This window comes from Larkinella soli (genome assembly GCF_003703975.1).
Lineage (GTDB): Bacteria > Bacteroidota > Bacteroidia > Cytophagales > Spirosomataceae > Larkinella > Larkinella soli.
Map to the genome: position 1 here is coordinate 1 of NZ_QTJY01000016.1, position 57,671 is coordinate 57,671.

The 57,671-nt window shown below is 58.4% G+C and carries 47 protein-coding genes (1 of these 47 running past the window's edge); 14 read left to right on the top strand and 33 right to left on the bottom strand.

Translation table 11 applies throughout. The annotated features are described in order from the left end of the window. Positions 1–1,107, bottom strand: a 1,107-nt coding sequence (locus DX909_RS23195) for a DUF4331 domain-containing protein (protein ID WP_164851380.1), incomplete at its 3' end; no start/stop codon positions are given. A 340-nt stretch (positions 1,108–1,447) separates the two neighbouring features. Here DX909_RS23195 and solA point away from each other — a divergent pair. The 3 genes from solA to bioB all read left to right on the top strand — a co-directional run bounded on the left by solA (position 1,448) and on the right by bioB (position 4,230). Then, a complete protein-coding gene (solA, locus tag DX909_RS23200) occupies positions 1,448–2,611 on the top strand; it encodes an N-methyl-L-tryptophan oxidase (protein ID WP_128547624.1) in 1,164 nt (387 codons plus the stop codon). 70 nt (positions 2,612–2,681) lie between these two features. After that, entirely contained in the window at positions 2,682–3,140 is a 459-nt protein-coding gene (locus DX909_RS23205) for a hypothetical protein (RefSeq protein WP_128547625.1), read from the top strand. An 88-nt stretch (positions 3,141–3,228) separates the two neighbouring features. After that, entirely contained in the window at positions 3,229–4,230 is a 1,002-nt protein-coding gene (bioB, locus tag DX909_RS23210; protein WP_128547626.1) for a biotin synthase BioB, read from the top strand. 2 nt (positions 4,231–4,232) lie between these two features. On the opposite strand, the gene DX909_RS23215 is transcribed toward bioB, so the two are convergent. From DX909_RS23215 to DX909_RS23245, 7 genes are all read right to left on the bottom strand, one after another. Continuing rightward, positions 4,233–5,483, bottom strand: a complete 1,251-nt coding sequence (locus tag DX909_RS23215) for a glycosyltransferase family 4 protein (RefSeq protein WP_128547627.1) — start codon at positions 5,481–5,483, stop codon at positions 4,233–4,235. Positions 5,484–5,539: 56 nt separating this feature from the next. Next, positions 5,540–6,037 carry a metallophosphoesterase family protein gene (locus tag DX909_RS23220; RefSeq protein WP_128547628.1) on the bottom strand — a complete coding sequence of 166 codons (498 nt, stop codon included), beginning with the start codon at positions 6,035–6,037 and terminating at the stop codon, positions 5,540–5,542. A gap of 71 nt (positions 6,038–6,108) precedes the next feature. Continuing rightward, positions 6,109–7,572 carry a TolC family protein gene (locus tag DX909_RS23225; protein WP_128547629.1) on the bottom strand — a complete coding sequence of 488 codons (1,464 nt, stop codon included), beginning with the start codon at positions 7,570–7,572 and terminating at the stop codon, positions 6,109–6,111. Then, positions 7,550–10,738, bottom strand: a complete 3,189-nt coding sequence (locus tag DX909_RS23230; protein WP_128547630.1) for an efflux RND transporter permease subunit — start codon at positions 10,736–10,738, stop codon at positions 7,550–7,552. Before DX909_RS23230 ends, DX909_RS23225 begins: the two co-directional genes overlap by 23 nt. 10 nt (positions 10,739–10,748) lie before the next feature. Then, positions 10,749–11,906 carry an efflux RND transporter periplasmic adaptor subunit gene (locus DX909_RS23235; RefSeq protein WP_128547631.1) on the bottom strand — a complete coding sequence of 386 codons (1,158 nt, stop codon included), beginning with the start codon at positions 11,904–11,906 and terminating at the stop codon, positions 10,749–10,751. Between the two features lie 183 nt (positions 11,907–12,089). Then, complete coding sequence (locus DX909_RS23240; RefSeq protein ID WP_128547632.1) at positions 12,090–12,485, bottom strand: hypothetical protein; 396 nt, start codon at positions 12,483–12,485, stop codon at positions 12,090–12,092. Positions 12,486–12,705: 220 nt separating this feature from the next. Then, positions 12,706–13,695, bottom strand: coding sequence for an aldo/keto reductase (locus tag DX909_RS23245; RefSeq protein ID WP_128547633.1), 990 nt, complete (start codon positions 13,693–13,695; stop codon positions 12,706–12,708). Between the two features lie 120 nt (positions 13,696–13,815). Between DX909_RS23245 and DX909_RS23250 the strand changes: the two genes are divergently transcribed. Next, positions 13,816–14,364 carry a DUF1697 domain-containing protein gene (locus tag DX909_RS23250; protein ID WP_128547634.1) on the top strand — a complete coding sequence of 183 codons (549 nt, stop codon included), beginning with the start codon at positions 13,816–13,818 and terminating at the stop codon, positions 14,362–14,364. A 43-nt stretch (positions 14,365–14,407) separates the two neighbouring features. Here the strand turns inward: DX909_RS23250 and DX909_RS23255 are convergent, their stop codons facing one another. Then, positions 14,408–15,334 (bottom strand): helix-turn-helix domain-containing protein, encoded by a 927-nt coding sequence (locus tag DX909_RS23255; RefSeq protein WP_128547635.1) that lies wholly within the window; start codon positions 15,332–15,334, stop codon positions 14,408–14,410. 15 nt (positions 15,335–15,349) lie between these two features. Next, positions 15,350–16,591, bottom strand: coding sequence for a NupC/NupG family nucleoside CNT transporter (locus tag DX909_RS23260; protein ID WP_128547636.1), 1,242 nt, complete (start codon positions 16,589–16,591; stop codon positions 15,350–15,352). A 150-nt stretch (positions 16,592–16,741) separates the two neighbouring features. On the opposite strand from DX909_RS23260, the gene DX909_RS23265 reads away from it, so the two are divergent. From DX909_RS23265 to DX909_RS23275, 3 genes are all read left to right on the top strand, one after another. After that, the gene (locus tag DX909_RS23265) at positions 16,742–17,584 is read left to right on the top strand and encodes a LytR/AlgR family response regulator transcription factor (RefSeq protein WP_128547637.1); all 843 of its coding nucleotides are present in this window, start codon (positions 16,742–16,744) and stop codon (positions 17,582–17,584) included. A 162-nt stretch (positions 17,585–17,746) separates the two neighbouring features. Further along, positions 17,747–18,289, top strand: a complete 543-nt coding sequence (locus tag DX909_RS23270) for a hypothetical protein (RefSeq protein WP_229311160.1) — start codon at positions 17,747–17,749, stop codon at positions 18,287–18,289. Further along, a complete protein-coding gene (locus DX909_RS23275; RefSeq protein ID WP_128547639.1) occupies positions 18,286–19,293 on the top strand; it encodes an alpha/beta fold hydrolase in 1,008 nt (335 codons plus the stop codon). The genes DX909_RS23270 and DX909_RS23275 overlap by 4 nt, the downstream gene beginning before the upstream one ends. 34 nt (positions 19,294–19,327) lie before the next feature. Here the strand turns inward: DX909_RS23275 and ppk1 are convergent, their stop codons facing one another. Together ppk1 and gyrB are read right to left on the bottom strand one after the other, a co-directional pair. Continuing rightward, positions 19,328–21,664 carry a polyphosphate kinase 1 gene (gene ppk1 / locus DX909_RS23280; protein ID WP_128547640.1) on the bottom strand — a complete coding sequence of 779 codons (2,337 nt, stop codon included), beginning with the start codon at positions 21,662–21,664 and terminating at the stop codon, positions 19,328–19,330. Positions 21,665–22,014: 350 nt separating this feature from the next. Beyond that, the gene (gyrB, locus tag DX909_RS23285; RefSeq protein ID WP_128547641.1) at positions 22,015–24,015 is read right to left on the bottom strand and encodes a DNA topoisomerase (ATP-hydrolyzing) subunit B; all 2,001 of its coding nucleotides are present in this window, start codon (positions 24,013–24,015) and stop codon (positions 22,015–22,017) included. 215 nt (positions 24,016–24,230) lie between these two features. On the opposite strand from gyrB, the gene DX909_RS23290 reads away from it, so the two are divergent. Next, complete coding sequence (locus tag DX909_RS23290; RefSeq protein ID WP_128547642.1) at positions 24,231–25,283, top strand: fatty acid desaturase family protein; 1,053 nt, start codon at positions 24,231–24,233, stop codon at positions 25,281–25,283. A gap of 54 nt (positions 25,284–25,337) precedes the next feature. Then, positions 25,338–25,964: a hypothetical protein gene (locus DX909_RS23295; RefSeq protein ID WP_128547643.1), complete on the top strand. Its 627-nt coding sequence runs from the start codon at positions 25,338–25,340 to the stop codon at positions 25,962–25,964. On the opposite strand, the gene DX909_RS23300 is transcribed toward DX909_RS23295, so the two are convergent. The 10 genes from DX909_RS23300 to DX909_RS23345 all read right to left on the bottom strand — a co-directional run bounded on the left by DX909_RS23300 (position 25,965) and on the right by DX909_RS23345 (position 36,567). Beyond that, positions 25,965–26,774: a LytR/AlgR family response regulator transcription factor gene (locus DX909_RS23300; protein ID WP_128547644.1), complete on the bottom strand. Its 810-nt coding sequence runs from the start codon at positions 26,772–26,774 to the stop codon at positions 25,965–25,967. It lies immediately after the preceding gene. A gap of 13 nt (positions 26,775–26,787) precedes the next feature. After that, positions 26,788–29,913: a sensor histidine kinase gene (locus DX909_RS23305; RefSeq protein WP_128547645.1), complete on the bottom strand. Its 3,126-nt coding sequence runs from the start codon at positions 29,911–29,913 to the stop codon at positions 26,788–26,790. A gap of 198 nt (positions 29,914–30,111) precedes the next feature. Then, positions 30,112–30,492 carry a hypothetical protein gene (locus DX909_RS23310; RefSeq protein ID WP_128547646.1) on the bottom strand — a complete coding sequence of 127 codons (381 nt, stop codon included), beginning with the start codon at positions 30,490–30,492 and terminating at the stop codon, positions 30,112–30,114. Positions 30,493–30,637: 145 nt separating this feature from the next. Further along, positions 30,638–31,435 carry a M23 family metallopeptidase gene (locus DX909_RS23315; protein WP_310589875.1) on the bottom strand — a complete coding sequence of 266 codons (798 nt, stop codon included), beginning with the start codon at positions 31,433–31,435 and terminating at the stop codon, positions 30,638–30,640. An 81-nt stretch (positions 31,436–31,516) separates the two neighbouring features. Next, positions 31,517–32,221: a type IX secretion system protein PorG gene (gene porG, locus DX909_RS23320; RefSeq protein WP_229311162.1), complete on the bottom strand. Its 705-nt coding sequence runs from the start codon at positions 32,219–32,221 to the stop codon at positions 31,517–31,519. Positions 32,222–32,244: 23 nt separating this feature from the next. Next, positions 32,245–33,234, bottom strand: coding sequence for a DUF6089 family protein (locus DX909_RS23325; RefSeq protein WP_128547647.1), 990 nt, complete (start codon positions 33,232–33,234; stop codon positions 32,245–32,247). Between the two features lie 130 nt (positions 33,235–33,364). After that, positions 33,365–34,249, bottom strand: a complete 885-nt coding sequence (locus DX909_RS23330) for an NAD kinase (protein WP_128547648.1) — start codon at positions 34,247–34,249, stop codon at positions 33,365–33,367. A 70-nt stretch (positions 34,250–34,319) separates the two neighbouring features. Continuing rightward, a complete protein-coding gene (locus DX909_RS23335) occupies positions 34,320–34,988 on the bottom strand; it encodes a CBS domain-containing protein (RefSeq protein WP_128547649.1) in 669 nt (222 codons plus the stop codon). Between the two features lie 147 nt (positions 34,989–35,135). Further along, positions 35,136–35,933, bottom strand: a complete 798-nt coding sequence (locus tag DX909_RS23340) for an alpha/beta fold hydrolase (RefSeq protein WP_128547650.1) — start codon at positions 35,931–35,933, stop codon at positions 35,136–35,138. A 52-nt stretch (positions 35,934–35,985) separates the two neighbouring features. Continuing rightward, positions 35,986–36,567, bottom strand: coding sequence for an anthranilate synthase component II (locus tag DX909_RS23345; RefSeq protein WP_128547651.1), 582 nt, complete (start codon positions 36,565–36,567; stop codon positions 35,986–35,988). A gap of 102 nt (positions 36,568–36,669) precedes the next feature. On the opposite strand from DX909_RS23345, the gene DX909_RS23350 reads away from it, so the two are divergent. The 3 genes from DX909_RS23350 to DX909_RS23360 are packed head-to-tail and all read left to right on the top strand — an operon-like array spanning position 36,670 to position 39,753. Then, positions 36,670–37,956, top strand: a complete 1,287-nt coding sequence (locus DX909_RS23350; RefSeq protein ID WP_128547652.1) for an NAD(P)/FAD-dependent oxidoreductase — start codon at positions 36,670–36,672, stop codon at positions 37,954–37,956. A 50-nt stretch (positions 37,957–38,006) separates the two neighbouring features. Further along, positions 38,007–38,813, top strand: a complete 807-nt coding sequence (locus tag DX909_RS23355; protein ID WP_128547653.1) for a hypothetical protein — start codon at positions 38,007–38,009, stop codon at positions 38,811–38,813. A gap of 4 nt (positions 38,814–38,817) precedes the next feature. Beyond that, on the top strand, positions 38,818–39,753 hold the full coding sequence (locus DX909_RS23360; protein ID WP_164851379.1) for an esterase-like activity of phytase family protein: 936 nt from the start codon (positions 38,818–38,820) through the stop codon (positions 39,751–39,753). A 19-nt stretch (positions 39,754–39,772) separates the two neighbouring features. On the opposite strand, the gene argB is transcribed toward DX909_RS23360, so the two are convergent. The 8 genes from argB to clpX form a co-directional block, all read right to left on the bottom strand. Then, entirely contained in the window at positions 39,773–40,567 is a 795-nt protein-coding gene (gene argB / locus DX909_RS23365) for an acetylglutamate kinase (RefSeq protein WP_128547655.1), read from the bottom strand. Further along, entirely contained in the window at positions 40,568–41,515 is a 948-nt protein-coding gene (locus DX909_RS23370) for an N-acetylornithine carbamoyltransferase (RefSeq protein ID WP_128547656.1), read from the bottom strand. It abuts the gene before it with no gap. A gap of 38 nt (positions 41,516–41,553) precedes the next feature. Beyond that, complete coding sequence (locus DX909_RS23375; protein ID WP_128547657.1) at positions 41,554–42,681, bottom strand: aspartate aminotransferase family protein; 1,128 nt, start codon at positions 42,679–42,681, stop codon at positions 41,554–41,556. A gap of 128 nt (positions 42,682–42,809) precedes the next feature. Further along, positions 42,810–43,991 carry a hypothetical protein gene (locus tag DX909_RS23380; RefSeq protein WP_128547658.1) on the bottom strand — a complete coding sequence of 394 codons (1,182 nt, stop codon included), beginning with the start codon at positions 43,989–43,991 and terminating at the stop codon, positions 42,810–42,812. Positions 43,992–44,190: 199 nt separating this feature from the next. Continuing rightward, on the bottom strand, positions 44,191–44,922 hold the full coding sequence (locus tag DX909_RS23385) for an alpha/beta fold hydrolase (RefSeq protein ID WP_128547659.1): 732 nt from the start codon (positions 44,920–44,922) through the stop codon (positions 44,191–44,193). Between the two features lie 134 nt (positions 44,923–45,056). Beyond that, positions 45,057–45,674: a hypothetical protein gene (locus DX909_RS23390; protein ID WP_128547660.1), complete on the bottom strand. Its 618-nt coding sequence runs from the start codon at positions 45,672–45,674 to the stop codon at positions 45,057–45,059. Between the two features lie 171 nt (positions 45,675–45,845). Continuing rightward, positions 45,846–46,472, bottom strand: coding sequence for a hypothetical protein (locus tag DX909_RS23395; protein WP_128547661.1), 627 nt, complete (start codon positions 46,470–46,472; stop codon positions 45,846–45,848). Positions 46,473–46,662: 190 nt separating this feature from the next. After that, complete coding sequence (clpX, locus tag DX909_RS23400) at positions 46,663–47,898, bottom strand: ATP-dependent Clp protease ATP-binding subunit ClpX (RefSeq protein ID WP_128547662.1); 1,236 nt, start codon at positions 47,896–47,898, stop codon at positions 46,663–46,665. A 310-nt stretch (positions 47,899–48,208) separates the two neighbouring features. On the opposite strand from clpX, the gene DX909_RS23405 reads away from it, so the two are divergent. Beyond that, positions 48,209–54,448, top strand: coding sequence for a putative Ig domain-containing protein (locus tag DX909_RS23405; protein ID WP_128547663.1), 6,240 nt, complete (start codon positions 48,209–48,211; stop codon positions 54,446–54,448). 72 nt (positions 54,449–54,520) lie between these two features. Here the strand turns inward: DX909_RS23405 and DX909_RS23410 are convergent, their stop codons facing one another. Then, the gene (locus DX909_RS23410; protein WP_128547664.1) at positions 54,521–54,979 is read right to left on the bottom strand and encodes a heme-binding domain-containing protein; all 459 of its coding nucleotides are present in this window, start codon (positions 54,977–54,979) and stop codon (positions 54,521–54,523) included. A gap of 143 nt (positions 54,980–55,122) precedes the next feature. After that, a complete protein-coding gene (locus tag DX909_RS23415) occupies positions 55,123–55,797 on the bottom strand; it encodes a ClpP family protease (protein ID WP_128547665.1) in 675 nt (224 codons plus the stop codon). A gap of 256 nt (positions 55,798–56,053) precedes the next feature. Here DX909_RS23415 and DX909_RS23420 point away from each other — a divergent pair, with 256 nt between their 5' ends. Beyond that, positions 56,054–56,455 carry a helix-turn-helix domain-containing protein gene (locus DX909_RS23420; protein WP_128547666.1) on the top strand — a complete coding sequence of 134 codons (402 nt, stop codon included), beginning with the start codon at positions 56,054–56,056 and terminating at the stop codon, positions 56,453–56,455. A 60-nt stretch (positions 56,456–56,515) separates the two neighbouring features. Here DX909_RS23420 and tig read toward each other — a convergent pair whose 3' ends face one another. Continuing rightward, positions 56,516–57,671, bottom strand: the 3' portion of a protein-coding gene (gene tig, locus DX909_RS23425) for a trigger factor (RefSeq protein ID WP_128547667.1). It continues 197 nt past the right edge of the window; the window shows 1,156 of its 1,353 coding nt (coding positions 198–1,353); its start codon lies off the right edge, out of view; the stop codon is at positions 56,516–56,518.

Sequence of the window (57,671 nt, forward strand, 5' to 3'; positions counted from 1 at the left end):
GCCGGCCACGGCGGCCGTGCCTTTCAGCCCGTACAGGCCCGGCTTGCCGTTGCGGAAGTCGAAGGCTCCCAGCGAGTTGGACTGGATTCTTACTCCCCTCAGCGACGGTACGGCTGCGCCGAACTGGGAGTCGTCCATGTATAGAGCCAGTTCGGGGTTGCTGAAGTAAGAAGCAAACATCAGGTCCTGGTTGTTGTAGGGACTACGGGCGTTCCACTTGTCTTTGAGGCCGATGGGAATGACGGCTTCGTTGGTCAGGGGCATGCCCAGCCGCGAGACCTGCACCCAGCCGCCGTCATAGCCCACATCCCCCCCGTTGTTGATGGTCTTGATCTGCCGCCGGGAGGCCGACGCCCACACGCCGATGACGTAGTCCGGGTCCAGGATATTCGTGGCCTGAGATACCGTCTTGCCGTCTTTCTGAAGCAGGTTGACCGGTATTTTCAGGGCAATAGCGTGAACGTTGTACCGGGCGAGGCCGTCTTTGGGCGGGTTGACCGGGTTGCCTTCGGGCCGGAAATTACCGACGTCGAAAGCTCCGGCCAGATCGACGAAAAAAGGATCGTCGGCCGGGCCGCAGAACACCTTCTCGCCTGAGGTGGCCGTGGCGATGGCCTGATCGACAAGGGTGTTGTAGGGCGTGCCCAGCCCGACGGTGCCGTTTTCAATGGAGCGGGGGCCGATGTTGGCCGGCGGCACCACCCCGTTGCTGACGATGGTCGTAAACGTCACTCCGCCGTCGGTGCTTCTCTGGCAGGTATAGGTGGTTTTCAGGTTTTGTTTCCCGAGCCGGATGTTGAAGAAGGTGGTCGGGTCCTGATTCGTCGTGGTGAACGTAAACCGGTAAGTGATGTCGTCGCCCGGGGTGGACGTACGGTTCTTGATGTGAATTTCATACCGGATGTCCTGGCCGAAATTATAGTAGTTCGGCCCGCCTTCGGGTAACTGGAAGGGGATGTAATTGGCGATAATCGTAATCGCATTGGGGTCGTCGGGGCTTTTGAAGGCGTAGACGTCGGTGTTGTCGGCCAGCGGGTCGCTGGAAATCAGCGGGGCTTCCCGGTGACTGGAGGCAAAACCACCCGAACCGACAGCCACAAAGAGCATCAGGCACAGGCAGACCTTCCCCCATTTAACTGGTAAATGGAATGGGTTCATACAACGGCTTTTTAGAGATGGAAACTGAATGCAGGAACAGTCCTGCCGCCCTGGGGCAGGGGAAGAGGTTGCTTCATGGAAAATCTGGTTAATGGTTGAGGAAAGACACGTGTCGTAAGACGAAATACTTACAGGAATGCGTGGTGATTGGATTTCCGTTTTCAAAAAATATTTTTTATTACCCGTTAAAAATCAAATGGTTATAAGAACGCTTTTACATATTGAAGTGCGGGCGCCGGGCCATTGCCGAATTATCCTTACCATTGGGAATCCTTTCAGAGCGATACGAATGATCTACGACGCGTTGGTGGTCGGCCTGGGTGCCATGGGCAGCGCCGGCCTGTATCAGTTGTCGAAACGAAGCCGGAACGTCTGCGGCATCGACCGGTTTTCTCCGCCCCACCCCTTCGGTTCCACCCACGGCGACACCCGAATTACCCGACAGGCCATCGGCGAGGGCGAACACTTCGTGCCGCTGGCGCTGCGCTCCTACGAAATATGGGACGAGCTGGAGCGGCTTTCCGGAAACCGGCTTCTAACCATTACCGGCGGCCTCTTTGTCGGGAATGAACAGTCGGCCCTGCTCACCCGGAACAAACCCGGCTGGCTGAAAACCACCATCGCGGCCTCCGAGCGATACGGCATCGCCCACCGGATTCTGGATAAGGCCGCCCTCCGGCGGGAATATCCGCAGTTCCACTATGCGGAGACGGACATCGGTTACCTGGAGGAAAAAGCCGGTTTTCTGCGCCCGGAGCTTTGCATCACCACCCAGCTGGCGCAGGCGCGGGCCAACGGCGCGGACGTTCGGACGAACGAAACCATGCTGTCGTTCGAGGAGGTCGGCGACGAGGTACGGGTTCGGACGGACCGGGGCGAGTACCGCACCCGCCAACTGATTCTGACCACCGGTTCCTGGGTGCTGGAATCCCTCCGCGACACCCCCTGGCGGGATCTGCTGCAGGTGTACCGGCAGGTGCTCTACTGGTTCGATGTAGAGTCGGCCTGGGAAAGCTATCGACCCGAACGCTTTCCGGTGTTTATCCTGAGCGATCGCAGCCTGTACGGTTTTCCGGCCGTAGACGGCCCGGCCGGCGGCATCAAAATCGCGAAGGAAAATTATACCGATCCGACGACGCCCGATGCGGTCGACCGGACCGTTTCCGAAGCCGAAACCCGGAGAATGTATGAAGAAGTGATCCGGCCGGACTTCCACGGAATCGGGTCCGGCTGTGTCAAGGCGGTGGTCTGTCTCTATACGATGACGCCCAACGGCGATTTCCTGATCGACCGCCATCCCGATTGCCGGCGGGTGCTGGTCACCTCCTGCTGCTCCGGCCACGGCTTCAAGCATTCGGCGGCCGTCGGGCAGATTCTGTCCGATCTGGCGCTGGACGGCCGGACGGATTTCGACCTCAGTCGATTCCGGTTCGACCAGTTCGCCAAACTTTAACCCAAAACACGGCGTTTCATTTCCGGATTTCCCTGTATAGGCTCCTGATTTTCAACCAAACCGTACCTTCATGAAACTTATCCTTTCCCTGCTTCCCTTCTCCCTGCTCCTGAACGGCTGCGGCAATTCGTCCTGGCAAGAGGAACAGAAAGCCGCGCCCGACTCCGCTTCCGTCACCGCCACGGTGCTGCCCGACACCCTTTGTTTTCAGCAGGTTACCGGCCGGGATACGACCCGGCTCCGGCTCCGGATCAGCGGCACCACCGTCACCGGAGAACTGGCGATGCTGCCGTACGAAAAAGACCGGGCCGCCGGCCCCCTCAGCGGCACACTGGAGAATCAGGTTATCCGGGCCGAATGGCAGCGCTCGGGCGAAGGAGTCACCCAGCCCTACGTGATGGTGTTTACCCTGAAAGGCGACGCGGTAACCTGGCGGGAAGGCGAGCGGATGGAGAAAGATGGAAAATGGGTGCTGAAGCAACCCGAACAGGGCTATGAAAACCGGCTGACGAAGGCCGATTGCCGGTGAAAATTTGCGCCGGTCGGCCCCGACTCCTATCTTTGAGCCGGCCTGCTGCTGCCGGTGACGAGGATATCGACTTACGACCACCTATTTTATGACTCAAGTTCGTACTGACTGGACCCGCGACGAAATCGCCGAAATATACAACTCCCCCGTTCTGGATCTCATCTACCGCGCCGGCACCGTACACCGCCAGCACCACGACCCCCAGGAAGTGCAGGTCTGTACGCTGCTTTCGGTGAAAACCGGCGGCTGCCCCGAAGACTGCGCCTACTGCCCCCAGGCCGCCCGCTACCATACCAGCGTGAAGGTACACAAGCTGATGGAGGTGGACGAGGTGCTCGAAGCCGCCCAGCGGGCCAAGGCCTCCGGCAGCACCCGGTTCTGCATGGGAGCCGCCTGGCGGGAAGTCCGCGACAACCGCGACTTCGACAAGGTGCTCGATATGGTAAAGGGCGTGAACGGCATGGGGATGGAAGTCTGCTGCACGCTCGGGATGCTGACGGAAAGCCAGGCCGAAAAGCTGAAGCAGGCCGGTCTGTATGCCTACAACCATAACCTCGATACGAGCGAGGAATATTACGGCGACATCATCTCGACCCGCACCTACGACGACCGGCTCGACACGCTGGGCCACGTCCGGCAGGCCGGAATTTCGGTCTGCTCCGGCGGCATTATCGGCATGGGTGAATCGCACCAGGACCGCATCGGCATGCTGCATACGCTGGCCAACCTGCCCGAACACCCCGAATCGGTGCCGGTGAACGCCCTCGTTCCGGTGGAAGGAACCCCGCTGGAAGACCAGCCCCGGGTGTCGGTCTGGGAGATGGTCCGGATGATTGCCACGGCCCGGATCATCATGCCGAAAGCCATGGTTCGCCTGTCGGCGGGCCGGGTTCGCATGAGTGTGGAGGAGCAGGCGCTCTGCTTCCTGGCCGGCGCCAACTCGATCTTCGCCGGCGACAAACTGCTGACGACTCCGAACCCGGAAGAGGATCAGGACCGGCAGCTGTTCCAGACGCTGAACATCCGGCCGCGCAAAGCTTTCAAGGACGCCGATCAGCCGGCGGTCCGGTTCGAGCAGATTCCGCTGTAATTTTATACCGGCATTTTTTCCTTCGCCATCGTCTGGATCAGGGCATTCTCGATCCGGTCGATGGCTTTTTCGTAGGTCCAGTGGTCGCGGACCTGCCGTCGGGCGTTCGTGGAAAGCGTTTCGAACAGGGCGGGATCGGTCAGGATGCGTTCGACGGCAAAGGCAATTTCCTGGGGATTGCGGTTCACAAGAAGGCCGTTCTGCCCGTGGACGATGGTTTCCCGGACGCCCCCCTCCGCCACCGCCACCACCGGCAGCCCGCAGGCGTTGGCCTCCAGCGGAGCCAGCCCGAATGGTTCGAGCGAGGAGGTGTAGAGCAGGCAGGATGCGGTATTCAGCAGCCGCACCAGTTCCTCCTGAGGCACGTGTTCGCGCGGTTCGAAGCGGACGCCCAGCCGGTGGCTCATTTCCCGAAGAATCTTGACATAAGCCGTATCGCCCATGTTGCCGATCCATACCAGCCGGGGCCGGACGGCTTCGGGAATCAGGGCCAGCGATTCGATGGCGGTTTCGGGCCGCTTATGCTGGTAAAACGCGCCCAGCCCCATCACGAACGGTTCGCGGGGCAGGTTCAGGTAGGGAAAAAGGTCGGTATCGATACCCAGGTAACAGACTTCCCCCGAAGCGCCGTAGGCCCGGACCAGACTTTCGTTACTGAAGTAGGAGTTGACCAGCACCTTGTCGTAGGTGCCGAAATTATAGATCTCCTCGCGCATACGCACCCGGGCCTGACGGATTTTGAAGATATCGTCCCAGAACTGGTTCCGGTAATCCCTTTTGGACCAGTTGCCGGTGGCGGGGGGCAGGCCCTCCCAGAGCTGCTTCGGGAACGCTTCGAACAGAAACCGGTTCGGCTCACCGAGGTAAAGGGCCTTCGGGATTTGGATGAATCGCCCGATATAGGGCATCATGAAGTAAATGCAGGAATTGGCAAAGAGGATGTCGAAGCCGCCGGCGTTGATCTCGTCGGCACACCGTTTACAGAAATCCAGCATCCGCTGCACCTTCGTATCCGGCTCGAACATCAGCGCCCGGACCCGGTCCCGGTAATCCTCGCGGATGCGGGTGGTCATGGACAGCGGCAGAACGTGGGTCCGCGTCACGTAGGCGTCCACATCCAGAAACTTCCGGTCGGCCAGCGAGGAAGTCCAGACCTCGACGGTATGTCCGCGCTCGGCCAGCCCTTTGATGTGCTGATGCAGGGCGCGGCTGGCTCCCCCGCTGAGCAGGTTATGCCAAACAGCAATTTTCATCCACGATGGAGGTTGGTAAACGGCCGGCAATATACCATTTCTTTCCGGCAACGCTCCTACCGCCGGCCCAATTCGATCACTTCCATACCGCTCACCCGCCGGTCGTCGAGCGAAAACCGGATGCAGGTCCGCACCTGATGAAAGCCCGACTTCCCGGCCGCTCCGGGGTTGATGAACAGAAGGTCATTCAGGGTCGGATCGCGTTTGACCTTGAGAATGTGGGAATGGCCGCAGATAAACAGGTCCGGCGGTTTAGCCTGAAGGTTGGGCCGGACGAAGGGGTTGTATCGCGGGGGCGAGCCGCCGATGTGGGTGATCCAGATATCCAGCCCCTCCAGTTCGAACCGCTGGTGAATGGGGCATTCCCGCTCGATCTCCTTGCTGTCGATGTTGCCGCTGACGCCCCGCAGCGGTTTGAACGCCCGCAGCTGATCGACCAGTTCGAGGGAGCCGATGTCACCGGCATGCCAGACCTCGTCACAGTCTTCGAAATAGCGGAAAATCTGGGGGTCCAGGTAGCTGTGGGTGTCGGAAAGCAGGCCGATTCGGGTCATAAAAGGCGAAGCGCATTGGGACCGCTAAGGTAACGCTTTGCCGTCCAATGCGCTTCCGCCTGTTTAAACTATTATTGCCATCCTCCGCCGAGCGACCGGTAAAGGTCGATCAGCCAGTGGAATTGAGCGCGTTTGACGTTGATCTGCGCCAGCTTGGCTTCCAGTACGCTCCGCTGGGCCGTAATAACCTCCAGATAAGAGGCATAGCCGGTCGCGAAGAGTTCCTTCGAAACGCCCGTCGCCTGTTCGAGCATCGCTACCTCCTGCGCCTTCAGATTGGCGACGTTGCGGAAGTTTTCGATTCCCCTCAGGTCGGTGACCACGTCGCTGAACCCGCTCAGAATGGCCTTCTGGTAATGGAGGAAAGCTTCCCGGCTGCGGGCTTCGCTGAGGTTGTAGTTGGCTTTGAGGTACCGGCGGTTGAAGACCGGCGCCGTCAGGCCGGCCACCATGCCCATGGCGACCGAAGCCGGGTCGAACAGCACCGAGGCCCGGAAGGCGTTCAGGCCCAGGTACGGCGTCAGGGCCAGCGAGGGCAGAAACTCGGCCCGGGCCACCTCGACGTCGATCCGGGCGGCCTCCATCTCCAGCTCGGCCTGCCGGATGTCGGGCCGGCGCCGAAGCATCTGCATCGGCACCCCGGCCCGCACCAGCGCCGGCAGCTGCTGATCGCGCAGGTTCTTCCGCCGGGCAATCGGCTGCGGAAAACGGCCCAGCAGCAGGTTCAACTGGTTTTCGGTTTCGACGATCTGCTGGTGCACCTGCCCTTCCAGGCTGCGGGTATTCAGCAGTTGGGCCGTAAACTGCTGGACAGCCAGTTCCGTCACCCGGCCGGCGGCCTTCTGGACATCGACCAGTTCGACGGCAGTTTGCTGCAATCGGATATTTTCCCGGATAATTTCCATCTCGGCATCCAGGGCCAGCAGGGTATAATAGAGCCGGGCTACTTCGGCCACTAGGGAGGTGACCATCAGATGCCGCCCCTTTTCCGACGACAGGAACCGAACGAAAGCCGCCTGCTTCCGGTTTCTCAGCTTGCCCCAGAGGTCGATCTCCCAGGTACTGCGGAAGCCCAGAAAATAGTCGGGCGCGGGGTTGGGAACCTTCTTGTTGCCCTTCACATTGTTGGACAGGTTGGTATCGAAGTTCCCGACCCCGTTCATCGTATAGGTTCCGTACTTGTCGAAACCCGCCGATACCACCGCGTCGACCGTTGGGACGAGCGCCCCCCGGGTAAACTGGAACTGGGACCGGGCCATCTCAACCCGCTGCGCCATGATCTGCACGTCGGGATTCCGGGCCAGGGCCGTGTCGATCAGACTTTCCAGATCGGGATCGGAAAAGAAAGTCCGCCAGTCGGCGTCTCCGAGGCTGGTGGTGTCGGTGTTTCCGATAAACGTCACCGGCGAATCGACTTTCGACGGCCGGGTGGTCTGCTCCGGCGGAGCCAGCAACCGGCAGCCGCTCATCGAAAGCGTCAATAGGGCAATGCAACCAAGCGAATTGAAAGATTTATGAATGAACGGTGGCACCATTGGAATGCGTTTGGGTTAATTCAGAAACTGGAATGGCCTCCTCCTCTTCGGGAGGTTTCGAGCCAAACCTCTTGCCCAGGGCGGCAAAAGCCACGTATAAACCGGGAATGACGACCAGGCCGAACAGCGTACCGATGAGCATACCGCCGGCAGCCGCCGTACCGATGGACCGGTTGCCGAGGGCACCGGCACCGGAGGCAATACAGAGCGGAATCAGACCCGCGATGAAGGCAAAGGACGTCATCAGGATCGGACGCAGACGCGCGACGGCTCCTTCAATGGCGGCTTTCACGATGGACAGTCCCTCCTGCTGGCGCTGGTTGGCAAACTCGACGATCAGAATGGCGTTCTTACCCAGCAGACCGATGAGCATGACCAGGGCGACCTGCGCGTAAATGTTGTTCTGAAGACCGGCCAGCTTCAGACAGAGGAACGAACCGAACACCCCGACGGGCAGCGAAAGCAGTACGGCCAGCGGCAGAAACAGGCTTTCATACTGCGCCACGAGCAGCAGATACACGAACACCAGGCAGATAATGAAGATGTAAATAGCCTGGTCGCCGGAAAGCACTTCCTCGCGGGTCATCCCCGACCAGTCGAAGGTGAAGCCGCGCGGCAGTTTTTCCTTCGCTACCTCCTGCACGGCCCGGATGGCGTCCCCGCTGCTGAAACCCGGAGCAGCCTCGCCGTTGATCATGGCCGAGGTGAACATATTGTACCGGGTCAGCTGCTCGGGACCGTAGACGCGCTCCAGCCGCACAAAGTTCGAATAGGGCACCATCTCTCCCTTGTCGTTCTTTACCCGCAGGTTCAGCACATCCTCCGGTTTGGCCCGGAAGCGCGGGGCGGCCTGGACCATCACCTTGTACATCTGGTTGAACCGGATGAAGTTCGAGGCATAATAACTTCCCATCAGCGTCTGGAGCGTGCTCATGGCGTTGTCGATGGAGACGCCCTTCTGGGCGGCCTTGTCCTGGTCGACGTGCAGCACATACTGCGGGAAGCTGGGGTCGAAGCTGGTGAAAGCCCGGCTGATTTCCGGCCGCGCTTCGAGGGCGGCAATGAACTGGTCGGTCACCTGCTTGGTCTTCTGGAGGTTATCGCTCCGCGTCCGGTCCATCAGACGAATCTCGAAACCGCTGGAGTTCCCGAAACCGGGAACGGTCGGCGGAGAGAAGAACTGGATGCTGGCGTCGCTGATGTGTTTCGTCTTTTCGGCCAGCACGGCAATCACGTCGTCGACGGTTTCCTGGCGCTCGTCCCAGTGTTTGAGGTTGATCATCCCCATCCCGTAAGACGCCCCCGCCCCGTCCGTCATCAGCGACAGGCCGGCCAGCGTCGATACGTTTTCGACGGACTCCAGTTGGGAGGCTACCGCCTGCACCTGATCCATGACCTCCTCGGTTCGCTCGACGGTGGCGCCGACCGGCGTGGTAACGTTCACGTAGATCATTCCCTGGTCTTCGGTCGGAATGAAACCGGCGGGCAGGATGGTATTGACGCCCCAGGTGGCAGCCACGAACAGGATCAGCGCCCCCCAGGTGACGGTGCCCCGGTTGACGATGGCCCGCAGAATGCCCCGGTATTTTCCCGAGAGGGCGTCATACCCCCGATTGAACCGGGTGAAAAACCGGCCCAGCAGCCCTTTCTGCTCACCGTCGATCGGCCGCAGCAGCAGGGCGCAGAGCGCCGGCGTCAGGGTGACGGCGTTGATCCCGGAAATCACGATCGAGATCGCCAGGGTCAGTGAAAACTGCCTGTAGAAGATCCCGACCGGGCCGGACAGGAACGCTACCGGCACGAACACCGCCGACATGACCAGCGTAATGGCGACGATGGCCCCGCTGATTTCCTTCATAGCCGCGAACGTGGCCTGCCGGGGCGACAGATGTTCCTCGTGCATCTTGGCGTGAACGGCCTCCACCACGACGATGGCGTTATCGACCACGATCCCGATGGCCAGCACGAGCGCAAACAGGGTCAGCAGGTTGATCGAAAAGCCGATGACGTCCATGAAGGCGAACGTCCCGACCAGCGCCACCGGCACCGCCAGTGCACAGATCAGCGTGGAACGCCAGTCCTGCAAAAAGAGGAACACGACGATGAACACCAGAATGAAGGCTTCGAACAGCGTCCGGACCACCTCGTGGATGGAAGCGTCGAGGAAGCGCGACACGTCGTAGGCGAAATTGAACGTCATGCCCGGCGGAAAGGTGGTTTCCTTCAGTTCGGCCAGCCGCGTCTTCACGTTGTCGATCACCTCGCGGGCGTTGGAGCCGGGTCGCTGTTTCAGCATGATGGCCGCCGACGGCTTTCCGTCGTTTTTGGACAGAATACTGTAGTCCAGCGATCCGAACTCCACCTCGGCCACGTCTTTCAGCCGCAGGATGGAGCCGTCGTCGTCGGCCCGGATCACCAGGTTCTCATACTGGCCGGGCTCGAAGAACTTCCCGGTATATTTCAGAACGTACTGGAGCACCTGGGGGTCGCGGTCGGCGCTCTCCCCGGCTTTCCCCGGAGCGGCTTCGACGTTCTGACGCCGAATGGCCGCAATCACATCCTCGGCCGAGACGTTGTAGGCCGTCATGCGGTCGGGGTGAAGCCAAACTCGCATCGAGTATTCTCGGGCGCCCAGAATATCCACAAAACCGACCCCGTCGATCCGTTTCAGTTCGGGCAGGATGTTGATGTCGGCGAAGTTATAGATGAACTTTTCGTCGGCGGTGGAGTCGCTGCTGATCAGGTTCAGATAGAGCAGCATACTGTTCACCTCCTTTTCGGTGGTCACCCCGTTCTTGATGACCTCTTCGGGAAGTTCGTCGAGGACGGTGGTGACCCGGTTCTGTACGTTGACGGCCGCCAGGTCGGGGTCCGTGCCGACCTTGAAAAAGACCTGGATCAGCGTCGATCCGTCGTTGCCGGAGATGGCGGTCATGTAGGTCATGTCGGGCACGCCGTTGATGGCCCGTTCGAGGGGCATGGCGACGGCCTTCGTGGCTACTTCCGCGTTGGCCCCCGTATAGAGGGCGGTCACGGTAACGGAGGGAGGAACGATGTCCGGGAACTGGGTAACGGGTAAGCTGAGCAGCGACAACAGGCCAAGCAGCGTGATCAGCACCGAGATCACGGCCGAAAGCAGCGGTCGTTTTATGAAAGTATTGAACATAAATATTGGATCATTTGGTGGCAATCCGGCTTTCAGTGCCGGAAGGAATCAACGAGACCAGGCTGTCGGCCGGCAGCGGTTTCGGGGTGATTTCCATCCCTTCCCGGATATTCTGGATACCCTCGTAAACCACCTTTTCTCCGGCCTGAAGCCCGGATTTCACTAAATAGAACTGATTCAGCCGGCTCTGCGGAACGAAACTTCTCATTTTCACCTTGTTGGCGGCATCCACCACGTAGACGTAATTCCGGTCCTGAATTTCAAATACGGCCTTCTGCGGCACCAGAACGGCATCGTCCACTTCATTGGCCAGCCGCACCTTGCCGGTGGCGCCGTGTTTGAGCAGCTTGTCCGGATTCGGAAAACGGGCCCGGAAGGCGATCGTCCCGGAACCGTCGTCGAACACACTCTCCATCGTTTCGATTTTACCCGCATACCCATACGGCGAATCGTCGGCCAGCAGCAGGCGCACTTCCTGAGCGTGGCTCGACGGGTTGTTGCGGGTTTTCTTGATATAATCGAGGTATTCCTTCTCCGAGACGTGGAAGTAAGCGTAGACCTCCCGGATGTCCGAAACCGTCGTCAGCAGGGCCCCTTCCTCGATCAGGCTGCCGATTTTGAAGGGAATCCGGTTGATGACGCCGTCGAAGGGAGCGCGGATGCTGGCGTGCGACAGTCGCAGGGACGCGTTTTGCTGCGCCGACTGGGCTTCTTCGATGGCGGCCCGGGCCGATTCGACCTTCGACCGGGCGAGATCGAGTTCGGAGGCCGACACGATTTTCTTCTCCACCAGCAGCTTCACCCGGCCCAGTTCCACCTCGGCGGTTTTTGCCTCGGCCTGGGCGCTTTTCAGGCTGGCTCTGGCCTTCGCCAGTTCGGCCTGGTATTCGGCCGGGTTGATCTGGAACAGCAGCTGGCCTTTGCGGACCTGCCGGCCTTCATCCACAAAAATTTTATCCAGGTAGCCACCGACTCTGGCCCGGATCTCGACATTCCGGACGGCCTCGACATTGCCGGCGTATTCGCGGTGCAGGGTCGTCGATTGCCGGGTCAGTTCCACGACGGGCAACGCCTGCCGGTCTTTCTGTTCGTCTTCTTTTTGTTCCGTCGAACATCCTGCCAGAAGGGCACCGAGCGCAAGGGTCGTTACAAGGTTGTATCGTATCATTTTGATGTATGGTTTCATAGTTATTCAGGGACAAACCGGATAGGATGCCAATAGATAGTCGTAGTCCATAACAGACGTCACCCGGACGGGCAGCCATCATGGAAAAACGTTCAAAAAGGGGTTGCGATAGATAGTGGAAATGCAGTCAGGGCGCCCGGAAGGCCGGTGGTCCGGCACGGCGCTTTAAACCTGCGGGGGAGGGATCGGTATCTCCCGGATGTGCGATAGAACGCGGATCGACCACCGGGTCGGCGGACGATCCTCGGAACGCCAGGCGACCGGCGTCAACTTAAAATGAAACGGCTGCGGAAAAAAGTAATCTTCCTCCAGCGCCGTCAGATTCGACTCTTCCCCCGCCGTTTCCTTTTCAGGAAACAGATTTTCCAGATCGAGCCACTTTTTCAGCAGGAGTTCACCAAAACTGTCGATCCGGTGAACGGAATAGTCTCCCCTGAACCCACTTTTCTGAGTGGGCGGATACAGGTGATCCGGGGTGCCGATGCTGATGTTCAGAATATGCAGAGCCATCAGCCAACACAGCAACCGGCGGATCAGGAGGCCATTTTTCCGCTGTTTCATGTCAGTAACATAACAAAGGTAAACGGTAATCCCTAAAAAATGCTAAAAAAAAGCAGCCCTATGGTGCATTTTTGCCAATTTATTCTGCTTTTTCTTAGGGAATTACAATTTTCCTGTTATGTTTAAAAAAACCGGTTTCCTGATTAACCCTATTTTTTCAAAAATGATTTGAAAAAGTAAGAAAAATCAGAAAACCGGTTTTCCGGGGCTTTTCACCGGCTCAGCGATTCACCAGTTTCAGGGCACCTTCACTGTATCGCTCCCCGACTACGGGATGGTTCTTAAGAATTTCCGCAATGTTCCGAAGGTCGGTGTCCGTCAGCGCGATGTCGGCGGCTGCCGCGTTTTCTTCCAGATACTTCCGTCGCTTCGTACCCGGGATCGGGATGACGTCGTCGCCCTGGGCGAGCAGCCAGGCCAGTGCCAGTTGGGCGGTCGTGGCCGCTTTGGATTCGGCAATTTCCCGAAGGGCTTCTACCAGGGCGCGGTTGGAGTCGAGGGCCTCGGGTTGAAAACGGGGGATAGTCCGGCGGAAGTCGGTGGTCTCCAGCGCCTGAAGATCCTGGTAGGTGTTCGTCAGGATACCCCGGCCCAACGGGCTGTAGGGCACGAAGGTGATGCCCAGCTCGCGGGCGGTAGGCAGAACCTCGGCCTCGACCTCGCGCGTGAACAGGGAATACTCGCTTTGCAGGGCCGCAATGGGATGGACGGCATACGCCCGGCGCAGGGACTGGGCGGAAGCTTCCGACAAACCGAGGTACCGGACTTTTCCCTCCTCCACCAGGCGGCTCATTTCCCCGACCATGTCCTCCACCGGAACCGCCGGATCGACGCGGTGGGCGTAGTACAGGTCGATGGTGTCGATGCCGAGCCGCCGGAGGCTGTCTTCGGCGGCCTGTCGGATCCGCTCCGGCCGAACATCGAGCCGGGAGCCGCCCCCTTCGTTCGGAACGAAGCCGAACTTGGTGGCGATGAACACCTTGTCGCGGTTCGGAACGAGTACTTTCGAGATCAGGCGCTCGTTGGCCCCTACGCCGTACATATCGGCGGTGTCCCAGAAATTGATGCCCAGTTCGAGCGCGCGGTGGAGGGTGGCTGCGGATTCGTTCTCATCGCTCGGTCCATAGGCGAAAGAGTCGGCCATGGCCATGCAGCCCAGCCCGATGGCGGAGAGTTGTTCGTTGATTTTACCTAACTGACGGTATTTCATGACAGATGTGGTGTTTGTTCACTGCAAAACTACACGGGCCGGCACCCGGCCATTTTTACTATTGAAAGGAGTTGTTGCAGAATTTATCTTTGGCGCCGGTTCCACTAAAACCTATCCCGAATGACCCACACCCTGATTGCCCTCCTGCGGGGGATCAACGTCGGATCGAAGCAGGTTTCGATGCCGGTATTGAAAAGCCTGTTCGAACAACTGGGCCATTCGAACGTCCGGACCTATATCCAGAGCGGCAATGTGGTTTTTGAAGCCGAAACCGGCGACACGGCAACAGTGGCGTCTGAACTGGGAAAAGCCATTCAGGAACACTTCGGCTTCGAGGTGAAGGTGCTGATCCGGACGGCGGGAGAAATGAAGACGGTTCTGGACGGCAACCCCCTGGCCGGCCGGGCGGAGGGCGACCGGAAGAAACTCCACGTCACCTTTCTGGACCGGGAACCTGAATCGGACCGGCTGGACAAAATCCATCCGGACGGCTTTCTTCCGGATGCGTTTGCCGTCCGCGGGCGGGAGATTTATCTGGTTTGTCCCGACGGCTACGGGCGCACCAGACTCAGCAATTCCTTTTTTGAAAGCCGGCTGAAGCAGACCGCCACCACCCGTAACTGGAACACGGTCCATGAACTGGTCCGGATGAGCACGCCGTCCGACTGAAGCGAACCGACGGATCCGGGAAAATACCGGTACGGGAGGAAGGTTATTGCCGATGGGCCCGGGGAGACCGCCCGCTGAATTCCTTGTAGGCCCGGGAAAAATAGGATACGTCCCGGAAGCCGAGGCAGTCGGCGATGACCGAAACGGGCCAGGAGGTCTGAATCAGCAGCCGGCCCGCTTCGTGCATGATCACGTCCCGGATATGCTCGCTTACGGTTCGGCCTGACGCCCGTTTGACGCAGGCGTTCAGGTAGTTGGGATGCACAGCCAGGTGGTCGGCAAACTGGCTGGCGGTGGTCAGCCGGACCTGCTGTTCAACGGAGAGGACCGGAAACTGGCCGGCCAGCATCTCCAGAAACCGGTTGGTGAGGTCGGCCGCGGAATTGACCGTGGCCGGTTCGCTCTGGTCACCGGCCACGCGCCGGATCATCAGCAGCATCAGGCGCAGGTAAATCCGGATGGCGTCGGCCCGGTCGTCGTGTTCGCCGTAAAACTCCTCCTGCATCTGTCGGAACAGCTGCGCGAAATAGCCGGTTTCTTCCGGGGTCAGCGAAAGCACCGGCGAGGCCCCGATGCGGAACATGGGCAGAAGGTGCAGGGGGCGGCCCTCTTCGGTGTGGGGAAGAAACTCTTCCGTGAAGACGCAGAAATAGCCTTCCTGTTCCTCCGTGGTGGCTTCCCACGCCTTGACCTGCGAAGGTACGGTCAGCATCAGGCTGTTGGGCCGGACGGGGTAGGTCTGATCCCCGTAATAATACCGCCCCTCTCCTTCCGTGATCAGCGATATCTTGAAATAATCGGTCCTGGACCACTGCACATAATTCCGGCAGCGGAGGTGGTTCCGTTCGTAGATCTGGAACAGGTCATGCAGACGGGTGGGATGAGGCCAGCGGTCGGCGGGCAGGTTGTCGGCCGCAAAATGCCGGAGATAATACTGCGGAATCCGTTCGGTCCAGGTTTTGGTCTGCATGGTGTTCGTCGTTGTTTACAGGAGCAACCCGGCCAGGGTCGCCGACATGTAGGAAGCCAGCGTACCGCAGATCAGGGCCTTGAACCCCAGCCGGGCCAGGTCGCTCCGGCGCGAGGGCGCCAGCTCGCCGATACCGCCCACCTGAATGGCGATGGACGAGAAATTGGCAAAACCGCAGAGGGCGAAACTGGTGATGGCGATGGTCTTGGGATCCAGGGTATCCTTGATTTTGACCAGGTCGAGATAGGCAACAAACTCATTGACGACCATCTTGGTTCCCATCAGCGCCCCGGCCGCCTGAATGTCTTTCGTGGGAACACCCATGGCCCAGGCAAAAAGGGAGAAGAGATTACCGAGCAGATAATTGAGACTCAGGAAATCGATGCCGAAAATATAATAGCCGATCCGGAACAGGATGCTGTCGATCAGGGCGATCAGGGCGATGAAACCGATCAGCATCGCCACGACGTTGAAACCGACCTTCAGCCCTTCGCTGGCGCCGGCGGCAATGGCGTCGAGCAGGTTGGCGTGGGATTTCCGGATTTCGAGCCGGACGGTTCCCTGCGTTTCGGACGCTTCCGTTTCCGGAAAGACGATTTTGCTGATGACGAGCGCACCGGGAGCCGCCATCAGGCTGGCCGCCAGCAGGTAGGGCGCCGGGACGCCGAGGGAGATATAGACGGCCAGTACTCCGCCGGCGATGCAGGCGAAGCTACCCGCCATCGACGCCATCAACTCGGAGTTGGTCATGCCTTTCAGGTACGGCTTAATCATGATCTGGGCCTCGACCTGCCCGACAAAGGTGCTCGAAACGTTGGAAAGGGCTTCGGCCCCACTGACACCCATGAGCCATTTCATGACACGGGCCATGACGGCTACCACCCGCTGCATGATGCCGAGGTGATAAAAAATATTGACGAGGACGGCAACGAAAATGATGGTCGGGATGACCTGAAAAAAGAAGATGAAGCTGTTTCCCGGACCGAAGGCCCGTTGCAGCAGGTCGGGCCGGACCAGCGGAGAAAAGACGAATTCGGCCCCCTTGACGGCTTTCTGAAGCAGCCGGTCGACGTAATGACCCAGCGTCTGAAAGATTTCCTGCCCGATATCGGTCTTCAGGATGAATACCGCAAGCCCAAACTGGAGGAGAAGACCCACGCCGACGGTCCGTAAGTTGATGGCTTTTCGGTTGTTGGACATGGCGTAGGCAATGCCCAGAATCAGCACGATTCCGATCAGTCCGGTAAAACGACTCATTAATGACTGGTTAGTTGAAGTGTACGGATTTTTACAAAAAACCTGTGAAGATACAAAGGAATGCACTGCGAATGGCCCCATCGGAAGGGTTTTAGTGATTAACTTTGAGGATTTTCCAGCCCAATTCACCGACTGAACCAAACCGGACCCATGAATCGGACGCGAATCGTTTACCGGGATCGCTGGGTGATCCTGACGGGTAGTCTGCTCCTGGGGTATTTCTTCGTCAATCTGGGGCAGACCGAAAGCCTTTTCGAGCTCTGGAAGCAATCGTTCTATCTCCGCGACATTCTGATCACCTCGGCCATTTCCGCCCTGGTCTGGCTGGGTGTCCGGACCGCCACCGTTTCGCTGGACGGGCGGCTGGACTGGTTCGGGCAGCCGGTCCGACGGGCGGTGGCCCAGTTCTTCGCCGGTTTTCTGGGGCCGGTGGTCGTGTGTCTGCTTCTGGTTCTGGTGTTCTTCGAGTTCGTGATCGGGCAGGACATCATGGAGTCGACCTTCCCCATCTATGAGTTTCCGGTCAGTCTGCTGGTCATCGCCATGATGAACCTGTTTTACCTCGGGTATTACCTATACCGCAAAGCCGCCGACCGGCCTGAACCGACTCCCGGACCGGAGCCCCGGCCGGTTGCGGATTCGGCGGGCAGCCGCAAGATCCTGGTCGTCAACAGCGGCCAGCGGAACATTCCCGTTCCCACCACCGAGGTGGCTTACTTCTTTATTGAAGAGAGTTTCGTCTATGCGACCCTGTTTTCGGGCGACCAGTATCTGATCAGCACCAGCCTCGATGACCTGACTCAGTCGCTGCCTGCCGACTCCTTTTTCCGGGCCAACCGTCAGTTCCTGCTTAACCGCAGGTCGTGCCGGTCTTTCCTGAACGCTCCTTACGGAAAGCTGAAGGTGGAGGTTTCTCCGACTCTTACCCGGGAGGTCATCATCAGCCAGCAGAAAGCGCCCGAATTCAGAAAATGGCTGGAAGAACCGCTCTGAATTCATCGATCTTTTTTCCTGTTTCAACCGAAGTCCTTCCTGATTCAGCCGAAACGTTCATGGATTGGCGGATAGAATGCCCTTCTTCGCCTTCATATCCGGCGGCCGGCCTTCTAATTTTGCGCCGGATTCACGAAAGCCATGAAAACAACACTACTAATGATGAGCGCATTGCTATTCAGTGCAACAGGGGTGCGCGCCCAGCAACTTCGACTCGCCTACTACGGCGAAACCGTCACGCATTACGGCCTGAAAGCCGGATATGAGATTCCGGTCGGCACCCGGCATCTTCGGAATGAAACCGTCCGGAAGGAAATCCTCTTCGCCCCGGGCATAGCGGTGTACCGGCATCCCCACAATCACACCGGCATTGTGGTCTCTCCCGAGCTGGCCTACCGCCGGACCGGACCCCGGGGCGGCTTTTACGAACTGGCGCTGGCCCCCTCCTACTTCCGTTATTTCCTGGCCGGAACCACGTTCGAAGTAGACGAAACGGGTGCGTTCCGGAGGGTACCCCTGGCAGGTCGAAACGCCTTCCTGCCTACGGTTTCCCTCGGCTTCGGCAAAGATCTTTCCGTTCGGAAAAGGGCCGGATTCTCCTGGTATGCGCGGCTGAACCTCATGCAGCAGCGTCCTTACAATGCCTCATCGCTCTTGCGGTTCAGCCTGGAAGCCGGCATCATTAAACCCCTGAAGAAATCATGAAATCCCTCCGTCGACTCCTCCATATCTGTCTTTTTACAAGCCTTGTGACCCTCTTTTTTTCCTGCGAAAAAGAAGACCTGACCGAGGTCGGGCAGACCTTTCATCTGCGTCACAAGGGGGCCGATATGCCCATCTGGGTGCGCGGCAACCTGTCTTCCAATAAGATCGTTCTGTACCTCCACGGCGGCCCCGGCGACTGTGCAATGTGTTACCGGCACTACTTAAAAGGGCTGGAGAATTCGGTGGCCGTGGCTTATTGGGACCAGCGGATCGCGGGCTCCTCATCGGGCAAAGTCGACCTCAAAACCCTGAACTACGAGCAATTCGGCGAGGATGCCTATTATACCGTCAAACTGTTGAAGGAACGGTATCCGAACGCGAAGATTTACCTGCTGGCGCACAGCTTCGGTGTCGAGCTGGCCTGGCAGTTCCTGACAACCGGCGACAATCAGAAGATGGTCAGTGGCCTGATGGCGGTCAACGGGACCTTCTCGACTTACCGCTGGCTCGTTCAGGTCCGCGAGTGGGTCCTGCGGGAAGCACGCAAACAGAATAAACCGGAGGTGGAGAAATACGCAGCGGAGAACCCGGTCACCCGAGAAAACCTCAGTACCTACCAATGGGAAAAGCTGTATCGCCACATGATGGACCTGGGTGGCAATCCGGTTTCGCTCTATGACGACAAAGCGTTTGTCGTCAACTATGTGTTTGCCACGCCCAACACCGCCCTGGGCCAGTTCACCCACGGCAAGGCGTATGAACAGTACGGAAAAGTAGAGATGCAGAAATTCGAGAAAAGCGCCCTGCTGCGAAACATCCGGATCCCGGTAGCCCTGTTCTGGGGAGTAAAAGACGGCGTGGTTCCGGTCGGAATTGCCCACGAAACCCGCGACCTGCTTACGGCTACCTCCGCTTCCCTGGTTACGTTCGACGCTTCCTGGCATGAGCCTTTCGTCTCGGAGACGGACCGGTTCATTGCCGAAGTCCTACGGTTTGTCCGTTAAAAACGAAAAGACCCGGTTTTGGCCGGGTCTTTTTTTAATGAACTTCCTCTTCCTGTTCGCGCTCTTCCGGCCGCTGCTCCGGCTCGGGTTCGGGGGGCGTGATCTCGTTAAAAAGCCGGGCTTCCATGACTTCTTTCTGGGTCACATGGAAGAACCGCTGGTGGATATTGAAGGTTTCTTCCTTATCCACATCGACACAACATTTCTTATAGTGGCCGTCTTCGAGCATCTCGTAGGCGTTGACGTTGTCGCGCAGGTTGTAATTCAGAAGATGGATAGCCTGCTGCTTAACCTTTTTATCGACCAGCAGGAACAACGACTCGATGCGCCGGTCGAAGCTCCGAACCATGATGTCGGCGCTGCCTCCGTAGATTTTCGGGTCGCCGTTGTTGTGAAAATAGAACAGGCGCGTGTGTTCCAGAAAATCCCCGACAATGGACCGCACGGTGATATTTTCGCTGAGGTCTTTCCGGTGAGGCCGCAGACAGCAAATGCCGCGTACCACCAGCCGGATGGGCACGCCGGCCTGCGAAGCCCTGTACAACTCGTCGATCACGATCTTGTCTTCCAGCGAATTGATTTTGATGCAAATACCGCTCGGCAGCCCCTGTCTTGCGTTCTCGGCTTCCTCCTGGATGAGCTTAACGAGTTGCATCCGCATGTCGCGCGGGGCCGTGATGAGGTATTGATAATCGTTCGGCAGCGAATGTCCGGTAATGACATTGAAAAACTCCGAAATATCGTGGGTATAGATCTCATCGGTGGTCAACAGGCCGATGTCGGTATACAGCTTGGAGGTTTCCTCGTTGTAGTTTCCGCTGGAAAGGTGGGCGTAGCGGACCACCCGGTTTCCTTCATTCCGGACGACCAGCAACAGTTTCGTATGTGTCTTGTAGCTGCTGATGCCGTAAATGACGAAACAGCCGGCCTTCTGCAGCCGCTGGGCCTCCCGAATGTTATTTTCCTCATCGAACCGGGCCTTCACCTCGAACAGGACCGATACGTGCTTGCCGTTTTCGGCCGCCTTCAACAGGGCCTCGGTCACCCTCGACCGCTTGGCGAGCCGGTAGATCGTCAGCTTGATCGCCAGCACGTTCAGGTCTTCGGCGGCCTGTTCGAGCAGGGTCAGAACCGGCTCGAAGTTGTTGAAAGGATGGTGCAGGAGGATATCCCGCTCCTTCATGATTTCAAAAATATCGGTGTTCTTCTCCCGGCGCAGCCCAAGAGGCAGAACGGGCGAGGGCGGAGCAGGCAGTTCATCCCGGAATTCGGGGTGCCGGATGATCTGCCAGAGGCTCGTGTAGTCGATCAGCCGGTCGTTCTCAAAGAGGTTGAAGTCGTCGATTTCCCACCGTTTCTTCACCAGGTTGATCATCCATTCCTGGGCGCCCGACTGAATTTCGACCCGTACGACCCGTCCCAGACGACGGTCTTTGATCTTCTGCTTGATCTCGTCGATAAAATCGGTTTCGATGTCGTCACTTTCCTCCAGGGTAAAGTCGCCGTTCCGGGTAATCCGCATCAGGTTGACGGCCATAATGTCGACGTTCCGGTAAAGCTTTTTGATCTCCATCCGGACGATTTCCTCAATGGGCAGGAAGCAGGTCTCGGCCGGTCGCTCCAGGGTCATGAACCGGGGCAGATTGGCCGGGATCTGAACGAAGGACAGACGCTGGTTTTCGTCCTCGTCGCCGGCTTTCACCGGTCGATTGGGGTCTTGGGTAACGACGCCGAAAATCAGGACTTTCGCCAGCAGCACCGGGAAGGTGTGGGTGTAGTCGTAGACCATCGGCGTCAGCATCGGGTAGATGGTCCGGTCGAAGTATTCCACGGCACGGGTTCGTTCCTCTTCGGTCAGGTCGTCGATGCCGATAATGCGGAATTCGAGTTCACTGAACGAACCGGCCAGTTCATTATAAACATCGAGTTGTTCTCTGCTGAACTGTTGAGCTGCGCCCAGGAGGGCTTTCCGGAACGGGATTTCCCGCAGGCCGGAATAATCGACGCGTTCCTTGCCGTAATCTATATAATTATAGAGGCTTCCGACCCGGATGGTAAAGAATTCATCGAGGTTAGAGGCCGTGATAGCCAGGAATTTAAGCCGGTCGAGAAGGTGTCTTTCCGGGTTCCGGGCCTGATCCAGCACACGGGCGTTGAATTTTAGCCAGCTAAGGTCGCGACTGATGTAATTGCTTTGTTCAACTACATTCGCCAGTCTCTCGTTTATTTTCATAGTCTTACCGTCTTCAGACTCTTCGGGCGAAGTTACCCTGCGCCCCGAAAAAAACGAAAAGAGATTCCCGAAAGAACCCCTCTTTTCCGGATTATCTTTTTGTGAACTATCTCTGGATGAATGATCTCTGCCGAGCATAGGTGCGGTCCTTATTGTATAGTGGGGTAACGAATAAACGAGAACGTTGGTACATAAGTTTAGCTTTCGGTTCTCTCCCCTGCAATTTTAGCAATATAGCATTTTTTCGGGATTTTCCAGAGTTAAAGGCACAACAGGGCCGGTTTAGCCTTGTCAGGGGCGGGCATGGCCTTGGAGAAATGGCTACGGAATTTCGGCCTGAGTGGCGGCTGGTGCAGGTAGATGATGTCTAAAATGACGTCGTTAAAATGGAAGGAGAGGAATAGATTCGATTCTGATCGATCGGCACGGACCGGCTGAACCCGGCCCGCTGACTTAAACAAAAAAAGCGGGCCGAAGCCCGCTTTTCTTTACACATCGACTCGTGCATATTTTGCGTTTCGCTCGATAAAATCCCGGCGCGGGGCGACCTCGTCCCCCATCAGCATCGAGAAGACGTGGTCGGCTTCGGCGGCCGACTCGATCGTAACGCGTTTAAGGCTCCGTTTATCGGGGTCCATCGTCGTGCTCCACAGCTGCTCGGGGTTCATTTCACCCAGACCTTTGTAGCGCTGAACGCCGACGTTCTCCTCGCGGCCCGAACCGGCCAGTTCGCGGATGGCGATCTCGCGCTGCTGTTCAGTCCAGCAATAACGCTCCTCCTTGCCCTTCTTGACCAGGTACAGGGGCGGCTGGGCGATGTACAGGTAGCCCTGCTCGATCAGCGTCCGCATATATCGGAAGAACAGCGTCAGGATCAGCGTCCGGATGTGGCTGCCGTCGACGTCGGCATCGGTCATGATGATGATCTTGTGGTAACGAAGCCGGTCCAGGTTCATCACCGTCTCGTCGCCGACCCGCTCAAAGCGGATACCAAGCGCCGTGATGATGTTCTTGATCTCTTCGTTCTCATAAATCTTGTGTTCGAGCGCCTTCTCCACGTTCAGGATTTTACCGCGCAGCGGCAGGATGGCCTGGAAGGCCCGGTTACGGCCCTGCTTGGCCGACCCGCCCGCCGAGTCACCCTCCACGAGATAGAGTTCGCATCGTTTGGGATCGGTGTCCGAACAGTCGGCCAGCTTCCCGGGCAGGCCCATCCCGCTCATGAAGTCCTTGCGGTCGGCCATGATGCGTTTGTAGGCCTGATCGGCCGCAATCCGGGCCTGGGCCGAGATCAGCACCTTCCGGACGATCCCGGAGGCCTCCTTGGGGTGTTCTTCCAGCCAGGTTTCAAGCATTTCGGCCACCGTAGAGCTGACGGCCCCGACCACGTCGCTGTTGCCGAGCTTCGTCTTGGTCTGGCCTTCAAACTGCGGTTCGGCCACTTTCACGGAGATCACGGCGGTCAGCCCCTTGCGGAAGTCACTGCCGTCGAAGGTCAGCTTGCCGGCATTTTTTCCCAGCAGATGGGAGTTGCGTTCGGCGTAGTTCTTCAGAATGCGGGTCAGCGCCGTCCGGAAGCCCTGTACGTGCGTACCGCCCTCGATGGTATTGATGTTGTTGACATAAGACGAAATATTCTCGCCGGCTTCAAGATTGTACACCATCGCAACCTGCACGGGCGTCGACCCTTTGTCCGACTCCATATAGATCGGCTGCATGCCTTCGAGCGAGGGGCGGTTCTCGTCCATGTATCGCACGAATTCGGTCAGACCGCCTTCGGAGAAGAACTCACTCCGCATGAATTCGCCCTGCTCGTTTGTGTCGCGCCGGTCGGTCAGCGTAATCCGGATGCCTTTGTTGAGGTAGGCCAGTTCGCGCAGACGGCCCGCTACGGTATCGTATTTGAAAATGGTCTCGGTGAATATCGAGTCGTCGGGTTTGAAGGTCACGATCGTACCCGTATCTTCGGCCGTTCCGATCTCGCGTACGTCGTACAGCGGATGGCCGATGTTGTATTCCTGTTCGAAGATTTTGCCTTCGCGATGCACTTCCACCCGCAGGTGCGTGGAAAGCGCGTTCACGCAGGACACCCCGACGCCGTGCAGACCGCCGGATACTTTATACGTATCCTTGTCGAACTTGCCCCCGGCGTGGAGGACGGTCATGACGACTTCGAGCGCCGACTTCCCCAACTTGGGCTGGATACCGGTCGGAATCCCGCGTCCGTTGTCCGTTACGGTAATGGAATCGTCTTCGTTGATCGTGACCTGAATCGTGTCGCAGTAGCCGGCCAGAGCCTCATCGATGGAGTTATCGACGACTTCCCAGATGAGATGGTGTAATCCTTTGATTCCAACATCGCCGATGTACATCGCCGGGCGTTTCCGGACGGCTTCCAGACCTTCCAGCACCTGAATGTTGTCGGCGCCGTAATTGCCTTTCGACCGGTCCTCAGCCTTGATGTCGGCTTCAATCAAATCGTTTGTCATAGAATGCAACCAGTGTGTCCGATTTACGGAAATGTTATAAAAACTTTGGTAATTAGGCGGGTTTGAGATAGTAAAAATACAAAATTTTTAGGTTAAATCCTAACAAGATCGGGCTTTCCTCTTAAATATACCCACAAAACAATCCCCGGACAACTAATACGTTCTTAAAAAGTGGTGTAATTTCCGTAAAAACCGAATTTTTACCGAAACAGCTTATGAAAGTGCTTGAAGCGATTGGTGATCCCACCTTCATCCCTCGCCCCTATTCCCCATTCGACCGATTTCTGCTGCAGTTCATCAGGGATGAGCGTGACCTGCCGTTCCTTCATCTTCAGCTCCTGATCACACTGACCGTCATCCCGCTCGGCATCCTTCTGTATCTGCCTTTCGTGACCGGCTGGGCCTGGTGGCTAATTACAATAACCTACCTGTTTATCAGCGTATTGCGACTAAAAGGCCCCTTTGGTCTGATGCTGCACTGCGTTACCCACCGCCCCCTGTTCAGAAAGGAATACGATGGGCTGAATTATTACCTGCCCTGGGTGATCGGTCCTTTTTTCGGGCAGACGCCGGAAACCTACTTCAGCCACCACATCGGAATGCACCACGCGGAAAACAACCTTCATGACGACGACAGCAGCACGATGCCTTACCAGCGCGACAGCCTGCGCGGATTTGGCCGGTACGTCATGAACTTTATCCTGTTCGGTCTGGCCAACCTGATGAACTACCACCGGCGCAAAAACCGGGTGAAGTACGCCACCCGGGCCTTCTGGGGGGAAATGAGTTTTTTCGCGCTCTGCATCGGCCTGTGCTTCGTCAGCGTATCGGCCACCGTCGTCGTGTTTATCCTGCCGTTCTTCATCTCCCGCGTCATCGCCATGCTCGGCAACTGGACCCAGCACTCCTTCGTCGACCCCGAAGACCCCGGAAATCCCTATAAAAACAGCATTACTTGCATCAACGTGAAGTATAACCACAAGTGCTGGAACGACGGCTACCACATCAGCCACCATGCCCGCCCGGCCATGCACTGGACCGAACACCCCGACTTCTTCCGGAAAACACTGCACAAATACGCCGAAAACCGGGCGATCATCTTCGACGGGCTGGACTATCTCAGGATCTTTTTACTGCTGATGAACAAACGGTACGACACGCTGGCGCGGCACGTCGTCAACATCGACGGCACCTTCGGCAGCGAGGAAGAAGTCATCGCCCTCCTGAAAAAACGGACCACCCCGATTGTTTACCCGGAACCACACTAAACCAACACAATCTGGCCGCGTCTAAGGTTTACCATCAAAAAGGAAGTTTCATTCATGAAAAAGCTATTGTTCTTCGTGGCCGTTACGGCTTCCGTCCTGTTTTTGAGCCGTTGCAGCGTCAACCGTCAACTCGCCGAAGCCAAGGCGCTGGGCGACTGTAAATTCAATATCTCCTCCGCCGACAGCATCTACCTTTCAGGAATCGACGTCCGGAAGTTTAAAAGCCTGGAGGATCTCAATCCGGCCCGGTACCCGCAGCTGGCGGCCGGCCTGCTGTCCAGAAGCATCCCGCTGAGCGCCCGGATCAACGTCGACATTATCAACCCTACCAACCGGACGGCGGCCATCAACCAGCTCGAATATAAAATCCTGCTCGCCGATCAGGAACTGTTCAACGGCTTCCTGAACCAGCGGATCCAGGTGGCCGCAGGGGGCGGAACCGCCCGGATTCCGGTCAAACTGCACACAAACGCCTATAAACTGTTTACGGACGATAAAACGCGGGATGCCTTCACGGATCTGATCCGGAATCTGAGCGGCAACAGCAACTCCGGCGTCAAAGGGTCGACGCTGACCATCAAGATCAAACCGACCCTGGCCCTGGGCGACAAGAAAGTCAACTACCCGGGCTATATCACCATCAATCAGGAGGTTACGAACAAAATCCTGCTGGGTCAGTAATCAGTTCCCGCTGTAGCTGTCTTCCACTTTCCAGACGTTGCTGGCGTAGATCAGCAGCTCCCGGACCGCGTTGCCCAGTACCAGCCGGCATTTCGGGCGGGCGCCTTTTTCGAGGTAGCTGATGGCCTCCTTATTGAGGATGTGGCTTTTGCCGATCCGGACGAAACGGTCCGGCGGCAGCATCCGCTCCAGCACATCGAGCGTCACATTGGGGATGTTCAGGTGTTCCTGCCGGGAGCAGTATACGTTAATCTGTTTGTTGGCGGACTCGCAGTACATGATGTCGGTGACTTCGATGCGGTGGAAGACGACGGTATTCTGAAAAAGTAAGAACCGCGGCCCGGACATCGGGCTCAGGTCGGCGGACTGGTTGAACACGGTTTCCAGCTGGTGAGTCAGCTCGGACTCGTGTTCCCGGTCCGCTTTCCATTTTTCGTAAAACAACCGGAACTTCTGCTTCAGCGTCTGCGGATCGATGGGTTTGAGGACAAAGTCACAGTGGCGGTGCGGGGCGGCTTTCTGAACCGCCGTGAGGGCTTCGTCCGGATAGCCCGAAATAAAAATGACCGCACTGAACTGCCGCCGGCTGCTCAGCTCGTCGAGGAGGTCGAAACCGCTCCGGATGGGCATTTTGATGTCCAGAAAGACCAGATCCGGCTTTTTTTCCAGAATCAGGTCCAGTCCTTCGGTTACATTTCCGGCTTCACCGATCACTTCTACCTCCTGCACGCCGGCCAGCATGCTGCGGAGGGTCCGGCGCACCGGGAGTTCGTCGTCGATCACGACGGCTTTTACGACTAAAGGGTTCATGGCGGTAAGGGGTTCAGTCTACGGAGGCCTCCTCGGGCGGCAACACCGGGTATAAAGGAATTACGGTTTCAATCCATACTCCGCAGACGCGGCCTTCGGGGTCGGTCAGGTCCCGGATCACCTGGCGGCTCTGGAGCGTATTGTACTGGTTCAGCTGTTCGAAGACGGCCTGGTTGATGGACAGGCCCCGGCCGGTGCTGCGCCGGCGGTATAGCCGGGCTTTCTCCAGCCCGACGCCGTCATCTTCCACATTGATCTTCAGGCATTTTTCATCCCGACTGATCGAAACTTTCACGGTGCCGCCTTCCGGTTTGTTTTCCAGGCCATGTTTGATGGCATTGGAAACATACCCCTGGATCAGCATTTTCGGAAGCTGCGTATCCATCGGCACGTCCGGATCGACCGTCAGCACGAACTGGACCCGGTTTCCGAACCGGACCTTCTCCAGGTCCAGATAATTTCCGACGAACTCCATTTCATCGCGCAACTTCCAGAATACCTGGCTCCGGCTCATCAGCTGGTTCCGGAAAATCGAACCGAACTTGGCCAGGTAACTCACCACCGTATCGGGGTCCTGTTCATAGGTAATCGACTGGATGGCGGTCAGGAAGTTCGAGACGAAATGAGGGTCGATCTGGTTGGTGATCGCCTTGACTTCCAATAGGGCTCGCTGGCGGCTGGCCTCCGCCAGCTTTTCCCGGATTTCGGCTTCCTGCTTCCGGCGATTGGCGGCCTCCAGTTCCAGCTGCGTCAGCCTCCGCTCCGTTCGCAGGATCTTATGCCGGCGTCGGGCCACGGCCCGCACCTGCTGAAGCCGGCCATAGAACAAACCCGCCACGACCAGGACGATCAGGGCCGTCCGGAACCACCAGGTGGCATACCAGGGCGGGGCGATCCGAAACTCCTGCACCGAAACCCGGGTATTCCAGAGGCCGTTGGCCCGGAGCGGGCGGACCGAAAGCCGGTAATTGCCGTCCGACAGGTTTCGAAGGAGGATCGTGTCACCCCGGATCGGGCCCGACCATTGGGCGGTGGAATGCTCTCCGTCCAGGTTTTCGAGCAGGTAGGAATAGACCGTATTGGAAAGCAGATTTCGGCGGTCCGGCTCCATCAGGCTGACTTTCAGATCGTTCTGATCCGGACTAAACGAAAGCGGCTTCCGCTGCGCCTTCACCACCGCCCCCGTCCCGGCATCCCGGAACGAGATGATTCCGGTCGGCGCCGGTTTCAGCAGGCCATGGAGACGGTTTTCGGAAATGACCATCGCCCGGTCACGGGTCAGGATCCACCAGTTGGCGTCCTTATCCCGGAAAATACCGTCGGGAACACACTGGCTGCCGACAAAACCGTTATCCCGGTCAAAAAAGGCCAGCCACGCGTCGCCCTGTTCATAAAATCGTCGGGTATCCAGCACGTAAAGTCCTTCCACCGTCCCGAGCAGCAGATACTGCCCCATGGGCCGACAGAACTGCACCAGCCCCCACAGATAACCGGGAGCAATCCGGCGGAATTGTTTATAATCATGAAACCAGAGCCCTTTTTCGGTGGCAAACCAGAGGTTGCCCCGGTTATCGCGCTGGATGTCGACGATGCTCTGGGTCGGAAATCGGCCGTTGCGCAGGTCGAGCCGCTCAAACCGTTCCGACTTGCCGTCCCACAGCAGTTGCACGTCGTATCCTCCGATCCAGTACCGCCCAAACTTATCCGTTTCGATATCCAGATAGGTAACCTCCGGCATCTTCAGGATCTTTCTGAGCCTGAGGCCATTCCGGTCGAAGACGTACATACCTCGATTCGAGGGGGCCAGGTAGCGGTTCTGCCGGACATCGTCGTACACGGTGGCGATATCCGAACCGGGGCTGATTCCGGGGAACCGTTTATAGCTGTGTCCATCGAACCAAAGAAGCCCCAGCCCGTCCCCGGACAGGAAAATGATGTTCCCGTCGGCATCGACCAGAGGGCAGCTGTAAAAATTCCGGACGGGAAAAGTTCGGTAGTAGGTGCTGTCCCACAGGATGTTTCCTCCCCGGAGTTTCAGCAGACCGCTGCCCCAGGAACTGAACCACATGGTTCCGGTGCGGTCCTGGGAGACGGAAGACAGGGCCTCTCCCGGCCCATGCGGCTTTTCGAAATACCGCCACCCGTTTCTCACGATCTCGACCAGGCCGAGATTGGTCCCTTCCCAGACAGTGCCCTGCCAGTCGACCAGCAGCTGGTGCAGGAATGGGGTCGTCACATAGGAATTGGTCACCCGGCGGCCGTCATACCAGCTCAGGAACTGGTTTTCATCCGGGTAGATCAGCTCTCCTTTCGAACTGACGTCGCAAATCCGCAGGTGGTCGTAGGCCACGGGCAGGTCATACAATTTCTCCAGGCCCTCCGCTCCGATCCGGTACAGTCCGGTTTCGGAGAGGGCGTACAGGCGACCCACCGGGTCGGAAAGCAGCTGGCGGATCGAGGCCCCGGGTTTCAGCCGGGTAAGCCGGGCGTAGCGGTATTGCCAGAGGACTCCGTCGGCCGTCAGCAGGACCAGACGTTGGCCGGCCCAATCGCTCTTTATTCCCCAAAACCGCTGGTTTCGGTCCGGGAACAGCCGCGTCGTCACCTCCCGAACCTGTCCGTCCTCCCAGCAATACAGCCGAAGCCCGGTTCCCTTTTCCTTCGTCAGTTCGGAAAACCAGGTCCGGCCGGTCTGGTCGGCCGTCAGGAACAGCGGTTCGCCCACGCCCCCGCCCTCCCGGGCATAACGGATGGAGAATGTCTGGGATTTCAGCAGGTGATTGCCTGTCCAGCGAAGCCGGAAGAGGTGATTCCGGGCGCTGCCTACCCAGACCGACCCATCGGGGCCGGAAGTAATGGCCGAAATATGTTCGCCGGGAAGCTGCGGAAAGAGCCGCTGGTTGCTGATGCGCTGTTCGCCGTTCAGGAAGTTCAGCCCCCAGGGGGTGCCGATCCACATCCGTCCGGACAGGTCCTGGTGCAGAACCATCGCCCGGGAATAGGAAAGGCCGTCGTTTACGCCGTATTTCCGTTCCGCGTATTTCTGGGCGGTCGCCGGCCCGATCCACAGCAGGCCAAGCAGTCCGGCCAGCAACCGAAACCGGGGTAAACGACCTTTCTGGAGATGGGAGAGAGACATAGCGACCTTCGACTTCCGAGTTAATGTACGAAGGATGTGGCGGTCTCACAACGCCGGCCCGGACCGGGATGATGAAAAAGGGCTTTGGGGCGATGTAATCGGGTGAGTAAAGGACGAGATTTTCATTTTACCAAGACAAAAAAGGAGACGTCCCGGTCGGAACGTCTCCCTGAATCGGAAGCGAAGGCTTTTCGCCGATTATTTGTCGCTCGTCAGGCGGGTCCGTTTGCACTCCCCGGCTTCGAACCGAACCGAACTTGACCATTGGGTAACCAACTGGCCTTTGAGAGTAGCCACCGCATCGAGAGAATAGCTTCCTTCCGGTCTTTCCAGCTGAAGGACAACCCCCGGCGTTTCCGAACCGCAGGGAGGAACGGACTGCTGCGTGGTGGAGAGGAAAGGCCGGTTGAGAGTTCCGACGACCTTCCCGTTCAATTTAACTTCGACCTGATCGAACTTGGCGCCGTTCAGGCTGGTGTAGACGAGGTACGTGCCCAGGTTGGCAGGTTTAACTTCTTCCTTGTCCTTACAACTTACGACGGCAAGGAAACTGAACAGAATTAAAGCAATTTTTTTCATGGCGTGAATAGCAGTTGTTGTTTGATTACACGCCAAAACTACCGCCGTCCGGACGGTTTTTTGAACGCCGGCCGGCCGGTCTGATGAAGGACGGCCCACAGCCGACAAAACCGCCGGGTGATCCGATGTATTATTGAACGGTCACTCAGTTCTGACCGTCGGCGGCCAGGAGCCAGTCGTAGGTGTTCTGCGGCAACGGCAACCCGTCGGACTGGAGTTGAAGATACATGATGTGCAGGTGCGTCGGCGAGCGGGTTTTGAAGGCATTGAAGCCGGTGCGGCCCACTTCGGCGATTTTCTGACCCGACTGTACCCATTCGCCGGGCCGCACCGTCACGGCATTGTTGTGGGCGTAATACCACAGGCCGTCGAGGATGGGATCATAGATCCAGATCCAGTTACCGCCCCGGTATTCCTGACCGGCGTTCCAGGCGGTTTCGATGGCCAGTACCACACCGGCCGTCATGGAGAGCACATCCACGGGCCGGTCCGTCTGGTCGTCGATGCAGTCCTGGTTGCGGTCCGTAATGAAAATGTCCTGGGCGGGATGGCTTCCGCGGACGTTGTAGTCGAACAGATCGAAGCCTTTGGCCTGATACCCGCTTCCGCGCGTGCCTCCGATGGCATCCGGCCCGTAGCCCCGCAGGGGGAAGGAGAAATAGGCGGTTCGGGAGAGGAGGCTGTCGCGACGGGTGCTGTCGAGCCGGAGAGGCTCGGCCGACCGGAACTTGGTTCGCAGGCCGAACATGATGTCGCTGAAGGTCTTACGGGCGGAATCGACCAGAATGCTTTCTTCCCGGATCTGGACGTAAAGCTGCTGGAAGCGCTGGCACATCGAATCCACGCGTGGAATGCCCCGTCCGGCCCTGACGACCGTCTGCGACGAAGCGGTATTGGCCAGACCAAGCCAAAGAGCGCTGAAGATGCCGATCCATCGCATCATTCCCCAAATTCCTGAGTTCACGTTAAGGTGGTGTATTCAATTCTGAAATTCGGCTAAAATTACGAATTATTCGCCAGATGGCTACTCCGGACAGGTGATTCGGTAGAAAGTATAGGTCAGCGTAATGCCGGCATAGGAGTAGATATCGCGCGAGTCGGGGTTGCCGTTCAGGAGCTTGTTGGTACCGCCGAAGGTGTTCGGACCGAAATTATCGAGGTAATCCGACTTCGAAAACCGGCTGCCGAACTCGAATCCGAGGCTCCAGGGCCGTTTAAACTCGTATTTGATCCCGGCTCCCAACGGGAAATTGAACAGCGATTTGGTCTGATAGCCCGGATTCCGGGGGTTGGGCCTGAAGGAAAACAGGCCGATCCCGCCAAATACGTAGGGCGTCCAGTTCTTCACCTTCCGCAGGCTGGAATAGTTCAGGAAGTTGTATTCCATCATGACGTTGACCTCCCGGATGTTCGTTTTGAACGCGAGGTTGCGGGCCTGCAGAAAGGGGTCGTTGACCTTGCGGTCCTGACCGGCAATCCGGCCCAGACCCAGGTTGAAACGAACCGAGAACGGCTGGCTGACATTGTAGCGAACCAGCAGGTTGCCGGCCGGACGAAAGTTGTCCAGGGCAAAATTGGGAGACAGGTCTCCCTTGTAAAGCATCCCGCCAAGCCCTCCTCCCACCTCCCAGGTCTGCGCCCGGGCGGAAGGTAGGGCCGACAGAGTTAAAACCAGGAAAAGGCTGAAACCGGCCGTCAGCCTTTTCCCTGAAAATCGATTGAAGGGCACTCGGTAAGTCGACAACGGAACCTTTATTTAATCGGTGGGCACTTGATCTTCGGGGTCAGAATGTAGTGTACCTGAAAATTGATGATCAGGTAACCGTCGTTGAAGACCCCGTCGGCGCCCCGGGTTGCGTAGGCCGGGTCGCTGGTGAGGGTCGACAAAGGATCATTCGTATTGAAGTAGTTCTGAAGTTCGGCGACGCGGTCTCCCCCCTTCCGGGCGGCTACGGGTTCCAGACGGCGGTCGGACATCACGCGGGCAAGATCGTCTTTCAGGATGGTCGGGTCAGGATAGGCCCCCCCGGCATCGTCCAGATAGTCGGTGGTCGTGTAGCGAAAACCGATCTCTCCCCCCAGATCGAAGCGTTCGTTCAGCTTGTAGCGGACACCCAGCCCCACCGGAATTGCCATCGTTACCAGGGAATACGGCTTGACCCCGTTCTGGCCCTGGCCTTCCGTACCCAGCGGTTGCAGTTTCACCCAGCGCTGGCGCGTATCGTCCGGCGTGACGCCGAAGCCGACCGGGGTTCTGGCTTCCGGGCTGTGGGCAACGGCCGCAATTCCGAGGAAGACGTAGGGACTCCACTTCGACCGGAAATTCGAGTTTCGGCCGTCCGGAATGAATTTATACATCCCCGTCAGGGCAAACTCCTTCAGGTCGTTGCGGAAATGCAGGTTTCGGGCATACTGGATGATGCCGGAATTAAGGTCCTTGCGGTTATAGGTGTAATCATCCCCTACGATGCGGGCCCAGGTGAACGATGCCCGGGCCGACAGCCGGGGCGTAAAATTCCGGGTGTACATGGCGGAGGCACTCCAGCGCATGAGGGCAAACGTCGACTTGATCGGTTTCCGATAGCCGGAGATATCGCCGTAGTAGCTGGATGTACCGAGGCCCAGACCGACCTCCGAATAAGGCACAAAAGAGTTGAACCCGCGCTGGGCTTGGCCGTCGGCCGGAAGCAGCGTCCCGAACGCTGCCGTCACTATACTGGCAATCAGTAGGTTGTTCTTCATAAAGTTTAGCTTACTACCGTTTCAGCGGTCTGATTCCTCTGCTTCGTCGGGAGGGCCCTACCGGGCCTGCTCCCACCACTCAAACGCCTGTCCTATTCATTTTATTGAGCCACAAGGTAGTTTTGGGGCACTAATTCCGGATGTCCCAGCCCCAGTTCAGCTTGCTCCTCAGGGTATTCAGAAAATTATCGTCGCTCATCTTTACGAGCCGGGCCGGAAATTTCTCTTTCCGGACGGCCAGCCGGGTCGAAACGTCGACGGTCCGGAACCGGGAATCCACCGAAACGAGAAACGTGTTGCTGCGGCTTTCCACCTCGAACGACAGATGCGACGAATCGGGGATGACGATAGGCCGGACGTTCAGGTTGTGCGGGCTGATGGGCGTGACGATGAAGCTGGTATTGTAGGGCATCAGAAGCGGCCCGCCACAGCTCAGCGAGTAACCGGTCGAACCGGTAGCGGTGGAGATGATCAGGCCGTCGGCCCAGTAGGAGTTCAAAAATTCTCCGTTCACATAGGTATGAACCGTGATCATCGAAGAAGTTTCCGTCTTGGTGATGGTGACGTCGTTGAGCCCGAAAGGCACCCCATCGAACAGGTCCTGATCGGATTCCAGGCAGATGAGCGTCCGTTCGTCCACCCGGAAATCGCCGGTGTTCAGGGCCTGAAGGAGTTTTGAAAACGACTGGGGGGTTTCCGGGGAAATGGTCGTCAGAAAACCGACCCGGCCGATGTTGATGCCGACGATCGGAATCAGGCGCGGCCCTACGTGCGTCAGGGCTTCGAGCAGGGTTCCGTCACCGCCCAGACTAAAGGCAAAATCGGCGTCGAAAAGATCCCGATAAGAGGAGTAGGTTTGCCGGCTGTGGTGACTGATGCCGGATGAATCCAGATAGGAGCGATAGCCTTCGGAGAGCTGAATTTCGAACTGACCCCGGGCCAGTTCATCGAACATCGATTGAATAAAGGGCTTTACCTGGTCTGAGAAGTTACGTCCGTGGATGGCAATTTTCATAAATTGTCGTTAGTCGGGACTACAAAGATGGGTAATTCCGATTGACTAACCACCATGGCCGATGCAATCACTACGTGTCGAGATAGCGTAACAGAAGATCCAGGCGTTCCTGGTCGACGCTTTCGATGGGGGTATTGGCGAAGGCGGCCTCAATGGAATAGCCGAACCGTTCGAGGGTGGCGACCACGGCCGTGATGTCCTTGCGATTGAGCTTGAGGGTCAGACGGGATTTGTCGGGCATCCCGTAAGCGGCTCCGGAGAAGTAACTGCTGATGATCCGAACGTTGTTCGATTCGACCAGACGACTGATCTCGGCCATGGAATAATCCCGCTCGTTGATGGCCAGGATCAGGATGGCTCCGCCTTCCTGAACGCCCAGCAATTGAGCAAACTGCTTGAGCAGTTCCCCGGAGGAAACCGTTCCGATGAATTCACGCCCTTCACTGACGACGGCCAGTACCTGCAGGCGGTGTTCGACGATCAGACTCAGCAATTCATACAGGTGCTGGTTTTCGTACACGTACAGGTGCTCGAACAGCCGCATCACCTCGCTCAGCTGCTGGGTGTCGTTCGGAACGTCGAGCAGCAGATCTTCGTTGACGACTCCCTTGTATTCTCCCTGATCGACAATCACCAGCTGTCCGACGCGGTGTTCCTGCATCCAGTCAAGCGCCTGCCCGACGGTGTCCGTCGGTTTCAGGGCCGGTATCATCGGATCTATGAGTTCTGAGGCAAGCATCGTCGTCGAGTAGTTTACGCCCTGCGTGAGTAGTTGGTCAACCCATGCGGTCGATACGGGATACGAATTCCGAAGCGACTATATGCGAGAAAACTAAGAAAATTCCGATAGAGTTTCAAAAACTTTCCGGAAAAAATCTTAACCTCCTCAGGCCACCGTCAGGTCACTCTTTCTGCTGGTTTCGCCCAGGGGCTGTTTCTGAAGCCAGCCGCTCAGCAGCCGGTTGAAACGCTCGGGATGCTCCATCATGGGAGCGTGACAGCATTTATCAACAAAGTGCAATTCGGAGTTGACGATCAGCCGATTAAACTCATGAGCTACTTCGGGCGGAGTGATCGTATCGTTCAGGCCCCAGATCAATAAGGTCGGCACCGTAATGTTATGTAACTCCCGGGCGACATTGTTCCGCTGGGCCGATTTGGCAATCGCAACGATCCGCATGCACTTGGGAATGCTGTTCGTGATCTCGAACACTTCATCGATGAGTTCCTTCGTAGCCACTTTGGGGTCGTAGAAGGTATAGGAAACCCGCTCGGCGATGTAATCATAGCTTCCTCGCTTGGGATAAGAGCCACCCATCGAGTTTTCGAACAGGCCGGAGCTGCCCGTCAGGACCAGCCGCCGTACTTCGTCCGGATGCTTGAGCGTGTACAGCAGGGCCACGTGACCGCCGAGGGAATTGCCCAGGAGCGTCAGGTTACTCAACTTTTTGAAAGCGATGAAATCCTCAATAAAACGAACCAACCCTTCCAGCCCGGCTTCCCGGATAGGCATGTCATAAATCGGCATGACCGGAATCACCACCCGATACCGGTCGGCAAACCCGCTAATGACCCCGTCCCAATTGCTCAGGGCACCGAACAATCCATGAAGAAGCAGTAATATGTCGCCTTCCCCTTCGTCGACGTAGCGGAAGTCTCCTTCCTCTCGAATACGGTAGTTCATAGCGGTCTTGGTTTTGTCTTAGAAATATTGGAAAAATACAATCAATTAGCTCTTATTTGCTGGATTTCACAAAGGTAATCCAATTTTTCAATAATGCTAATCCATATTGGGTCAAAGCCGCTTCGGGGTGAAACTGCACCCCCCACAGGGGTAAAACACGATGACGGAACATCATGTTTTCCGGTTCGGCCGGTTCGGTCTCGGCCAGGGGGATCAGGTCAGGCGGAAGGTCGGAAAGAATCCAGGAATGATACCGGGTCACTTCGAAACGGTCCGGGATCTGCTGAAGGAGCAGGTCGTCCCGCAGTTTTCGGACTACGGACAGCTTGCCGTGCATGGGACGGACGGCTTTCTCCAGCCGGGCTCCGAAAAACTGACCGAGCGCCTGATGGCCGAGGCAGACGCCCAGCATGGGTACGATCCGGTGGTAGTGTTCGATGATGGGCAGCAGGCAGCCGGCCTGGTCGGGCGTCCCCGGCCCCGGCGAGAGCACCACCCCATCGTACCTCCCGGCCGTGATCCGGTCGACCGGCACGGTATTCCGGACCACTTCGCAGTCCGCCCCGGCCTGGCGGAGGTAATCCACCAGCATATAGGTAAAGGAATCGACGTTATCGAGAACCAGTAACTTCATGGTATTCAACGGCAGGGACGAAATCCGGCCCCCTGAAAAAATCAAAAGTAATCATCCTGTTCCAGAACTCTTATTTTTGCAGAAACCCGAACGATTCATCCTATGCAATCCACTCCATCCGTGGTGATTATCGGAGCCGGCATGGCCGGCCTGACCTGCGCCGTTTACCTGAAACAGGCCGGTATTCAGGCCACCCTGCTGGAAGCATCCGACGGCGTCGGCGGCCGCGTTCGGACCGACCTCGTCGACGGCTTCCGGCTCGACCGTGGTTTCCAGATCCTTCTGACGGCGTATCCCGAAACCCGGCGGCTGCTGAATTATGATGCGCTCCGGCTGCAATCCTTCCGGTCGGGGGCGCTCATTCACCAGCCGGCGGCCGGCAGACCCGAATCGGACTGGACGGCCTTCATCAACCCGCTTCAGGAACCGACCTCCCTGTTCCGCACACTGGCGTCCACGGCCGCCACCTTCAGCGATAAACTGCGCGTAGTCGAACTGATCCGGTACGTAGACGGTCTTTCTACGGAAGAGCTCTTTCAGCAGCGACCCGTGGATACGGCGACGTTTCTCGAAGATTTCGGGTTTTCAGACCGCTTCATCGACCAGTTTTTCCGGCCCTTTTTCGGGGGTGTTTTTTTGGAGGATGAACTCAGAACGTCGGGCAATTTCTTTCAGTTCTGTTTCAAAAACTTTTACTCCGGCCCCGCTGCGGTCCCGGCCGCGGGCATGGAAGCCATTCCCCGGCAACTGGCCGAACGGCTCGATTCGCGCCAGATCCGGCTCAGCACGTCCGTCCGGCAGGTGCGCGACGGGGAGGTTATGCTGAAGAACGGGGAAACGCTCCGGCCCGACTTCATCGTGCTGGCGGTCGATGCCTCGGCCGTCGACGCCCTGCTGCATCAGAACCGTCCCACCCGCCGGTTCAACAACACCACCTGCACCTATTTTGCCGCCGACACGCCACCCCGGCCCCAGTCCGGCGGACGGGCGGTTTCGAAATCAGACAAGCTGCTGATCCTGAATCCAAACCGGCAGTCGGCCGTCCATAATCTGGCCGTCATGACCGACGTCGCTCCATCCTATGCGCCCGACGGACAATCGCTGATCTCGGTCAGCACCCAGGAACTGGAAGTCGTCAACCCGCCGGCGCTGGCGGAGCGGATCCGGAAAGAACTGGCCGGCTGGTTCGGGGAGGGGGTGCAGCGGTGGCGGTGGCTCAAAACCTACCACCTGCCCGAAGCGTTGCCGGCCTTCGACCCCGGCAGCCCGTTTGCTCCCCTGAAACTGAGCCAAACCCTGTTTCAGTGCGGGGACCAGACGGCGTACCCCTCTCTGAATGCGGCTATGCAAACCGGTCGTCTTGTTGCCGAAATGATTCAAAAATCCTGACCCCGCTGCGGGCCTTTCAGGAATACCACCTTTTCTTTTGTTTGCAGGTCATGCGTCTGACGGTTCGTATTGCGTTATTCCTTCTGATCCCTCCGCTGGCCTTTTATTCCGTCTTTCCTCAGGTATTTCGCTGCCAGACCATACGGTTCTCGGATGATTTCCGGAAAGTCGGCGCCCGGCTCTGGGTCGATCAGGGCGCGAACGCCGGCCAGCGCGACCGGCTCCGGAACGAAATCGATCAGGCCAGCCGGCGGTTGGAAACCCTCTGGCAGGATTCCCTTCGCGGCAATGCGGAGTTTATTTATTGCCTGTCACCCGCCCAGTATGAGCGGTACTGTCCCGGCACTGAAGGAGCCGGCTGCAGCATCGGAACGCCCTGGGGAGATTCCTGGATCGTGGTCAACCCGTTTGGCCGGAACCCGGATGTGCTGGCCCACGAAATGTGCCATAACGAACTCTTCACCCGTCTGGGCTGGCTGACTACCCAGCGGCAGATTCCGCAGTGGTTCAACGAGGGGCTGGCCCTGATGGTCGATTACCGCTTTGCCGCCGACACCGACAGCCTGCATCGGTACGAAGAATTTCGCGATCAGTGGGAGTATCATACCCGCGGCCGGCAGTTCGTGCTGGAACTGGAAGAAATCGAATCCCTGCGCGGTTTTTTTGAAGGCGGCCCCAGCCGCGTGGTTCTCTCCTATTCGACTGCCGGCATGGAAGTCTCGCGCTGGCTGGCGACGGTCGGCCGTCAGGGGCTGGCCGAATTGGTGAAAGGATTGGACAATGGCGAAAATTTTGAAGAGCTTTACCGCACTATCGAGTCCCGTGCCAAAAAGCGGCCCCGTCTGCCGACCCTCTGATCCCATGACGTTCCGGTTTCTTCCGTTTCTGCTCCTGGCTCTGTCCCCGCCGACGTCCGGCCAGGCCATTACCTTTTCTTTTCGGGACTTCATTACCCTGCCCCGAAGCCGGAACCTGCACGGCATTTCAGGCATGGAATACATCGCTTCCCGGAAGGAATGGCTGCTGGCCGGCGACCGCGGTGCGCTTCACCGGTATAGCGACCTCGACCGGCTTTCCGACTGGGCCTGCCGCCCCGACTCCGTCGCCCCCACCGGCCTTTTTCTCGAAGCGATCCGGTATGATCCCGTTGCGGACACGCATTATTTTGCCGTCGAGAATGACCGGGAATCGTTTGTGGGCTTTCGGAGAGGAGGGCTTCCCCGGCCGGGTGAAGGATTCGAACGACTGCCTCTGCCCCACCCCATGCCGGACCCGTCGACCAACAAGGGCATCGAAGCCCTGGCCCTGACCGACCGGTATCTCTGGGTAGCCCCGGAAGCCGGGTCGCAGGAGGAAGCCCGGCCGGACCGTACGGAAATTCACTTTTACCGGTACCGAAAGACGGACGCAGGACTGACCCTCGACGGAGAATTCGCCTATGAAATCGACCGGAACGTCTGTGCCAACGAAGCCCTCGGCGGCATTTCGGAGATCATCGCCGTGCCGGGCGACGAAACCCGGCTGCTGGTGCTGGAGCGGTGCTATCAGCGTCCGACCGTTACCGTCCGGCTGTATGAGGTGACCATAGACGAGGCCGCCCGCCGGCTGGTCAAGAGGAAGGACCGGCCCGCCTTCGATTTCAATGTTCCTGGATTCCGGCCCGACAACCTGGAAGGCATGGCCTGGGGTGAGGACGAGAACGGCCGAAAAATCCTGTATCTGGTTTCGGACGACAACCTCGGCAAAAGTCAGTGGACCCAGATCATCCAGCTTGAAATGCAGCCCGCAACCCCTTAACGCCCCAACCCCTAAACTCCTAAACCCCCAAACTCAACCCCGTTCCCACGCCCGGTTTCCCTTCGAGCGCTTCGCCGAGCTGGTCGGCGTGGCAGATGATTACCTTCTTCACCCCTTTGTTAAGGGCATCGAAGGCGTTGTCGAGTTTGGGAATCATCCCCTTGCTGATAACGCCGGAGGATTTGTATTCCGCGTAGGATTCGGGAGTTAACTGGGAGATGACGCTCTCGTCGTCGGCAGGGTCGGAAAGGACGCCTTTCTTTTCGAAGCAGTAGACCAGGGTCACTGCGTTTCGCCGTCCCAGGTCGACGGCGATGGCCGAGGCCATGGTGTCCGCGTTGGTATTCAGAAGACTGCCTTCCCGGCTGTAGGTCAACGGGGCAAAAACCGGGGTCAGGTTCTGACGGATAAAGTACTGGATCTGACCGGAGTTGACTTCCTCGATGTCGCCCACGTACCCGTAGTCGATGGTACCGACCGCCCGCTTCTTCGAGCGTACGGTATCGGCATCGGCTCCGGTCAGGCCGATGGCGTCGGTTCCCAGCGACTGGAGCCGGGCCACGATCTGCTTATTGACCAGACCGCCGTAGACCATCGTCACCACGTCGAGCATCGGCTGGTCGGTGATCCGGCGGCCCTCGACCATCGTGGTCTGAACGCCGAGCTTTTCCGCCACCTGCGTGGCTACCTTCCCGCCCCCGTGGATCAGAATCTTTCGGCTATTCAGCCTTGAAAAACCCGTCAGGAAGCGGGTGAGGGCCTCGGGATTATCGATGACGTTTCCGCCGATCTTTATAACAGTAAGGCTGTTCATTCAAATGGCTTTCAGAATCTCTTTCAGAACGGCCTGGGCAGACCATTCGCGGTTGGCCGCTTCCTCGACGACGAGCGACCGGGGGCTGTCGAGCACCTCGTCCGTCACCTTCATGTTCCGGCGAACGGGCAGGCAGTGCATGAACTTGCCGTTGTCGGTCAGCCGCATTTTCTCCATCGTCACCATCCAGGAGGGGTCCTGCGTCAGCACCTGCCCATACTGGCGGTAGGAGGACCAGTTTTTTCCGTAGATGAAATCGGCTCCCTCGAAGGCTTCGTTCTGGTTGTGGGTCACGCGGGCGCTGCCGACAAATTCGGGAGCCAGTTCATACCCTTCCGGGTGCGTAACGACCAGCTCGACATCGCGGTGGTTCATCCATTCACAGAACGAATTGGCGACGGCCTGGGGCAGCGGTTTGAAATGGGGAAGCCAGGTCAGCACGATCTTCGGCCGTTTCCTGACCCGAAACTCTTCGATCGTGATGCAGTCGGCGAGCGACTGGAGGGGGTGCCGGGTCGCTGATTCGAGGTTGACGATCGGTACTCCGGCGTATTTTTTGAACTGGTTCAGCACCTGTTCGCTGTAGTCTTTTTCCCGGTCTTTCAGTTCGGCGAAGGCCCGGATGCCGATCACGTCGCAATACCGCCCGATGACGGCTGCCGCTTCCCGGACGTGTTCGGCCTTGTCGGCGTTCATCACGATGCCTTCTTCCATTTCAAGGCCCCAGCTATCCTGCCCGACGTTCATGACCATCACGTTCATACCCAGGTTCTGGGCGGCTTTCTGCGTGCTCAGCCGGGTCCTCAGGCTCGAATTGAAAAAGATCAGGCCGATGGTTTTGTTCCGGCCCAGCGCCTGGTCGGCGAAGGGGTCATGTTTGGCATTCAGGCCTTCCTGAATAAGAGCGTCGAGATCGGTAACGTCGTTGAAAGATAGGAAGTTGGTCATGGGTAGTACGGCAGCGGCACCAGTGAACGCAGAAAAGGTTAAGAAACCACTTTAACTTCTTTTTCCAGGGCTTCCAGGAAGGTGTCGGCCTCCTCGGTACCGAGGGCCAGCGACGGCAGAAGACGGATGGTATTTTTGCCGGCTACGCCCGTAAAGATCCGATGGTCGAACAGCAGCGTGTTCCGCAGCGTTTCCACCGGAAACTCGTACTCGATGCCGATCATCAGCCCCCGGCCGCGCAGGTCTTTGAAGCCGCCGATCTGCCGGATGCCGTCCATCAGGTAGTCGCCCAGCCGGGCGGCATTCTCCACCAGCCCTTCCTCCTTCATGATGTCGAGTACGGCGATGCCGGCCGTGCAGGCCAGGTGATTCCCGCCGAAGGTCGTTCCCAGCATCCCGTGGGTGGCTTTGAATTTTGGAGCAATCAGCACCCCGCCGATCGGGAAGCCGTTGCCCATTCCCTTCGCCATCGTGATCAGGTCGGGAGTGATTCCGCTGTACTGATGGGAGAAAAACTGGCCGGTCCGGCCATATCCGCACTGTACGCCGTCCAGAATCAATACCGCCCCGGTCTGGTCGCAGCGCCGGCGCAGGGCCCGGAGAAAGGCATCCGTCGCGACCTGAATCCCGCCGACGCCCTGAATCCCTTCGATGATGACCGCGCAGGTGTCGCCCGTAATCCCGGCCTCCGCGGCTTCGATGTCGTTGAAGGGAAGAAAGGTAACATGATCGTTCGGGTTGACCGGGGCCACGATGGACGGGTTGTCCGTAGCGGCAACGGCGCCGGCCGTGCGGCCGTGAAACGACTTGCGGAAGGCCACCACTTTTTTCCGGCCGTTATGAAAAGAGGCCAGTTTCAGGGCGTTCTCGTTGGCTTCCGCCCCCGAGTTGCACAGGAACAGGGAAAAATCCGGATAACCGGACAGCGCCCCCAGCTTTTCCGACAGTTCTTCCTGCTGCGGAATCCGGACGGAGTTGGAATAGAAGGAAATCCGGTTCAATTGCTCGGTCAACGCCCTGACATAGCGCGGATGGGTATGCCCAACAGAGATTACCGCGTGGCCGCCGTACAGATCCAGGTAACGGTCGCCCTTCGAGTCCCACAGGTAGCTGCCCAGCGCCCGTACCGGCTCGATGTCATAAAGGGGATATACGTTGAAAAGCATCGATTGAACTGATTATGATTTCTGAATAATCCTGCAATTTTACGCAATCTGACGATAAAACTCCGCTAAAAATGTAAAAAGCAGTCCGATGGGGACTGCTTTCGCGGAAAGACTTGCCTTACGGCCGGCTATAAACGTCCGCCCGGACGCCCGCCCGCTTTCAGCACGACCACCTGCTCGGCCAGAAAAGGCGGCAGGAACAGGTCGGCCGATTCATGGAAACACCGGAACAGGTCGGCGATGAAGTGCAGCCGGTCGGGCAGGTCGGCCCAGTCCACGGCCCCGCTGCCCAGCAGGCTGTCGGGCGTGGGGTCGATGTGACCGAGCAGGGTTCGCAGGTCGGCATTATAGAGTTCGCGGAGCGAAACCGGGAAACCGGCCGTCAGGTCCTGCCCCAGCGGCAGACGGATGTCGTTGGGCATCGCCATCGTCATCAGGTGCTCCGTGACGATCAGCCGGATCTGCTGCCTGACCACCGAAACCAGCGTTTGGAGGGCCCGGTCCAGCAGTGACGTTTTTCCCAGCATTTCCAGCAGCAGCAGCCGCGCCTGCGACTGCCAGCGGTCGTTCGGAAAAAGAAGGCTGAGCAGGCGGGTTTTCAACTCGTTGGGGTGAATCATGGCAATATCCAGGGCCTCGGCGATTTCGGGCTGAAGCCGGGTCTGCTCGTGGTAACCGATCTCCAGGTTGGCCAGTAGCCGCAGTTCGGCCTGTTTCTTCCGGTCGGTTTCGAACAGCGACTGGTAATACCGGGTGAAAGCCTGCCGCAGGTACTGCTGACCGGCCGGCGGTTCTCCCGGCCGCAGGTCGCGGCAGAAAGCTTTCAGGTTCGCTTCGTCGTAGGCGGTGTCGCTCAGGCACGACATGATGAAGCGGGCGAACTCCCACCCGATTTCCTCGAACACTTTTTTATTGCCCCGGGCAATGGCCGCGCCGGTCCGTTCGACGGCCGCAGCGGTCAGGCTGTGCCAGAGGGTTTTCCGGATGGTTTCCGCGCTCAGCGGGGTTCCGAGCTGCGTGGCCAGGGCCACCACTTCCCGGAAGGCCATTTCCATCTCCGGCTGAACGCCCAGCAGGGCCTCCAGCGACCGGGTCAGGTCCTCCTTTCGGATGCTCTGGCCGGCCTGCTTCGAGGCCCAGGTGGCGAAAGTACACCAGTTGGCACCGGCTCCGGTGCGCTCGACGAAAGCGGCCGACAACTCGTGGTAGCACTGCGTAATCTGCAGGTTGCGCACCACCGGGTCCGTCACCGCGGCAATCCGTTCGACGGCGGCCGGGGTCGGAATCTTCCGCTGGGGCTTTATGGGCATCGTTTCCGTTTTTTCAGGCATCGTATTCAATTCCGTACAGAGGGAGACATCATTTCACGGAAATGAAGGTACATGAACGAAAACAGAAAAAACCGGATCATTTATTATCCGGTTTTTTCGTAACCCACTATTTTTTAAATGGTTGAAATTCGGACCTTCCGAACCGGGCAATCTGTACGGACCGGGTGAAAGCAGGAACTTACAGACTGCTCAGGAAATCCCGAATGACCTTCCGGGTTTCCTCCGGCTGCTCGATCATTCCCAGATGACCCACCTTTTCCAGGACCTGCGTGCGGGCCTGCGGGGCCGCCGAGAACAACGCCCGGCTTTTTTCCGGAGGAATGATTTTATCCTCCCCTCCGGCCACGATCAGCACCGGAAAGGCGGCCTTTTTCAGCACCTCCGTCCGGTCCGGGCGGGCGGCCATGGCCTTCACCCCCGACGCCAGGGCTTCTGCCGGCAATCCGGAATACCGCGCCACCAGCCGGTCGACCTCCTCGGGATGTTCGCGGGAATACGAATCGCCGAACATTTTGGGAACGGTTTCGCCGATGAAGGGAGCCGCCCCCCGGGTTTCCAGCGTTTCGACGGCTTTCCGGCGCCCCTCCCGGCGGCTTTCGTCATCGGCAAAGGCCGTGGAACTGAAAAGGATCAGCCCCCTGACCCGTTCCGGATGGCTCTCAGCCAAAGCCAGGGCGATGTAGCCGCCCATGGAGTGGCCGATCAGGACGCAGGCTTCGGCACCGATGGTTTGAAGCCGGCCGTACAGGTCCCCGGCGTAGGCCTCGATGGTCCGGTAATCGGTGTGTTCGGAAAAATCCGGTTTGAGCACCGTGTACTCGCCCTTCAGATCCTCATACAGAGCGTTCCAGACGGCAGAATCGACGCCGTGGCCGTGAATCAGGACGACGACAGGGGGTTGGCTGTTCATGGGTAAGCTGGCTTTGAAATGGTTCTGGTTAGACGACCGGAGGGGCCGGAAACAATTCGGCGCAGCCGCCGGTCCGGAAGGACGACAACTGCGCCGGAAAAAACCGGCTTTGGAAACCGGTTCGGGAAATAGCCTTATGAATTGGAGAGCACGTCGACCAGGATCAGGACCACGCCCGCAATCAGCAGCAGAACGCCCAGCAGACCGAGGACACCCCCGAACAGCAGCGCGAACAGCAGACCGACCACGCCGAGGATGATACCGGCACGCAGGGTACGGCTCATCGCCTTGGCCTCTTCAGGAGCCAGCGAATTTTTAATTTTCTTGTCGATCTTCTTGAGCATCATCCGCTCAACCAGATTCATTTTGCGGGGAGCCGCCGTTTTTTCCGGAGAGGCAGCCGCTTTGGTGCCGGCTTCAGCGAGCAGACTCTGAACGCGGGCAATGCGTTTTTCGAGCTTCTTGTTGCCTGCCAATTGGTTATCGTTCCGGACAAGGGCCTCCTGCAGTTGCTTTTCAGCGGATTTGAATGCTGCTGCGGCCGTCATGGGAGTGACCTGTTCAGCGGGAGTCTGCGCCGGCGTCTCGGCAACCGCTACCGCCGGTGCTTCCGCCGGAACGGCAGGAACTTCCTTCTGGGAAGTGAACCGCTCGACGGGCATCTTCTGGTAGGTTGCGTAAGGACGGCTACAGGCACTGAATAAAGCCGAAGTCAGCAGTGAGTACACTGCAAGTTTGGAAAGTGTTCTCATGAAATTTGGGAAGAGGTTTGATGAAACATTTGTATTCGTTGTAACACGGGGGCAAAAAAGCATAATCCGAATCATCCTACCAAAACTTATCTCCCGTTTTTTGTGAAAAAACCGGGAGATAAGCATGATTTTTTATTAACCGATCGGATTTCCCGTGTGAAGGAACGATGGTTATTCGATCAGCAGACCGAGCAAAACCAGGGCGACGCCCACGATGAGCAAAATGATACCGATGGTATCGACGGCCGGGATGAATACGAATACCAGACCGATCAGGGCGACCAGCGCACCAATTTTGGTAAGCCCCCCGACGGCCTTGGCCGCATCCGGCGCCAGCGTCTTCTGGATCTTTTTATCGATCTTCTTCACCATCATCCGTTCCACCAGGTTCATCTTGTGCTTGGTGGTCTGGACGGCGCCGGCCGGTTTTTTGGCGGCTTCGGCCAGCAGGCTCTGGATATGGGCAACCCGCTTGCTCAGTTTGCGGTTGCCGGCCAGTTTGTTGTCGTTGCGGGCCACGGCTTCATCGAGCGTCCGGCTCAGGACCGTCAGATCGGCCGGTTTGACCGTCAGGGAGGTCAGGTCGGAGGGGGCCGGGGCTGCGGGAGAAATCGGGGCGGCTTCCACTACTGCGTTTTCTGAAACGGTCAGTTGGGCAGGCGGGGTTGCGGGGGTCTCCTGCCGGGAAGTGAAGCGTTCTACGGGCATTTTCTGATACGTCGCATACGGACGGCTGCAGGCACCGAAGACGGAAATGGCCATCAGTGCATAGAACACGTTTCTGGAAAATGTTTTCATACGGAATGAAGTATTATGTAGGAACTGGGATGAAGAAGCATGAAACATGCTTCGTAGGCAAGAACCACACACCGGTAAATTTGTTATAAAAAGCTCCGAACCGGGAAAACAGATCGGCCTGCTTCCCTTCGAATACCCGGTTCGGGTTCGAAGGAAAACAGGCCGATCTGTTTTTACTTCAGGTACGGTGTCAGGCGGCCGAGCGCAGCACGTGCATGGAGGATTTGCCGAATTTCTCGCGGGCATAATCCACCGTGATGGTCAGTTCGGTAACGTCCTGAGAAGAAGGCAGTTCATACATGGCGTCGGTGATGATGGACTCGCAGATGGACCGCAGGCCCCGGGCGCCGAGGTTGTAGACGATCGCCTGATCGACCACGTAATCCAGGGCCGACTGATCCCAGTGCAGCTGAATGTTCTCCATGGCAAACAGTTTGGCGTACTGCTTGGTGATGGCGTTTTTGGGTTCGGTCAGGATTCGGCGCAGGGCTTCGGGGCTGAGCGGCTCCAGATAGGTCAGCACGGGCAGACGGCCGATCAGTTCCGGTATCAGGCCGAACGATTTCAGGTCCTGAGCCGACACGTGCCGCATCAGGTGAGCGCGGTCCACGGTGTCGTTCAGCCGGCGGTCGCCGGAAAAGCCGATGGGCCGGGCGTTGACGCGCTTGGCGATGTGGCGGTCGATGCCGTCGAAGGCCCCACCGCAGATAAACAGGATATTTTCGGTATTGAGGGCAATCATCCGCTGGTCGGGGTGCTTGCGGCCTCCCTGGGGCGGCACATTGACGACCGACCCTTCGAGCAGCTTGAGCATCGCCTGCTGCACGCCTTCCCCGCTGACGTCGCGGGTGATGGAGGGGTTGTCCGACTTCCGGGCGATCTTATCGATTTCGTCGATGTAGACGATCCCGCGTTCGGCGGCCTCCACATTGTAGTCGGCGGACTGCAAAAGCCGGGTCAGGATGGTTTCGACGTCTTCCCCGACATAACCGGCTTCGGTGATGACCGTGGCGTCGGCAATACAGAAAGGGACCTGGAGAATCTTGGCGATGGTCCGGGCGAGGTAGGTTTTTCCGGTTCCGGTATCGCCCACCATAATAATGTTCGACTTTTCAATCTGTACGTCGTCGTGGGTGGGGGGCTGCATGAGCCGCTTGTAATGGTTATAGACGGCGACCGTCATTACCTTTTTGGCCTCGTCCTGGCCGATTACGTACTGATCGAGGTACCGCTTCATCTCCATCGGCTTGATGAGATTGAACTTGGGCTGATCCTCCGGATTCGACCGTTTGGGCCGGGTTTCTTCCAGGACGACCTGATGTCCCTGTTCAATGCAGTAGTTGCAGATGTGGGCGTCGATGCCCGACAGCAGGAGCATCACCTCATTTTTCCGCCGGCCGCAGAACGAACAGCTAACTTGTGGCATAAATGGTTATCTTCTAACGATGTAGCAGGAAAAGTTAATGAAATCCGGCGTGAATCGGTACATTTGCAGTTTACTCACCGACTTCCAATTGCACCCTGGGTGCTTAAACACTCAAATGAAACTTTCACAAATGTATCAAAATTTCTTCTTGAGCCCGCCGGGCCCCGGAGAAATTCCTCACAACCCCCTGCCTGTCAGTTCAATAACTTTTCCGGAAACAGAATCCCTATCCCTCCAACGGAGTTACCTGAGTTTGGCTTGTTTTTTGCTTTGTCTGGTAATTAACATACCACTCTAAGTTTCTCAACGTATGCGAGCAGTTTTACTTGCCCTTTTTTGGGGCACGGTGGCCTCTTTGTGCCTTGCCGAGGCTCCGGACAAGTCAGTCCCAACAACAAAGCCCCTGGTTGCCCCTCCTACGCCGGTCCAGCTGACGCTGACGCCCCGGAAAGCCTTTACACCGACCACCCGTAAAGGGTACTGGAACATCGACGTTGTCGACGATTTCACGCTCCCGGCCACCAAAACGCTCACTTTCAGCGGTGCCGGCCGAAATCTGCACGTGCAGGACGACTGGTCGCGGCTCTTCAAACGCGGCTTTTCGGCCATCGACAAGTCGCGCATGGTTCCTGACGAATTCCGCGGTCCCGCCTATCCCAAACCGGCCGGGTGGAAAAGCCGTCTGACGCAGGAACAGCGGACGTGGGTCGTCTACGCCGGTTATTTTACCGGATCACCCTTCAACATCCAGTGGGCCGTCAACAGCGACCTCGCCGACCAGACCTACTACCGGCGCACCGACGGCAACCCGAGCAGCATCTACCAGGCCATGTCCGAGTTTTCGGGCTCCTGTAACTACTTCGGCGACTGCGCCCCCGGCAAGTCCCTGTCTACCTACGGCCACATCTTCCTGGACGTGGAGAACGACGGGATCAGCGACGCCAAAAAACAGGAGCAGGCCAACCTGTACGTCTATACCATCAAGCTGCTGAAAGAGTTTTCCAGCCCGACGACGGACATCGGCTGGATCAACCCTATTCCGCGGAACGGTTTCGGGTACTCCCGCTCCAAAGACTGGACCTACCCCGCCACCTGGCTCTGGAACATGCCCGTCCAGCACACCGCCACCTCACGCGAACGCGGCATGCCCGACGACATCGTTGGAAAATCCTATTCCGACATTATCGACATCCAGATGCCGGGCTGTTATTTCTACTACCCCGATTTCGATTATACCATCGATCACAAGGGCGACGAAACCCGTCACTGGCTGGCCGGCGTCCTGCATGAGCAGGAGATCAACATGAAACTGTCGCCCAAGAAGCGGGTAGCCTGGCAGTGGCTGTTCAACAGTATCAACGGAACCATCAACAACAGCGGCAAGTCGATGCACCCCGCCCCCCCGATGGTGGCCGAAGGGACGGCGATCTTCTACTGGTTCACCGGCGCCTACGGGGCCGTTCTCTGGGACGACTGGAAAGACCTGAAACCCGACCAGCCGACCCCGACCGACCCGCGGGCGCAGGGGATCGCCAACGATCGGGTCTATGCCTGCTACGAACATTATATCCACGGTCTGTGGCGCCTGTTCAAGCACCACGGCGATATGTTCGATAACAAGGAAACCTACCTGAACGATCAGACGGAATGCTCGTATGACGGCGGTAAGACCTGGAATCGCTACAACGCCAACCAACTGAAGACCCGCGGCCTGCCCTTCGCCCGGGCCATCGTCAACCGGGATCAGATTCTGATTGCCGCCACGATGCCCTACGCCAAACCGGGGCAGATCACAAACTTCAAACTCCGCTACCGGGAAAACGGCTACCTCTTCTATACCGACATCCAGCTAAACGGTGACGAAATCATGCTGGGCCGCGCCACGATGCCCGTCGCCACCGGTCCGGACAACGACATGCCGATTCCGTTCAACCTGCCGAACGTCAGCGGGATGGTCAATCAGCCTTTCCATCTGGTGATGCCCACCTTCAGCGATCCGGAAAACCAGCCCCTGACCTATAGCTTCAGCGGTAACGTGCCGGGCCTGACCTTCAATCCGGCCACACGGGTGCTGAGCGGAACGCCGACCTCGACCGGCTCCTATACGCTGACCTATACCGGAACGGACCCCTACGGTGAAAACGGCTCCTCACCCCTGAAGGTGACGATCTACTCGACCCCGCCCCCCAACACGACCGGCGGCTTCGACGGTCATATCGACATCGCCGACTGTTCGCTGGGTTTCAAAGGCTGGGTCTGGAACCGTCTGACACCCAACGATGCGGTGGTGGTCGACATTCTGGATAACAAGAAACTGGTGGCTTCGGCCATCGTGTCCGACTACCGTGAAGACCTCAAGGCCCTCGGGAACGGAAAACACGGCTTCCTGTTCCCGATTCCGGATTTCCTGCGGGATAACCTGACGCACACGATTACGGCGAAGGTGCAGGGGACCGACTGGTATCTGAAAAGCGGTCCGAAATATTTCAAGTGCGCTCCTTCGACCGCTCCGACCCCCAACACTCCGCCGGTAGCCCCGACGGTGGCTGCCGCCAGCGGTCAGGTGACGAAGGCGTTCTCGCTCGTGCTTCCGCCGTTCACCGACGCCCAGAACCACGCCCTGACCTATGCAGTGACGGGTTCGGTGCCGGGCCTGAATTTCAACCCTTCGACGCGCACGCTGAGCGGTACGCCGACTCAGGCCGGCTCCTACACGCTGACCTATACCGCCACCGATACGCAGGGCGCTTCCAACTCCACGAGCGTGGAGATTTCGGTCGCGGCTGCACCGCCGAACGGCATTCCCGTCCCCCCGACGGTGTCTCCCCTGTCGGCGACGGCCACGGTGTCCTTCACGACGACCCTGCCGGTTTTCACCGATCCGGACGGTCATTCGATGACCTATAGCCTGACGGGGTCGGTGCCGGGCCTGACGTTCAATGCCGCCACCCGCGTGCTGAGCGGTGCGCCGACGCAGGAAGGGACTTACACGCTGACTTATAAGGCGACGGACAGCCAGAACGGCGTCGGCCAGGTCGACATCGAGGTGACCGTGGCGCAGGCTCCGCCGAATACCGAACCGCAGGCTCCGACCGTGTCCCCGCTGTCGGCCACGGCGACGGTAGCCTTTACGACGACTCTCCCGGTATTCACCGATGCGGAGGGTCAGCCGATGACCTATGCGGTGACGGGTTCGGTGCCGGGCCTGAGCTTCAACGCTTCGACCCGCGTCCTGAGCGGCACGCCGACCCAGGAAGGCTCTTATACGCTGACCTACAAGGCCACGGACAACCAGAACGGCGTCGGCTCGGTCGATATCGAAGTTACCGTAGCTGCGGCTCCGCCCAACGATCCGCCGGTGGCCCCGACGGTGGCCTCACAGACCGCCACGGTCGGCCAGTCTTTCACCACAACCCTGCCGGTATTTACCGACCCTCAGAACCAGACGCTGACCTACGCGGTGACGGGTTCGGTGCCGGGCCTGAACTTCAATGCCTCGACCCGCGTCCTGAGCGGTACGCCTACCACGGCCGGTTCCTACACGCTGACCTATACCGCCACCGATCCCCGGGGTGCCTCGGCCTCCGCTTCGGTTGAGGTGACGGTTTCGGAACCCAAGCCCAACGAGGCTCCTGTAGCTCCGGTTCTGACGGCCGCCGGCGGTCAGGTGAACAAAGCATTTACGCTGGTATTGCCGGTATTTACCGATCCGGAGGGCCAGGCCCTGACCTACAGCCTGACCGGTTCCGTTCCGGGGCTGACCTTCAACCGGAGTACGCGGACGCTGGGTGGTACGCCCACGACCCCCGGTGCTTATTCGCTGACCTATTCGGCCACCGACAACCAGAACGCCACGACCTCAGCCGCCCTTTCGGTCACGATTGCTCCGGCATCGACCGTCAGCGCCATCTTCGACGGTCACTTCGATAAGGCGACCTGCGAAAACCTCGGCGGCTGGGTATGGGATAAAAACCAGCCGAATGCGGCCCTGATCGTCGAAATCATGGAGAACGGCAAAGTCGTCACCACGGCGGTGGCCGGCACCTACCGGTCTGACCTTGCCCTGATGGGCAACGGTCAGCACGGCTGGCTGATCCCGACGCCCAGTATTCTGAAAGACAATGCCATCCATACGCTGAGCGTCCGGGTGCAGGGAACGACCTGGAACCTGAAAAGCGGCCCGCGCTCGATCAACTGCGTGCCGGATGTGAACACGCCGAACACCCCGCCGGCCCCGCCCACGGTGTCTCCGCTGTCGGCCATGGCGACGGTTTCCTTCTCGACCACCCTGCCCGTCTTTACCGACGCCGAAAATCAGGCGCTGACGTACGCGGTGACGGGTTCGGTGCCGGGTCTGAGCTTCAACAGCGCCACCCGGGCGCTGAGCGGTGCGCCGACCCAGGAAGGTTCCTACTCACTGACGTACACGGCCACCGACACCAGAGGAGCCTCCGGTTCGGTAACGGTTCAGATGACGGTCGCTCCGGCTCCGCCGAACACCAATCCGGCCGCCCCGACCGTGGCCGATGCCAACGGCCAGGTCGGTAAGAGCTTCTCGCTCGTGCTGCCGGCCTTTACCGATGCCGAAAACCAACCGCTGACCTACAGCCTCAACGGTTCGGTGCCGGGCCTGAACTTCAATGCTTCGACCCGCACCCTGAGCGGTACGCCCACCACGGCCGGTTCCTACACGCTGACCTACGGCGCAGCCGATAATCAGGGCGGTACCGGCTCGACCACCTTTGGGGTGACGATTGCCCCACCGGCGCCGAATGTTGCGCCGACCGCACCGACGGTAGCTCCGCTCTCGGCTACGGCCACGGTCGCCTATACGACTACCCTGCCGGTCTTTACCGATCCGGAAGGCCAGACCATGACCTACGCGGTGACGGGTTCGGTGCCGGGTCTGAGCTTCAATACTTCAAACCGCGTCCTGAGTGGTACGCCCACCACCGCCGGTTCCTATACGCTGACCTATACCGCCACGGACAGTCAGAACGGTAGTACTTCGACGCCGGTGGAAGTGACGGTTGCTCCGGCTCCGCCCAACAGCCCGCCGGTCGCTCCGACGGTCGCGTCGGCCTCCGGGCAAGTAGGAAAAGGGTTCTCGCTCGTGCTGCCGGCTTTCACCGATGCTCCGGGCCAGACGCTGACTTACAGCCTGACGGGTTCGGTGCCGGGCCTGAGCTTCAACAGTTCGACGCGCACCCTGAGCGGTACCCCGACCCAGGAAGGGGCCTTTACCCTGTCCTATTCGGCCAAAGACCCCGAAAACGCATCGGCTTCGGCCAGCTTCACCGTAACGATTACGGGCGCCCCGACGGTGACCGGCAACTTCGACGGTTACCTCGATCAGGCGAACTGCAGCACGCTGGCCGGATGGGCCGCCGACAAAAACAAGCCGACCCTGCCGATGATCGTCGAGATCGTGGAAGGCTCAACCGTGGTAGGAACGCTGGTAGCTTCCGATTACCGGGGCGCGCTGGCCTCCATCGGGGGTGGTTTCCACGGATTTACGGTGCCGCTGCCGGAACTGCTCCGGGATGGCAAGCCGCATAACATTACGGCCCGCATCCAGGGCTCGGCCTTCACGCTGAAAGGCGGTTTGAAAACGGTCAACTGTCCGGCACCGAACACAGGAACGGTCAATCCGGGCGGAACCAACCCGCCGGTGGCCGTCACGCTGCCGGCCGCCCGCGGGCAGGTGGGCCAGCCCTTTGCCCTGCTTCTGCCGGCGTTCCGGGATGCCGACAACCAGCCGCTGACTTATACCCTCGGCGGTGCGGTTCCGGGCGTGAGTTTCAACGGCTCGATCCGTACCCTCAGCGGCACGCCGACCCAGACCGGAACGTTTACCCTGAACTATACGGCCACCGACCCGACGAACCAGTCGGCCTCGGCCACGCTGACCGTGACGATCGCTCCCGCGCCGGTGACGGCCATCAGCACCTACGACGGGCACTTCGACAAGGCGGATTGCAGCGTGGTCAACGGCTGGGTGTGGGACAGCAAGCAGCCCAACACGGCCCTGAACGTCGAGATTCTGGACGGCAGCAATTACATCTCTACGGTAGTGGCCGGTAGTTACCGCGGTGACCTGGCAACGAAAGGAAACGGCCAGCACGCCTTCTCGGTGCCGCTGCCGGCGCAGCTGAAAGACGGCAAACCGCACGTGATCAACCTTCGGGTCGAGGGCACCATCTTCTATCTGAAAGCCGGTTCGATCATTATCAACTGTGCCTCTTCCGCCCGGATGTCGGCCGCGGCAACGCCTTCCGCCGAATCGACGGAACTCGAAACCCGGATCTCGGCCTGGCCGAACCCGACCACCGGACGGGTGACCGTCAGCTTCCGCCTTCCGGCGCAGCAGACCGCCCGGCTGAGCGTTGCCGACCTGATGGGCCGGCCGGTGGTCGAACGGAACGTGGTCGGTACGGGCCAGACGCAGGAAGAAACCCTCGAAATCGGTCAGAGTACCAACGGGGTACATTTCATCCTACTGAAGACCGAATCCGGCACGGTGGGCAGCAAGATCCTGCTGAACCGCTGACCGGAACGGTAATCCACAAAAAAAGCCCTTGCCGATGCAGGGGCTTTTTTGTTGGTGGTTATGGGAAACGGCTTAGTTCATCTGGGCCAGGCGTTTCCGTTCGGCTTTCACCCACTCGATCAGTTCGGTTTTCTGGGCTTCCGACAGTTTGGCATCCTGGTGAACCAGGGTATAGGCCGGCATCGGCATGTGGCCCTCCTCCACTTCTTCGGCGATTTCCTCCAGCTTATGGTCTTTCCGCTTCTTGTCGTAGGTAGAAAACTCGGAAAAGTTCAGTTCTTCCTTCCCCTCCTCGATGTGATTGGCCAGCCATAATCCCACCGGGTTGACGTTCGAATACCAGGGGTAATCCGTATGGTTGGAGTGACAGTTGTAACAGGCGGTTTTCAGGGTCGTCATTACCGGCTGGGATACCTGGACGCTGTGGGTCAGGTCCTGCGGAGTGTCGGCCTGTCCGTTGTTTTTTTCAGGTCGGATGAACTGGATGACTACCAGAACTACCAAAAGGCCAATCAGGATTTTTCGCTTCATTGATTTAGATTAGTTAAACATACGGGGGCCTAAAAATAAAGAAGTTACGGCAACTCCTGCAAAGCCGTCCCGGTTTCCACCGAAAATAAAAAAACGGGACCCCTCGCGGAGTCCCGTTTTCTGAACCGACTGTGGGCGGTTTCTTATTTTTCCCGACGCAGTACTTCGTCGATCAGACCGTATTCCTTGGCTTCTTCGGCCCGGAACCACTTGTCGCGGTCGGAGTCCTTCTCGATCTGCTCGGCAGTCTGGCCGGTATGGTTGGCGATGATGGCATACAGCTCGTCCCGCAGCTTCACGATCTCACGGGCGGTGATTTCGATATCCACGGACTGGCCCTGAGCACCCCCCGACGGCTGGTGAATCATGACGCGGGCGTGGGGCAGCGCGGAACGCTTGCCGGCGGCTCCGCCCGTCAGCAGAACGGCACCCATCGATGCGGCCAGGCTGGTGCAGACCGTAGCGACGTCGGGCCGGACATACTGCATCGTATCATAGATTCCCAGACCGGCATAGACCGACCCGCCCGGGCTGTTGATGTACATGAGAATGTCTTTCTTGGGATCGGCCGACTCCAGGAAGAGCAATTGCGCAACGATGATGTTGGCGATATTGTCGTCGACGCCCATGCCGAGGAAGATGATCCGGTCGGCCATCAGCCGGGAGAACACGTCGACTTCCCGGAAGTTCATCGGACGCTCTTCAATCACGGCGCGGGTCATGTTTTCGACGGTGTGGTTGACATATCCATCGACGGTCAATCCGTTCAGGCCCATGTGCCGAACGGCAAACTGGCGGAATTCGTTTCCTAGATTCATACAGGTTTTCTATTTCTGTTTAGCGCAACGAAAATACAAACAGCTTGGTTCAGGACGAAATGGTTGTCATTTTTCGGAATCGGCGGAAGTTTCGGACCTGGATCGTTAGAAAACCGAATCCCGACGCTTACCGTCTACTGAAAACTCATTTGAAACCAACCGGCCGTCTGCCTTTGTTCTGGTACAAAAATGAGCAACCGGCGGTTTTTTTGTAGTCGGTCCGGCTTGGGATATTGTCGAAATTACTTGAGAAGACATGAATATAGGCGCACAAATCCGCATCCTGCGACAGCAGAAGGGCTATTCCCAGGAAAATATGGCCGAAATGCTGGGACTTTCCACCACGGCCTACGGCGACATCGAGCGGGGTAAAACCGACCTGACCATCGCCCGGCTCCAGCAGATCGCCACCGCACTCGGCACCACCCCGGCCCAGCTGCTGTCGGGAGAACCCGCCCAGTCGCCGGAGCTTTACCCGGCGGAGGTCGTTCATCAGGTCGAAACGCTCCAACTGGAACGGGAGAAGCAGGAACTGGAGCTGGACAAACTGCGGCTGGAAGTGGAATACTGGAAGCGGAAAGCCGAGGACCTCGCGCTGGTCAGCGTCGTCAGGGCGCTGGTTCCTCCCGAGGATCGCCCCCGCATCGGTTTCAAGTAAGGATGCAAAAAAAGCCCTCCGAAGTGCTTCCGGAGGGCTAAAGTATGCATTCTGGTCCGATCAGGCCTGACGGGCACTGACGAGTTCCTTGAATTCGTCGACGGTGACGGGCCGGGGTTCGGTCGATACCTTCGATTTGATCAGTTCGATGACCTGATCGTCGAAGACGCGATTGTACATTTTCATGTAGTTTTCGCCTTTCTCGTCCATCAGATACTGCTGGGCGATGCGGTCGACGCTCTGCGCCATCTGCTCGTTGTCGCCGTAGAAACCGAACTGCTCGCGCACGAGGCCCCGGGTCACGTCCAGGACGGCTTCGTACGAAACGTTGATTTCGTTCTGCTCGGCCACCTTGTTCTTGATCAGCTGGAGCTTCACCGACCGGGCGAAGGCGTCGTATTGCTGCTCTACCTCTTCTTCCAAAATCTTGCCTTCGTTGGTAGTCAGGAGCCAGTCTTTCAGGAAAGCGTCGGGAAGCTGGATGCCGATGTTTTCCAGCAGGGTCTGTTCGATGTCGAGCCGTTGCAGGGAGCCGGCTTCGCGGGCGTAGTTGCCTTTGATGATTTCCAGCACTTTCTCACGGAACTGCTCTTCATTATCGACGGAGCCGTTGCCCAGGACCTTATCGAAAAATTCCTGGCCCATGACGGCCGGTGCGGTGCGGGTCACATCGTCGACGTTGAACTGGAACTCGCCTTCCAGGGTTTCGGCTTCCTCTTTCTTGAGGCCGGTCGCCAGGGCGCGGGCCTTGTCGTCGGCAAAAGCCTTGCGGATGTCGAAGGTAACGACATCGCCTTTTTTGAGTCCGATAAACTTCGGCAGTTCTTCGGCTGCGATCTGTTTGGTCGGGAGGGCGGTTTTGGTTTCGAACGGTTCGCCTTCCTCCCCGAGTTTCTTCAGTTCACCATAGATCATGTCGCCTTCGGCCGACTCCTCGACGTGGGCGTGGCCGCTGAACTGGTTCTGAAGGTTCTCGATGGTTTCGTTCAGTTCCTTTTCACCGGCTTCGATCTCGTAGACCGGGATGGCCGGCAGTTTTTCGAAATCCACCTCGAAGTCGGAAGCCAGACCGAGCTGGTAGTTGAATTCGAAATCGCTCTGATTGTCCCAGTCGATGCCGGCGGCCTGTTCCCGGTCGGGCATGGGGTCACCGACGACCTGGAGTTTGTTTTCGCGGATGTAGTTATTGACCGTCTTTTTGAGGAGCTCGTTGATC

Excerpts from the sequence above, each read along its gene's own strand:
- DX909_RS23350 (WP_128547652.1), top strand. The coding sequence starts at position 36,670 with ATGCAATCCACTCCATCCGTGGTGATTATCGGAGCCGGCATGGCCGGC.
- DX909_RS23240 (WP_128547632.1), bottom strand. The coding sequence starts at position 12,485 with ATGAAACAGCGGAAAAATGGCCTCCTGATCCGCCGGTTGCTGTGTTGG.
- DX909_RS23305 (WP_128547645.1), bottom strand. The coding sequence starts at position 29,913 with ATGTCTCTCTCCCATCTCCAGAAAGGTCGTTTACCCCGGTTTCGGTTG.
- DX909_RS23375 (WP_128547657.1), bottom strand. The coding sequence starts at position 42,681 with ATGCTTTTCAACGTATATCCCCTTTATGACATCGAGCCGGTACGGGCG.
- DX909_RS23235 (WP_128547631.1), bottom strand. The coding sequence starts at position 11,906 with ATGATACGATACAACCTTGTAACGACCCTTGCGCTCGGTGCCCTTCTG.
- argB (WP_128547655.1), bottom strand. The coding sequence starts at position 40,567 with ATGAACAGCCTTACTGTTATAAAGATCGGCGGAAACGTCATCGATAAT.
- DX909_RS23275 (WP_128547639.1), top strand. The coding sequence starts at position 18,286 with ATGAAATCCCTCCGTCGACTCCTCCATATCTGTCTTTTTACAAGCCTT.
- DX909_RS23295 (WP_128547643.1), top strand. The coding sequence starts at position 25,338 with ATGAAAAAGCTATTGTTCTTCGTGGCCGTTACGGCTTCCGTCCTGTTT.
- DX909_RS23330 (WP_128547648.1), bottom strand. The coding sequence starts at position 34,249 with ATGAAAATTGCCATCCACGGACGTAACTTCTCAGACCAGGTAAAGCCC.
- ppk1 (WP_128547640.1), bottom strand. The coding sequence starts at position 21,664 with ATGCTCGGCAGAGATCATTCATCCAGAGATAGTTCACAAAAAGATAAT.
- DX909_RS23300 (WP_128547644.1), bottom strand. The coding sequence starts at position 26,774 with ATGAACCCTTTAGTCGTAAAAGCCGTCGTGATCGACGACGAACTCCCG.
- DX909_RS23310 (WP_128547646.1), bottom strand. The coding sequence starts at position 30,492 with ATGAAAAAAATTGCTTTAATTCTGTTCAGTTTCCTTGCCGTCGTAAGT.
- DX909_RS23245 (WP_128547633.1), bottom strand. The coding sequence starts at position 13,695 with ATGAAATACCGTCAGTTAGGTAAAATCAACGAACAACTCTCCGCCATC.
- solA (WP_128547624.1), top strand. The coding sequence starts at position 1,448 with ATGATCTACGACGCGTTGGTGGTCGGCCTGGGTGCCATGGGCAGCGCC.
- DX909_RS23385 (WP_128547659.1), bottom strand. The coding sequence starts at position 44,922 with ATGAACAGCCAACCCCCTGTCGTCGTCCTGATTCACGGCCACGGCGTC.
- DX909_RS23370 (WP_128547656.1), bottom strand. The coding sequence starts at position 41,515 with ATGACCAACTTCCTATCTTTCAACGACGTTACCGATCTCGACGCTCTT.
- clpX (WP_128547662.1), bottom strand. The coding sequence starts at position 47,898 with ATGCCACAAGTTAGCTGTTCGTTCTGCGGCCGGCGGAAAAATGAGGTG.
- DX909_RS23220 (WP_128547628.1), bottom strand. The coding sequence starts at position 6,037 with ATGACCCGAATCGGCCTGCTTTCCGACACCCACAGCTACCTGGACCCC.
- DX909_RS23345 (WP_128547651.1), bottom strand. The coding sequence starts at position 36,567 with ATGAAGTTACTGGTTCTCGATAACGTCGATTCCTTTACCTATATGCTG.
- DX909_RS23395 (WP_128547661.1), bottom strand. The coding sequence starts at position 46,472 with ATGAAAACATTTTCCAGAAACGTGTTCTATGCACTGATGGCCATTTCC.
- DX909_RS23215 (WP_128547627.1), bottom strand. The coding sequence starts at position 5,483 with ATGAAAATTGCTGTTTGGCATAACCTGCTCAGCGGGGGAGCCAGCCGC.
- DX909_RS23340 (WP_128547650.1), bottom strand. The coding sequence starts at position 35,933 with ATGAACTACCGTATTCGAGAGGAAGGAGACTTCCGCTACGTCGACGAA.
- DX909_RS23270 (WP_229311160.1), top strand. The coding sequence starts at position 17,747 with ATGAGCGCATTGCTATTCAGTGCAACAGGGGTGCGCGCCCAGCAACTT.
- bioB (WP_128547626.1), top strand. The coding sequence starts at position 3,229 with ATGACTCAAGTTCGTACTGACTGGACCCGCGACGAAATCGCCGAAATA.
- DX909_RS23265 (WP_128547637.1), top strand. The coding sequence starts at position 16,742 with ATGAATCGGACGCGAATCGTTTACCGGGATCGCTGGGTGATCCTGACG.
- DX909_RS23325 (WP_128547647.1), bottom strand. The coding sequence starts at position 33,234 with ATGAAGAACAACCTACTGATTGCCAGTATAGTGACGGCAGCGTTCGGG.
- DX909_RS23205 (WP_128547625.1), top strand. The coding sequence starts at position 2,682 with ATGAAACTTATCCTTTCCCTGCTTCCCTTCTCCCTGCTCCTGAACGGC.
- DX909_RS23355 (WP_128547653.1), top strand. The coding sequence starts at position 38,007 with ATGCGTCTGACGGTTCGTATTGCGTTATTCCTTCTGATCCCTCCGCTG.
- DX909_RS23420 (WP_128547666.1), top strand. The coding sequence starts at position 56,054 with ATGAATATAGGCGCACAAATCCGCATCCTGCGACAGCAGAAGGGCTAT.
- DX909_RS23415 (WP_128547665.1), bottom strand. The coding sequence starts at position 55,797 with ATGAATCTAGGAAACGAATTCCGCCAGTTTGCCGTTCGGCACATGGGC.
- DX909_RS23405 (WP_128547663.1), top strand. The coding sequence starts at position 48,209 with ATGCGAGCAGTTTTACTTGCCCTTTTTTGGGGCACGGTGGCCTCTTTG.
- DX909_RS23315 (WP_310589875.1), bottom strand. The coding sequence starts at position 31,435 with ATGATGCGATGGATCGGCATCTTCAGCGCTCTTTGGCTTGGTCTGGCC.
- DX909_RS23230 (WP_128547630.1), bottom strand. The coding sequence starts at position 10,738 with ATGTTCAATACTTTCATAAAACGACCGCTGCTTTCGGCCGTGATCTCG.
- DX909_RS23260 (WP_128547636.1), bottom strand. The coding sequence starts at position 16,591 with ATGAGTCGTTTTACCGGACTGATCGGAATCGTGCTGATTCTGGGCATT.
- gyrB (WP_128547641.1), bottom strand. The coding sequence starts at position 24,015 with ATGACAAACGATTTGATTGAAGCCGACATCAAGGCTGAGGACCGGTCG.
- DX909_RS23290 (WP_128547642.1), top strand. The coding sequence starts at position 24,231 with ATGAAAGTGCTTGAAGCGATTGGTGATCCCACCTTCATCCCTCGCCCC.
- DX909_RS23255 (WP_128547635.1), bottom strand. The coding sequence starts at position 15,334 with ATGCAGACCAAAACCTGGACCGAACGGATTCCGCAGTATTATCTCCGG.
- DX909_RS23335 (WP_128547649.1), bottom strand. The coding sequence starts at position 34,988 with ATGCTTGCCTCAGAACTCATAGATCCGATGATACCGGCCCTGAAACCG.
- DX909_RS23390 (WP_128547660.1), bottom strand. The coding sequence starts at position 45,674 with ATGAGAACACTTTCCAAACTTGCAGTGTACTCACTGCTGACTTCGGCT.
- DX909_RS23250 (WP_128547634.1), top strand. The coding sequence starts at position 13,816 with ATGACCCACACCCTGATTGCCCTCCTGCGGGGGATCAACGTCGGATCG.
- DX909_RS23380 (WP_128547658.1), bottom strand. The coding sequence starts at position 43,991 with ATGCCCATAAAGCCCCAGCGGAAGATTCCGACCCCGGCCGCCGTCGAA.
- DX909_RS23225 (WP_128547629.1), bottom strand. The coding sequence starts at position 7,572 with ATGGTGCCACCGTTCATTCATAAATCTTTCAATTCGCTTGGTTGCATT.
- DX909_RS23410 (WP_128547664.1), bottom strand. The coding sequence starts at position 54,979 with ATGAAGCGAAAAATCCTGATTGGCCTTTTGGTAGTTCTGGTAGTCATC.
- DX909_RS23360 (WP_164851379.1), top strand. The coding sequence starts at position 38,818 with ATGACGTTCCGGTTTCTTCCGTTTCTGCTCCTGGCTCTGTCCCCGCCG.